Consider the following 40,730-nt stretch of genomic DNA (forward strand, 5'->3'; position numbering starts at 1 on the left):
ATCAAGCGCGTGATCAGCCTGTCGACGATTCCCAACGTCTGTGAAGTGGTGCCCGCCACCATGACCTACGAGGACCATCAGGGACAGGTGCACACCCTTCAGTACCGTGCCCTGGGCGAGGGCTGCCGCCTGAATTGAGCCGTGCACAATCCCTGTAGGAGCGGCCTTGTGCCGCGAAAGGGCCGCAAAGCGGCCCCGGCGATCTTTGCGCCAACACTGAAATCTGGGGCCGCTTTGCGGCCCTTTCGCGGCACAAGGCCGCTCCTACAGGGGCAGGTGTAAATCCCGGACGAGCTCCAGCCCCTGCTTCAACTGCGCGCGGCTGTGCGCCGCCGACAGGCTGACCCGCACTGCCCGCACACGCTCCGTGCCCACCGCGAACACACTGGCCGGCACGATCTCCACTCCTTGCGCCCGACACCGGGCAACCAGCGTCTCGGCTTCTGCAGACGTGGTCAGCCAGGCATGGGGCGAAGGCACGCCGTCCACCTGCAGTGCATTACCCAGCAACGCCCGCGCCAGGCGCCAACGCTCGGCCAGTTCCTCCCGCTGCCAGGCCAGTCGCCGTGCGGCGGTCCCGTCCGAAATCCACTGGCAAGCGATGTGCAGGTTCAATGGCGACACCGACCAATGGGTGGCCTGGGCATAGGGGTCGATCTGCTCCAGCAACGCTGGCCGCGCCACGATCCAGCCCAGGCGCAGGCCGGCGGCCACGGTCTTGGACAAACTGCTGATCAGCACCCCGCGGCCTTCGAGCAAAGGGTACAGCGGCGGCCGGTCGGTCAAGGCGCCGTACACGTCATCCTCGATCACCAGCAAGTCGTGGCGCCTGGCGACTGCCGCCAGCGCCTGGCGCCGGGCCTCGCCCATGCAGGCCCCGGTCGGGTTGTGCAGGGTCGGGGTGGTCACCAGTACCCGCGCGCCACTGGCCCGCACGACGCGGTCCAGTTCGTCCGGGCGCAAACCCTGTTCATCCAGAGCCACCCCCTGCACCGGCAGGCGCAGCTGTCGACAGGCCGCCTTGATGCCCGGGGCGGTCAACGCTTCGACCATCACCGGCTCGCCTGCCTGGCACAGTGACTGCAGCACCAGGATCAAGGCCTGTTGGGCGCCACCGCAGAGCAGCACCTCCTCGGGTCTCAGGTCCAGGCCGCGATTGGCCAGCCAGCGGGCGCCCTGGATCCGCCCCAGTAGCAATTGCTCCGGCCCCAGGTAATGGTCGAGCAGGGTGGTTTCACCCTGTTCGAGCAGTCTGCGCAGGCTGTGTTCGAGGTCAAGATTGTGCGGATCGGCCACTGGCACGTTGGTCGACAGGTCGATCACCGGGTGCTGGCGGTCGGGCTGCTTGAGGCGGAATAGTGTCGCCTCCTTGCTGCTGGCCAGCACGTAGGTGCCGCGCCCCACTTCACCGGACACCAGGTGCCGCGCCGCAGCCTCGCGGTACGCCTGTTGCGTGGTGCTTGGGTTCAGGCCCAGCGTCCAGGCCAGGCGACGCTGGGGCGGCAGGCGTTCGCCGGCTTTCAGCTCGCCCTGTTCGATGGCGCCGGCAATGGCTTCGACCAGCGCCAGGTAGCGCGGCTGGTCGTTGTCTGGCAGGGAGGGAATCCACACGAAATTGCTACCCATGCAATATATGTTTGGACCCATACAATGACCGGCGCTTAGGATCGGATCAAGCCCTACCGATGAAGGAAGATCGCCATGTTCGACTTGCCCGCCCTGCGTGAAGCCGCCGACTTTGTTCACCAGCACGTTCCGCCGACCCCGCAGCATGCCTGGCCGCTGCTGGCCGAGCGGCTGGGTTGCCAGCTCTGGGTCAAGCATGAGAACCATGCCCCCACCGGTGCCTTCAAGGTGCGTGGTGGGCTGGTCTACGTGCGTTCCCTGCAGGCAGCTGGCGAAGTCCCCCGCGGGCTGGTCACCGCCACCCGCGGCAACCATGGCCAGAGCATGGCCCTGGCGGCGCGCCAGGCGGGCTTGCCGCTGGTGATCGTGGTGCCTGAAGGCAACTCGCGAGAGAAGAATGCCGCCATGCGCGCCCTGGGCGCGGAACTGGTGGAGCACGGCGTGGACTTCGACGTTGCCCGTGAAGAGGCGGCGCGCCTGGCCGAGGAACGCGGCTACCAGATGGTCCCATCGTTCCACCCAGAGCTGGTGCGCGGTGTGGCCACCTACGCCTTGGAGCTGTTCGAGGCGGTGGCCGAGCTGGATTGCGTGTATGTGCCGATCGGCATGGGCTCGGGCATCTGCGGGCTGATCCAGGCGCGCAATCTGCTGGGGCTGTCCACCGAGATCGTCGGCGTGGTATCCGCTGCGGCAGACGCTTATGCCCAGAGCTTCGAGCAGGGTCGCATCATCACCACCGCCAGCGCCAACACCTTCGCCGACGGCATGGCCTGTCGCGTGCCGCACCCCGATGCCTTCGCCCTGGTGCGCGAGCATGCCGCACGCATCGTGCGGGTGAGCGACGACGAGATCGGCGAGGCCATGCGGCTCTACCACGAGACCACCCACAACACCGCCGAAGGTGCCGGTGCCGCTGCCCTGGCCGCATTGATGCAGGAACGTGGGCGTCAGGCCGGCAAGCGTGTGGCGGTGGTGCTCAGTGGCGCCAATGTGGATCGTGGGCGTTATGCGCAGGTGTTGGCGGGGTGATGAAAAATTCTGAATGAATGTCGAGGCAGAAGAGCTTCCCCGGTCTTGGTAGCATTTTTGTCTACCTGCGAGGCATTTCTGGGGATCGACGATGAATCACATTCACTACAGGGGCTACGAGGCCAGTGTCGAATACGATGCGCATGACCAGATCTTCGTCGGACGTGTACTTGGCATGATCGGTATCATCAGTTTTCACGCCAGCACTCTGCATGGGTTGCACGAAGCGTTTCAACAAGCCGTGGAAGACTATGTTTCCGACTGCACAGGCCAGTCGGAATCTGTCTGAGCGAGTGAACTTTCTTTCTGTACGGCAAGCGCACCCTCGGGTTCAATGTGCACCCCTGATTACGTCCAGAGTGCGCCATGCCTTTCTCCAACGGTTTTCTCCTCAGCCTTTCCCTGTGCCTGGACATCGGCATGGCCAATATCGCCATGATCACCCTGGCCATGCAGCGCGGCTTTCTCCAAGGGTTCTGGCTGGGACTGGGTACCTGCGTCGGCGACCTGGTCTATGCAATTGCTGCTCTGGCCGGGATGACCGTGCTGTTGCAGTTCGAAAGCGTGCGCTGGGCCCTGTGGCTGGGCGGTTCGGCACTGCTGGTGTGGTTTGCCGTGAAGATGCTGCTGGCGGCCTGGCGCGGCGGGCACCTGGAGTCGCGGGGCGAAGTGGTGGTGGAGTCTGGCTGGCGCGAGTTCCTGCGCGGGATCTTCCTGGCCATGTCCTCGCCCAGCGCGATCCTCTGGTTCGCGGCGGTGGGTGGGGTGCTGATCTCCAGGTCTGGTGGCGGCAGCCTGCTCGACGCGGGTCTGTTCCTCGGGGGCTTCTTCGCCGCCGGGTTGGTCTGGTGCGTGTCGCTCTGCGCCATCGCCAGCCATGGTGGGCGCTTGCTCGGTGATCGGCTGCTGACGTGGTCCTACCTGCTGTCGGCGGCCATTTTCTGTTATTTCGCGGTGTATGTGATTCTCTCCGGTTATCGTGAGTTCATCTTGTCTACACCCGTTTGAGTCATGGAGTTCCCAGAAGTGGCAATGATCCAACCCTGCACTGACCCGGGCAGCCCGGCCTGGCTGCACTTGCGCAGCGCCTTGTGGCCCGACAGTGCGGCGACTGACCACCTGGCGGAAATGGCCGATATCGCCGGCCGCCCCGCAACCTTCGTGGCCCTGCTGGCGTATGACGAGCAGGGCAGGGCGCAAGGGCTGGCCGAGGCGTCGGTGCGTCATGACTATGTCAATGGCAGCAATACTTCGCCGGTGGCGTACCTCGAAGGCGTCTTTGTTGAACAGGCCTCGCGCGGCCAGGGCGTCGCCCGCCAGCTGATCGCGGCTGTCGAACGGTGGGCCGATGGCAAAGGTTGCCGCGAACTGGCCTCGGACGCCGCGCTGGACAACCTTGGCAGCCAGCGCATGCACGCGGCCCTGGGCTTTGCCGAGACCGAGCGTGTCGTGTACTTCCTCAAGCCAGTCGCGCCCCTCGACTGAAAATTTCCGGGCAGTTGTCGATTTGCCGTTTTCCCGTTCGACCAGTGTTGAAAGCGTCACCACCAACCCTGATGAGTCTTCGGAGGAAACACCGATGAACACTGCAGCCGAGCATGAACTGAAGCAACTGATCGAACAGTGGATGCAAGCCGTGCGCGAGCGTGACGTCGACCGTATCGTCGCCCCCTACGCCGACGACATTGTCGCCTTCGACGCCATCCAGGCCCTGCAATTCAAGGGCAAGGCCGCCTATCGCGCCCACTGGGAAATGTGCATGGGCATGTGCACCGGGCCGATGGTGTTCGAATTGGCGCAGCTGACCGTGCACGCCGACGGCGACCTGGGCCTGGCCCACTGGCTCAACCGCTGTGGCCCGGGCGACGATGAGAGCCAGTGCGGCTTCATGCGCGCCACTGTCGGCTACCGGCGCAGCGGCGGCCAATGGCAGGTCATCCACGAACACTGGTCGGCACCGTTCGACATGGAAACGCAAAAAGCGCTGTTCGATCTCAAACCTTGAACGCCCTCGACCGCCTATCGCCACCTCGCCCCGGAGACGATCATGAAATACCTGTGCCTGGTCTATTGTGATGAAGCGCTGTTGCACAGCCTGCCCGACAGCCCCGAGGACGCCGAATGCATGGCCTACGCCGAGTCCATCCAGGGCTCCGGGCGGATGATCGCCGCCGAGGCGCTCAAGCCCGTGCAGACGGCCACCACGGTACGCGTGCGCGCCGGACACATGAGCCTGACCGACGGTCCGTTCGCCGAGACCAAGGAGCAGTTGGCCGGGTTCTACCTGGTCGATGCCCGCGACCTCAATGAAGCGTTGAACATCGCCAGGGGCATTCCGGCGGCGCGGGTCGGCAGCGTCGAGGTGCGTCCGGTGCGTGAGTTGCAACCCTGACCCAATAAGGAGAGCACGATGACCCAGGTATCGCCGGGCTGATGAATAGCGAAGGGCAAATCCGGGATGAAGTGGCGGCGGTCTACCGCCGCGACTCCCGGCGCATCCTGGCCACCCTGATCCGCCTGCTGGGAGACTTCGACCTGGCCGAGGAGGCCCTGCATGACGCCTTCTTCATTGCCGTCGAGCGCTGGCAGCGCGATGGCATCCCGGACAATCCGCGGGCCTGGCTGGTCTCCGCTGGCCGCTTCAAGGCCATCGACGCCTTGCGTCGGCGTGCCCGTTTCGACCGCTCCCAGGCGGACCTGATCATGCTGCTGGAGGGCGAGGCCCAGGACCCGGGCGAGCAGGAGCTGCTGGTCGACGATCGGCTGCGCCTGATCTTCACCTGCTGCCACCCAGCCCTGGCCTTCGATGCCCAGGTGCCGCTGACACTGCGCGAGGTCTGCGACCTGACCACCGAGCAGATCGCCCGCGCCTTCCTGCAGAGCCCGGCGACCATCGCCCAGCGCATCGTGCGCGCCAAGGCCAAGATCCGCGATGCGCAGATCCCCTACCAGGTACCGGAGCTGGGCGAGTTGCCGGAGCGGCTGGAGAGTGTGCTGCGGGTGATCTACCTGGTGTTCAACGAGGGATATTCGGCGTCGTCGGGCGAGGATGTGACCACGCGCGCGCTGACCGACGAAGCTATCCGCCTGGGCCGGTTGCTGGCGCAGTTGTTGCCGGATGCCGAAGTGCTGGGGCTGCTGGCGCTGATGCTGTTGCAGGCCTCGCGGCAGAACGCGCGCAGCGATACCGACGGCGAGCTGGTGCTGCTCGACGAACAGGACCGGAGCCTGTGGGACCGGACACAGATAGAGGAGGGCAGCCAGTTGGTGCGCCAGGCACTGAGCAGCCGGGAGTTCGGCCCCTACAGTGTGCAGGCGGCGATTGCCGCGCTGCATGCCGAAGCGCCCAGCGCCGAGGCCACCGACTGGGACGAGATCGTCGGCCTGTACGACGTGCTGCAGCGCCACTGGCCGTCACCGGTGGTGGAGCTGAACCGGGCGGCGGCACTGGCCCGGCGTGATGGCGCGCAGGTCGGGTTGCGGGCGGTCGAAGCAATTCTCGAGCGGGGCGAACTGGGCGAATACCACCTGGCCCATGCCGCGCGCGCCGAACTGCATCGGCAGCTGGGCAATACCGAACAGGCCCGCGAGGCCTGGCAGCAGGCATTGACGCTGACCCGGCAGGGGCCGGAACGCCGCCATATCGAGCGGCGCTTGCGCGAGCTGGGGTGAGGTCATACCTGTAGGAGCGGCCTCGTGCCGCGAAAGGGCTGCGTAGCAGCCCCGGCGATCTATGCATGGACGCTGAAATCCAGGGACTGCTGCGCAGCCCTTTCGCGGCACAAGGCCGCTCCTACAGTGACCGTGAGAGCCGCAGTGCTTTCAGCCGGCAACGAACTCCGGCGGGCTCACCAGCTCGACGGTCTGCTGTTTGCGCGGCGCGAGGATCTCGGCTTCGCCGGCGACCACCAGCTCGTCGTTCTGGTTGTACACGTTGGTGGCGATACGCACCTTGAACTTGGGCAGCTTCTCGAGGATTTCCAGGCGCACGGTCAGCTCGTCGCCGATCTTCACCGGCTTCTGGAAGCTCATCTGCTGGCCCAGGTAGATGGTGCCCGGGCCAGGCAGGGTGCAGGCCACTGCGGCGCTGATCAGCGCGCCGCTGAACATGCCGTGGGCGATGCGTTCCTTGAACATGCTCTTGGCGGCGAACTCGGCATCCAGGTGCACCGGGTTGTGGTCGCCGGACATGGCGGCGAACAGCTGGATGTCGCGTTCTGCCACGGACTTCTTGTATTCAGCTTTCTGGCCGACTTCGAGGGCTTCGTAAGGCGTGTTGGTGACCTGGGTCATCAGGGGCTTCCTTGTGGAACGGACGAGGCTGCCGATCATTCACTGCGGGCAGGGCGGCCAAGGGCCAGCGCCTGCTCCAGCCAGCCGATGATCTCGGCGGTGACCTCGTCGCGATGGGTTTCGTTGAGCACTTCGTGGCGTGCGCCGGGGTAGATGCGCAACTGTACATGACGGTTGCCGGTCGCGCGCAGGGCGTCGGCCAGATGGGTGAGACGCTTGCCGGCACTCACCGGATCACATTCGCCGCCCAGCACGAAGATCGGCAGGTTCGGATCGATCTGCGCCAGGTTCTTCTTCTGACTGATCTGCGCCAACCCCTGCAGCAGGTCGAGCCACAGCTGGTTACTGCAGCGAAAGCCGCACAGCGGATCGGCGATGTACTTGTCCACCTCCGCGGCATCACGGCTGAGCCAGTCGAAAGCGGTGCGGTTGGGCTTGAACGCCTTGTTGAACGAGCCGAACGACAGCCAGTCGATCAGCGCGCTCTTGCCCAGCGGGCCCTGGCGCCAGGCCTCGAGACGGGCAATCAGGCGCGCCGCGCGGTACAGCGCCACCGGCTGGAAGTTCGAACCGCTGAGGATCGCGCCCTGCAGGCTGGCGCTGTGGTGCAGCAGGTAGGCCTGGCCGATGTAGCTGCCCATGCTGTGGCCGAACAGGAACAGCGGGGTTCCCGGAAACTGCTGGCCGATGTGCTGGGCCAGCAGGCCCAGGTCGTTGAGCACGGCATTCCAGCCATTTTGCCGGGCGAACAGGCCCAGGCTGCCCAGTTCAGCGGTGCGGCCGTGGCCGCGCAGGTCGGGGGCGAGCAGCCCGTAGCCGGCCGCGTTGAGCGCATGGCCCAGGCGCTGGTAGCGCCCGGCATGCTCGGCCATGCCATGGGCCAGCAGCACCACGGCCTTGACCGGTGTGGCCGGCAGCCATTGGTGGACATAAAGGCTGCAATGCTCGCTGGCGGGGAGCCAGAAGGCGTCGTGGGGCATGGCGGGTCCTTGCGCGCGGAGGTTGCCCAACAGTGTATGCGCAAAGCCATCGATTGCAGGAAGGGCGGAAAAGAGATTCACAATGTTAATGGCGGCACTTGGCGTATTTGCCACCTTCGACAGAGCTGCTAACGTCGGCTGAACACCTTTTTGCCAGCAGGCGAATAGGTCAGGAATGTCCCGGTAGAGGAACAACAATAAATGCAAGCCGATTTCTGGAACGACAAGCGCGCCGCGGGCGTACCTTCCACCATTGACATGAATGTCTACACGTCCGTCGTCGACGTCTTCGAGCGCTGCTGCAAACGCTTCGCCGACCGCCCGGCGTACAGCAACCTCGGGGTCACCCTTAGCTATGCCGACCTCGAGCGTCATTCGGCCGCCTTCGCCGCCTGGCTGCAACAGCACACCGAACTGGTGCCGGGCGACCGCATCGCGGTGCAGATGCCCAATGTCCTGCAATACCCCATTGCGGTGTTCGGCGCCATGCGCGCCGGCCTGATCGTGGTCAACACCAACCCGCTGTACACCGAGCGCGAGATGCGCCATCAGTTCAAGGACTCCGGCGCCCGAGCCCTGGTGTACCTGAACATGTTCGGCAAGCGCGTGCAGGAGGTGCTGCCCGATACCGGCATCGAGTACCTGATCGAGGCGAAGATGGGCGACCTGCTGCCGACGGCCAAGGGCTGGCTGGTCAACACCGTGGTCGACAAGCTGAAGAAGATGGTGCCGGCCTACCAGTTGCCCCAGGCCGTGTCGTTCAAGCAGGTGCTGCGCCAGGAGCGCGGGCTCACTCACAGGCCGGTGGCACAAACCCTGGAGAACATCGCGGTGCTGCAGTACACCGGCGGCACCACCGGGCTGGCCAAGGGCGCCATGCTCACCCACGGCAACCTGGTGGCCAACATGCTCCAGGTGCTGGCCTGCTTCGGTCAGCACGGCCCCGATGGCCAGCCGCTGATCAAGGAAGGGCAGGAGGTGATGATCGCGCCGCTGCCGCTGTACCACATCTATGCCTTCACCGCGAACTGCATGTGCATGATGGTGACCGGTAACCACAACGTACTGATCACCAACCCCCGGGATATTCCCGGTTTCATCAAGGAGCTGGGCAAGTGGCGGTTCTCGGCGCTGGTGGGCCTGAACACGCTGTTCGTCGCGCTGATGGACCACCCGGGCTTCAAGTCGCTGGATTTCTCCGCGCTGAAGATCACCAACTCCGGTGGCACCGCGCTGGTCAAGGCCACCGCCGAACGCTGGGAGGCCCTCACCGGTTGCCGCATTGTCGAAGGTTACGGCCTGACCGAAACCTCGCCGGCGGCCAGCACCAACCCCTATGGCCAGCTGGCGCGCCTGGGCACCGTGGGGCTGCCGGTGCCCGGCACGGCGTTCAAGGTGATCGACGATGAAGGCCACGAGCAGCCGCTGGGCGAGCGTGGCGAGCTGTGCATCAAGGGGCCGCAGGTGATGAAAGGCTACTGGCAGCAGGTGGAGGCCACCACCCAGGTACTGGATGGCGAAGGCTGGCTGAAGACTGGCGACATCGCCGTCATCGATCCGGACGGTTTCACCCGCATCGTCGACCGCAAGAAGGACATGATCATTGTCTCGGGCTTCAACGTGTATCCCAACGAGATCGAGGATGTGGTGATGGGCCATCCGCAGGTGGCCAGCTGCGCGGTGATCGGCGTGCCGGACGAGCGCACCGGCGAGGCGGTGAAGCTGTTCGTGGTGCCGCGTGCGGGTGGGGTGAGCGTCGATGAGCTCAAGGCGTTCTGCAAGACCAACTTCACCGGCTACAAGGTGCCCAAGCACATCGTGTTGCGCGAATCGCTGCCGATGACTCCAGTGGGCAAGATCCTGCGCCGGGAGTTGCGCGATATCGCCTGACGGTGGCTAATCCAATCCTGTGGGATCAGCGCAACGCCGTTCCCGCAGGCCCTCTCTAGGGCAGGGCTTTCAGGCGGATTCGCGACATTTTGTATAATTACTCTAAAAATGACCTGTATTGTTCATTGAGTCATTTTTGTGACCTGTCGGCCCATTTCGACCTCTAGGCGACCCCTTGCAAAGCTGTTACTCTCGGCGCGCTTTCGGAGGATCCGGTTTGCAATGAGCCGGCCTCTCATATCAATAATAAGCGCATCGACGCGTACCGAATTCGCTGTTGCTGAAGGAGCGGGCTTCCATGATCGAACATTTTTGGAAGGATAAGTACCCAGCCGGGGTCACGGCGGACATCAATCCTGACGAATTCCCCAATATCCAGGCGGTACTCAAGCAATCCTGCCAACGCTTTGCCGACAAACCTGCCTTTAGCAACCTGGGCAAGACCATCACCTACGGCGAGCTGTACACCCTGTCCGGCGCCTTCGCCGCCTGGCTGCAGCAGCACACCGACCTGAAGCCGGGTGATCGCATCGCGGTCCAGCTGCCCAACGTCCTGCAGTACCCCGTCGCCGTGTTCGGCGCCATGCGCGCCGGCCTGATCGTGGTCAACACCAACCCGCTGTACACCGCGCGGGAGCTGGAGCACCAGTTCAACGATTCCGGGGCCAAGGCCCTGGTGTGCCTGGCCAACATGGCGCACCTGGCGGAAAAGGTAGTGCCCAAGACCCAGGTCAAACATGTCATTGTCACCGAAGTGGCCGACCTGTTGCCACCTCTCAAGCGCCTGTTGATCAACAGCGTCATCAAGTACGTGAAGAAAATGGTGCCGGCCTACCACCTGCCGGGCGCCGTGCGCTTCAACGATGCCCTGGCGCTGGGCAAGGGCGGCGCGGTGACCGAGGCCAACCCGCAGTCCGGCGATGTCGCCGTGCTGCAGTACACCGGCGGTACCACCGGCGTGGCCAAGGGCGCGATGCTTACCCACCGCAACCTGGTCGCCAACATGCTGCAGTGCCGCGCGCTGATGGGTTCGAACCTGCACGAAGGGTGCGAGATCCTCATCACCCCGCTGCCGCTGTACCACATCTACGCCTTCACCTTCCATTGCATGGCCATGATGCTCATCGGCAACCACAACGTGCTGATCAGCAACCCGCGCGACCTGCCGGCCATGGTCAAGGAACTGGGCAAGTGGAAGTTCAGCGGCTTCGTCGGCCTCAACACGCTGTTCGTCGCCCTGTGCAACAACGAGACGTTCCGCAACCTCGACTTCTCGGCGCTGAAGATCACCCTGTCCGGCGGCATGGCCCTGCAACAGAGCGTGGCCGAGCGCTGGAAGACGGTGACCGGCTGCGCCATCTGCGAAGGCTACGGCATGACCGAGACCAGCCCGGTGGCGGCGGTCAACCCGACTTCGGCCAACCAGCTGGGAACCATCGGCATCCCGGTGCCGTCCACCCTGTGCAAGATCATCGACGACAACGGCCAGGAATTGCCCCTGGGCGAGGTGGGCGAGCTGTGCATCAAGGGGCCGCAGGTGATGAAGGGCTACTGGCAGCGTGAAGATGCCACCGCCGAGATCATCGACAGCAATGGCTGGCTGAAGACTGGCGACATCGCCCTGATCCAGCCGGACGGCTATATGCGCATCGTCGACCGCAAGAAGGACATGATCCTGGTGTCCGGCTTCAACGTGTACCCCAACGAGCTCGAAGACGTGCTCGCCGCGCTGCCGGGCGTGCTGCAGTGCGCGGCCATTGGCGTCCCGGACGAAAAATCCGGCGAGGTGATCAAGATGTTCATCGTGGTCAAGCCGGGCATGACCCTGACCAAGGAGCAGGTGATGGAGCACATGCGCGCCAACGTCACCGGCTACAAGGTGCCCAAGGCCATCGAGTTCCGCGACGCGCTGCCGACCACCAACGTCGGCAAGATCCTGCGCCGCGAGCTGCGCGACGAAGAGCTGAAGAAGCAGGGTCTGAAGAAGATCGCCTGATCCGCAGCCTGCACGATCGATGTAGAAGCGGCCTTGCGCCGCGAAAGGGGTGCGAAGCACCCCCATCGATTGATGCGTTGCCGCTGAAATCCTGGGGCTGCTTTGCAGCCCTTTCGCGGCGCAAGGCCGCTCCTACAGAGAGGTTGCGGCTCAACGCAGCTTTTCCTGCATCTGGTAGTACCACATCCCCGCCGCCAGCAGTGGATTGCCCAGCAGGTCGCCCATCGGCACCTTGATATGCCTGCACCCGGCAAAGGTATCGAACTTCTCCAGCGTCCCGGTCAGCGCCTCGGCCATGATCTCCCCCATGATGTGGCTGGTGGCGATGCCGTGCCCGGAATACCCCTGGCAGTACCAGACGTTGTCCGACAGCTTGCCCAGCTGCGGGATGCGGTTGACCACGATGCCCATGGCGCAGCTCCACTGGAACTCGATCGGCACGCCCTTGAGCGCCGGGAAGGTGCGCTCGATGCACGGGCGCAGCTCGCCTTCGATGTCCCGTGAATCACGCCCGGAGTAGTTGGCGCCGCCGCCGAACAGCAGGCGCTTGTCGGCGGTCAGGCGGTAGTAGTCGAGGACGAAACGGCAGTCGTACACCGCCAGGTCCTGCGGGTTGATCTGCTCGGCCAGCTCGCCCAGCGGCGCGGTGGTGACGATGCCCCCCATGGCCGGGAAGATCTTGCCCTTGAGCTGGCGCTTTTCCAGCTTGTGATAGACATCGCCGGCCAGCATCACCTGGCGTGCCTCGATCCGTCCCTGGGCGGTGACCACCGCCGGGCGCGGGCCGTGGACGATCTCCAGCACCTCGGAGTTTTCGAACAGCAGGGCGCCCAGCCCGTGGGCGGCGCGGGCCTCGCCCAGGCACAGGTTGAGCGGGTGCAGGTGCAGGTTGCGGCGGTTCTTCAGCGCGCCGAGGTACAGCGGGCTCTGCAGATGATGTTGCATGGCGCTGCGGTCGAGCAGTTGCACCTGGTCGCCCATGCCGCGGCGCTGGGCCTCGGCCTCGAAGGCGCGCAGTTCGTTCATGTGCGACGGTTTCATCGCCGCGTGCAGGTGGCCGCGCTTGAGGTCGCACTGGATACCGTAGCGCTCGACGCGCTGCTCGATGATCTGGTGGCCGCGCCAGCGCAGGTGCCAGATGAAATCGTCCACTTCGGCGCCCAGCCGGTCGCGCATCTGCGTGCGCATGGCCTCGTCGCCCGACAGGCTGCCGGTGACCTGGCCGCCGTTGCGCCCGCTGGCGCCCCAGCCGATGCGGTTGGTCTCGACGATGGCCACTTTCAGGCCGCGCTCGGCCAGTTCCACCGCGGTGGCCACGCCGGTGAAGCCGCCGCCGATGATCGCCACGTCGACCTGCACCGTGCCCTTGAGCGTGGGGTATTCGGTGGTGTCGTTGAGGGTGGCGCTGTAATAGGACGGCGCGCGCTGGGCCGGGCCGTTGTTCACTGCTGCGTTCATGCTTGTTCCTTCTTGTAATCTCGTGGGCATCAGGCCTGGTGCAGGTACCAACGCCAGTCCTGCTCGCCGACCTCGGCCATGAACTGGCGGTACTCGGCGCGCTTGACCTTCAGGTAGACGCCGAGGAAGGTTTCGCCCAGCGTCTCCCGGGCCCAGGTCGAACGCTCCAGGGCCTCGAGGGCGGTCAGCCAGTCGGTGGGCAGGTGTTCGGTGGCCTGGGCGTAGCCGTTGCCTTCGACCGGGGCGCCGGGATCGAGTTGTTCACGGATGCCCTGGTGGGTGGCGGCGAGGATCGCGGCGGCGGCCAGGTAGGGGTTGGCGTCGGCGCCACAGATGCGGTGCTCGATATGCCGGCTGGCTGCCGGGCCGCCGGGCACGCGCAGGCTGACGGTGCGGTTGTCCACGCCCCAGGTCGGCGCCAGCGGTGCATAGCTGTTGGCCTGGAAGCGGCGGAACGAGTTGGCGTTGGGGCAGAACAGCAGCAGCGATTCGCGCAGGTGACGCAGCATGCCGGCCACCGCCTTGCGCAGCAGCGGGGTGCCCGCCTTGTCCTCGCTGGCGAACAGGTTGTTGCCGGCGGCGTCCGCCAGGCTCAGGTGCATGTGCATGCCGGTGCCGGCCAGCTGGGCGAACGGCTTGGCCATGAAGCAGGCCTGCATGCCATGGGCGTTGGCGATGCCCTTGACCAGGCGCTTGTAGCGCACGGCCTGGTCCATGGCCTGGAGCGCGTCGCCGTGCTCCAGGGTGATCTCCACCTGGCCGGGCGCGTACTCGGAGATCGCCGTGCGGGCCGGAATGCCCTGGGCCTTGCAGGCGGCATAGAGGTCTGCGAGGAAGGGTTCGATCTGCTCCAGCTCGCGCAAGCCGTAGACCTGGGTACCGCGTGGGCGGCCGCCGTCGCTGTCCAACGCCGGCTGCGGCCGGCCATGGGCATCACGCTGCTGGTCGAGCAGGTAGAACTCCAGTTCGCAGGCCATCACCGGGTGGAAGCCATCGGCCTTGAGTGCGTCGATCACCCGCAGCAGCACATGGCGCGGATCGGCCACGCTGGCCGGCAGGCCTTCGCTGGGGTGCATGCTGACCTGCACGGCGGCGGTCGGCACCCGGCGCCAGGGTAGGCGCACCAAGCTGCCGTCCAGCGGGTAGGCGCGGCAGTCGATGTCGCCGACGTCCCAGACCAGGCCCGAGTTTTCCACGTCGTCGCCATTGAGGGTCAGGCCGAGGATGGTGCTGGGCAGCGGGCGGCCGCTTTCGAACACCGCCAGCAGCTCCTCGCGGTGCAGCAGCTTGCCGCGGGGGACGCCGTTGGCGTCGAGGATGAACAGCTCGATCAGGTCGATATCGGGGTTGTCGGCCAGGAAACGCCTGGCTTGCTCTGCGGGGGCAAAGTGCATGGTGGATTCGCTCTGGGGCACACGTGACCGCCGCGCAGGCGAGCGGTCAGGCTGAGTCAATCGGCCAGAGGATGGCCGGGTCGGGTCAGGAGTGCGTGAGCGAAGTGTCCGGTGGGCGCGCGTGACGGCAGTGCCATAGGGCCCAGAACGCCAGGATGATATGGACCAACGGATTTTCACCGGCACGGGCCCGGGCCTTCGGCAGCGAAGGGTGGGGCAGCGGGCGGGCGATCATCGGGTCGGGAAGCATCCCTGGATACTCACATGGCCTGTAAGGTTGATTAAAGCAGTGAATGGCGACGTTCATTCCGGTAGCAGCTAAACATTGGCAAGGTCTGCCCGCCGCGTTGCAGCAGCTTAGGAAGCTTCCCACAGTTTTATCGGACCTAGGCTAATTGGCAGGTGGCGCGCCAGCGGTGAAAGTCCCTTTCTTTGTAGGAATGGTCAGGGATCGCCATGCAAGCGCAAAGGACTTATCAGGTAATCGCCCATCACGCGATCGTCTTCGATGTCAGCGAGTTCATCATCCAGCCAGGAGAATGTTGCCAAATCCGGCAAACGGGCCTGCCATGGGTGCATGCCGGGCACTATCGGGTCGTTGAAAAAATGGCGGAGCTTTACGACCGGATGCTGGCAGGGCAGCGGCCTTGCCTGATGACGGTTGCGGTATCGCGGCCGTTAACTCGCCAGCAGGGGGACAGCCTCAATCAGCAGAGGTACAGGGTTTCGGGCATTTTCAGTACCGCAGCGGGTAAAGCGACGGCGGATGTCGCGCTAGCAATGGCAGGTGGGCCTGCGGCGGCGGTCGCAGGGATCGCCGCCACCGGAGCTGTGGCGTGGTTGATTCAGAATAAGATTCCTACTTTTCATGCTGGGGATGTACTGGCATCGCTGTCAGCAACCGTGAAAGGCGGTATTGGTCCCCAATCCAGCAGCCTGATGTTGATTATCTGAAGGGGAGCGGATATGTGGGTACTTTATGGTATTTGCTATGCCCTCGTGGTCGGCACGTTGGTCGACTGGGCATGCCGGTCAAGGTGCATCAGGTTTCTTCTCTATATCGTCTTCAACGTCACGGGGATTACCGCCTGTAATCAACTGGGTGAAGAGCAGTTCCTGCAACTTGATGGTATTGGCTGGTCAGCTTTTTTCGTGGCAATTGCTACCCCGTTGTTGTTCAAGCGCTCCCGCTATTTCGAGCGTGACCGCGACTGAACGGCGGGCACAGGCAGCATCGATTTCGCAAATCTGCGACAATCCCGCCTCTTACGCCTGCCGATCATGAAAAAGCAGCACTCGCCTGCATCATTAAAAAGTCCCATGACAGACCACGCCATCGACCAACTGCTGAAGAACCTCGACCACGCCATGATCGCCGACCGCCATCGGTTGCGCCGGCAATTGCACGAGCTGCGCAAGCGCCCCGACGAGGGCAAGCTCGCGCAGTGGGTGGAAAAGGTCCAGGCCTCCTGCGCCCAGGTCACCGCGCGCCAGCAGAGCGTGCCGAGCATTCGCTACGACGACAGCCTGCCGATCGCCGCCAAGCGCGACGAGATCAAGAAGGCCCTGGCCGAGCACCAGGTGCTGGTGATCGCCGGCGAGACAGGTTCCGGCAAGACCACCCAGCTGCCGAAGATCTGCCTGGAGCTGGGCCGCGGCAGCCATGGCCTGATCGCCCACACCCAGCCCCGGCGGATCGCCGCGCGCAGCGTGGCGGCGCGGGTCGCGGAGGAGCTGGGCACGCCGTTGGGGGCGCTGGTCGGCTACCAGGTGCGTTTCGAGGACCAGAGCGATTCGAACACCCTGGTCAAGCTGATGACCGACGGTATCCTGCTGGCCGAAACCCAGCACGACCGTTTCCTCGAGCGCTACGACACGATCATCGTCGACGAGGCTCATGAGCGCAGCCTGAACATCGACTTCCTGCTCGGCTACCTCAAGACCCTGCTGCACCGCCGCCCGGACCTGAAGTTGATCATCACCTCGGCGACCATCGACCTGGAGCGCTTCTCCAAGCACTTCGACGGCGCGCCGATCATCGAAGTGTCCGGGCGCACCTACCCGGTGGAAACCTGGTACCGGCCGCTGACCAGCGAGCACGACGAGGAGGGCAACCAGGTCGAGGAGGACCTTTCCGTCGACCAGGCGATCCTCGCCAGCCTCGATGAGATTGCCCAGCACGAACGCAGCCAGGGCAAGGGCCCGGGCGATGTGCTGGTGTTCCTGCCCGGCGAGCGCGAGATTCGCGACGCCGCCGAGATCCTGCGCAAGGCGCAGCTGCGCCACACCGAGATCCTGCCGCTGTATGCGCGGCTGTCGCCGGCCGAGCAGCAGCGAATCTTCCAGTCCCACAGCGGCCGGCGCGTGGTGCTGGCGACCAACGTCGCCGAAACCTCGCTGACCGTGCCGGGCATCCGCTACGTGATCGACAGCGGCACCGCGCGCATCAGCCGCTACAGCTACCGCGCCAAGGTCCAGCGCCTGCCCATCGAGGCGGTGTCCCAGGCCAGCGCCAACCAGCGTAAAGGCCGCTGCGGGCGTGTCGAGCCGGGCATCTGCATCCGCCTGTACAGCGAGGACGACTTCAACGGCCGCCCGGCGTTCACCGATCCGGAGATCCTGCGCACCAACCTGGCCGCGGTGATCCTGCAGATGCTGCACCTGCGCCTGGGCGCGATCGACGCCTTCCCGTTCATCGAGCCGCCGGATGGCAAGGCCATCAGCGACGGCTTCAACCTGTTGCAGGAGCTGTCGGCGGTCAACCGCGAGAACCAGCTGACACCACTGGGCCGCCAGCTGGCGCGCCTGCCGATCGATCCACGGTTGGGTCGCATGCTGCTCGAAGGCGCCCGTCAGGGCAGCCTGCAGGAAGTGCTGATCGTCGCCAGCGCGCTGTCGGTGCAGGACCCGCGCGAGCGCCCGCCGGAGCGCCAGCAGGCCGCCGACCAGGCGCACGCGCAGTGGAAGGATGTCGATTCCGACTTCGCCGCGCTGGTCAACCTGTGGCGCGGCTTCGAGGAGCAGCGCCAGGCGCTGACCGCCAGCCCGCTGCGCAACTGGTGCCGCAAGAACTTCCTCAACTACCTGCGCCTGCGCGAGTGGCGCGACGCCCACCGCCAGCTGGCGCTGATCTGCCGCGACCTGCAATTGGCGGTGAACAAGGACGCCTGCGACTACCAGCCCCTGCACAAGGCGATTCTCAGCGGCCTGCTCAGCCAGATCGGCCAGAAGACCGAAGAGGGCGACTACCAGGGCGCGCGTCAGCGGCGCTTCTGGGTTCACCCCTCTTCAGGCATCGGTCGCAAGCGCCCGCAGTGGGTGATGGCTGCCGAGCTGGTGGAAACCACCAAGCTGTATGCGCGCATGGTGGCCAAGATCGAGCCGGACTGGATCGAGCCGCTGGCCACCCACCTGATCAAGAAGAACCACTTCGAACCGCACTGGGAGAAGAAGCGCGGCCAGGTGGTGGCCTACGAGCAGATCACCCTCTACGGGCTGATCCTGGTCGGTCGCAGGCCGGTGCATTTTGGCCCCATCGACCCGGTCACTTCCCGTGAGCTGTTCATCCGCGACGGCCTGGTCGGTGGCGAGATCCAGTCCCGGGCCAAGTGCCTGGCGGCCAACAAGCGCCTGCTCGAGCAGCTCGACGAGCTGGAGGCCAAGGCCCGCCGGCGCGACATTCTTGCCGACGAGGAGACGCTGTACGCCTTCTACGAGGCGCGCCTGCCCGAGGAGATCCACCAGACCGCGACCTTCGACAGCTGGTACCGGATGAACAGCCAGAAGGATGCGAACCTGCTGATCATGCGCGAAGAGGACGTGCTCGCCCGCGAGGCCAGCGAGGTCACCGCCGCGCAGTATCCCGACCACCTGCAGGTGGGCGAGCTGCGCCTGTCGCTGAGCTATCACTTCGAGCCGAACCACCCGCGTGACGGCGTGACCGTGCGGGTGCCGGCGCCGTTGTTGCCGAACCTGCCGGGCGAGCGCCTGGAATGGCTGGTGCCCGGCCTGCTGGAGGCCAAGTGCATCGCCCTGGTGCGCAACCTGCCCAAGGCCCTGCGCAAGAACTTCGTGCCGGTGCCCGACTTCGTCAAGGCGGCCCTGTCGCGCCTGGCGTTCGGCCAGGGGGCATTGCCGCAGGCCCTGGGCCAGGAGTTGCTGCGCATGACCGGGGCGCGGGTGTCGGACGAGGCCTGGGCGGAAGCGGCCGGGCTGGTCGAGGGCCATCTGCGCATGAACATCGAAGTGGTCGATGCCCAGGGCAAGTTCCTTGGCGAAGGCCGCGACCTCGCCGAGCTGACCGCCCGCTTCGCCGCCGCCAGCCAGGCGGCGCTGGCCCTGCCGCGCAGCGAGAAGGCCGAGCAGCCGGTACAGGCCAAGGCCTTCGCGCAGGTGGCGCAGACCGCCCAGCAGAAGATCGCCGGGCTGTCGATGACGGTCTACCCGGCGCTGGTCGAGGACAACGGCATGGTACGCGAAGGGCGTTTCTCGACCCAGGCCGAAGCCGAGTTCCAGCACCGTCGCGCCTTGCAGCGCCTGTTGCTGCAACAGCTGGCGGAACCGGCCAAGTTCCTGCGCGGCAAGCTGCCGGGGCTGACCGAACTGGGGCTGTTGTACCGTGAACTGGGCCGAATCGAGGCACTGGTCGAGGATATCCTCCTGGCCAGCCTCGACAGCTGTGTGCTGGAAGGCGAAGACCCACTGCCGCGTGATGGCGCGGGCCTGGCCTCGCTGGCCGAACGCAAGCGCGGCAACTGGACCGAGCACGCCGAGCGCCTGGCCCGCCTGACCCTGGAGGTGCTGAAGCTGTGGCATGGCCTGCAGAAGCGCTTCAAGGGCAAGATCGACCTGAGCCAGGCGGTGGCGCTCAACGACATCAAGCAGCAGCTGGCCAACCTGGTGTACCCGGGCTTCGTGCGGGAGACGCCGGGTGCCTGGTTCAAGGAGCTGCCGCGTTATCTCAAGGCGGTGGAACTGCGTCTGGAGAAGCTGGGTTCGCAGGTGCAGAAGGACCGGGTGTGGAGCGCCGAGCTGGCCAATTGCTGGGCGCAGTACCAGGCCCGCGCCGACAAGCATGCCCAGGAAGGCAAGCGCGATGAGCAACTGACCCTGTACCGCTGGCTGCTGGAGGAATACCGGGTGTCGTTGTTTGCCCAGCAACTGGGGACGAAGGTGGCGGTTTCCGACAAGCGACTGAGCAAACAGTGGAGTCAGGTGGAAGCCTAAGCTCCCAAAGTTGTGGCAAACTTGCAGGAATTTGCGGCCGCTGTGTGGCCGATCGCGGCACAAGGCCGCTCCTACAGGAGAACGCCGATTCTGTAGGAGCGGCCTTGCGCCGCGAACGAGGGCTCAGCCCTCGCCTCAAAATTGGTACCAAGGTGCCATTAAGTTGCCCTTATTCCGGCCAGCGCCTTGTGGCGATGGCCCCAGACCAGAGGAACGACCGTGCACAACGTCGTCATCAGCGGCACCGGCCTGTACACCCCGGCCCAAAGCATTTCCAACGAAGAACTGGTGGAATCCTTCAACGCCTGGGCACAGCGTTTCAACCGTGACAACGCCGCCGCCATCGAGCGTGGCGAGGTCGAGGCGGCGCCGCTGTCCGACGCCGCCTTCATCGAGAAGGCCTCGGGTATCAAGAGCCGCTTCGTCATGGACAAGGTCGGCATTCTTGATCCGCAGCGCATGAAGCCGCGCTTGCCTGAGCGCGGCAACGACGAACAATCGATCCTCTGCGAGATGGGCGTGGCCGCCGCCCGCCAGGCCCTGGAGCGTGCCGGGCGCACCGCCGCCGATGTCGACGGGGTGATCGTCGCCTGTTCCAATCTGCAGCGCCCATACCCGGCCATCGCCATCGAAGTGCAGCAGGCACTGGGTATCCAGGGCTTCGCCTTCGACATGAACGTGGCCTGCTCGTCGGCCACCTTCGGTATCCAGACCGCCGCCAACAGCGTGCAGCTGGGCCAGTCGCGCGCCGTGCTGGTGGTCAACCCGGAAATCTGCACCGGCCACCTGAACTTCCGTGACCGCGACAGCCACTTCATCTTCGGCGATGCCGCCACCGCCGTGCTGGTCGAGCGTGCCGACCTGGCCACCTCCGAACACCAGTTCGACATCGTCAGCACCAAGCTGCTGACGGCGTTCTCCAACAACATCCGCAACAACTTCGGCTTCCTCAACCGCGCGGCGGAAGAGGGCATCGGTGCTCGCGACAAGCTGTTCGTGCAGGAAGGCCGCAAGGTGTTCAAGGAAGTCTGCCCGATGGTCGCCGAGCTGATCGGCAAGCACCTGGCCGAGAACGATCTGCAACCGTCGGACGTCAAGCGCTTCTGGCTGCACCAGGCCAACCTGAGCATGAACCACCTGATCGTCAAGAAACTGCTGGGGCGTGAAGTGGCCGAGGAAGATGCGCCGGTGATCCTGGATCGCTATGCCAACACCAGTTCGGCGGGGTCGGTGATTGCCTTCCACCTGTATCAGGATGACCTGGCCAAAGGGTCGCTTGGCGTACTGAGTTCGTTCGGTGCTGGCTATTCGATTGGTAGTGTGGTGCTGCGCAAGCGCTGATTATCAGTTCGAGAAAGCTGGGGCCGCTTTGCGGCCCTTTCGCGGCACAAGGCCGCTCCTACAGGGGACCGCATTTCCCTGTAGGAGCGGCCTTGTGCCGCGAAAGGGCTGCAAAGCAGCCCCCAGCTTTCTGACAGGCAAAAAAAGCGGGAAATGCCGGATGGGGTCGGCATTTCCCGCTTCAGGGTGGAGCAAGGGAGCGTAGCGCTTAGAACTTGGCTTCCAGGTCGACCTGCAGGGTATCGACGTCAGCATTGTTGTTCGGCAGCTGCGACAGGTCGGTCTTGGCCATCAGGTAGGCCGCGCCCAGCGAGAAGTTCTTGTCGATCTCGTAGCCGACCTTGAACTTGTGGCCACGCGAACCGGTAAAGCCGGCGCCGAAGTCGGAGTCGGTGAACAGGCTGACCACGGCGTTGCGCTGCACGTCGCGGTAGTTGTAGTCCAGGCTCCAGGCGCCCAGCTTGGTCTTCAGACCCGCCAGCCAGGCCTTGTCCTCGCCGTCGGTGCTGTCGGTGTTCTTGACGAACTGGCCATAGGCCGACAGCGGGATAGCGAAGCCGGTGAAGTCCACCTGGCCAAAGCCTTCAGCCAGGTTGAACTCGGTGGTGGTGTTGCCGAAGCTGCGCAGCACGGCCGACTTCTTGTCGTTGTCGAAGCCGTAGAGGCTGCCGCCGACGGTGACCTTGACGCTGTCAGCCAGGTTGAACTTGGTGCCCAACTGGCCGTGGTACAGCTGCGCGTCGTGCTTGAACTGCACGCCGTCGCCGTCGACGTTGTCCTTGAGGGTGTAGTGACCGGCGCTGCCGAACACTTCGGCGCCGCCCAGGTTGGTCTTGTAGGTGACGGCCACGCCTTCCGGGTTGATGTCGCTGTCCCAGATGATGTCGCCCATGCTCACCCACGGCTGCAGCATCTTGCCGCCGATCAGGTGCAGGTTCGGCACGGCGGTCGGGTGCCAGTCGAGGTAGGCAAGGTCCACCCACAGCGATTTCTTGTCGAAGTAGTTGTCCAGGCTCTGGTTGGTCGAGCGGGCGTCCGAGCTGCTGCCGGTGGCCACGCGAATGCCGGCGTCGACCTGCGGGTTGATCTCGCTGTAGAAACCGACGCGGGCACGCACACGCTCGCGGTCCTGGTTGCCACTGCGGCTGTTGGGGTTGTCGACGTTGACGTCTTCGTAGCGCAGGCGCACGTCACCCTTGATCTGGGTCTTGGCGGCCCATGCCACTTTTTGTTCGAAGGAGCTCAGGCGCTCGGACTGGGCTTTCTGGTCGGCCTTTTCCTTGGTTTCCTTTGCCAGGTCGCCCTGCAGTTCGGTGTACTGCGCCTGGTTGATCGAGCCGTTGGCGCGGAGTATTTCGAGCAGCTTGGCGTCGACAGCAGCACTGGCCGGAGTACTCAGAGCCAGCATCATGCCGGTGAGGCTCACTCCGGTAAGTGTAGAAACAAGACGCATAAGGTTCTCCCTGTTGGAAAAAGTGGGGAGGCTCAAGCGCCCGCCCCCGAGTTGGCATGTCTTCGGAAAGGGCCTGTGTAGACAGGTTCTGGGGTTCCGGAAAACAGGCGCAAGTATTGCGGGGGGGAATGACAGAATAATGTCTGAATAGTGGCACTGTTGTTAAGTAAACCGGCCGTCATTTGTGTGTCACGGCGGCTTTGGCAATACTGGCGCCCTGTCCATAGCGAGTTGCAACCGTGATCAGCCTTCACAGCCTTGCCCACCTGCGCGACCTGCCGGCGACCACCTGGGACGCGCTGGTGCCCGACGGCCAGCCGTTCCTGCGTCACGCCTTTCTCAGTGCCATGGAAGACAGTGGCAGTGTGGTACCCGACACCGGCTGGGCCGCCGAACACCTGGTGCTGGAGCGCGATGGCGAGGTGCGGGCGCTGCTGCCGGCGTACCGCAAATGGCATTCGTTCGGCGAGTATGTGTTCGACCATGGCTGGGCCGATGCCTGCGAGCGGGCGGGCATCGCCTACTACCCCAAGCTGCTCGGCGCGGTGCCGTTCAGCCCGGTCGCCGGGCCGCGTCTGCTGGCCACCGATCCTGCCGACGGCCTGCTGCTGTTGCAGGCGATTCCCGAGTACCTGGACAAGGGGGGGCTGTCGGGGGCGCACATCAATTTCACCGACAGCGTGCTGGACGCGGCCATTGCCGGCCAGCCGGGCTGGCTGGAGCGCCTGGGCTGCCAGTTCCACTGGCGCAACCGGGATTATCGGGACTTCCAGGATTTTCTCGACATCCTCAGCTCACGCAAGCGCAAGCAGATGCGCAAGGAGCGCGAGCAAGTGGCGGGGCAGGGGATCGACTTCGCCTGGTACCGCGGTGATGAACTGAGTGAGGCGCAGTGGGACTTCGTCTACCGCTGCTATGCCAACACCTACGCTGTGCGACGCCGAGCGCCGTACCTGACCCGCGAATTCTTCAGCCTGGTGGCCGAGCGCATGCCCGAGGCGATTCGCGTGGTGATTGCCCGGCAGCAAGGGCGCGAGGTGGCGATGGCCTTCAGTCTGGTGGGAGGCGACAGCCTGTATGGCCGCTACTGGGGGTGCCTGGACGAATTCGACCGCCTGCATTTCGAGACCTGTTTCTACCAGGGCATGGACTTCGCGATTGGCGAAGGCCTGCAACGCTTCGATGCCGGTGCCCAGGGCGAGCACAAGCTGATTCGCGGGTTCGAGCCTGTGATCACGCGGTCGTGGCATTACCTGCTGCACCCGGGGTTGCACCGGGCGGTCGCTGACTTTTTGCGTCAGGAGCGCGAAGGAGTGATGGCCTACGCCGACGAGGCGCGGGGGATGTTGCCGTATCGCCAGGTTTGAAGTGACTGGCCACACGCTATCCCTGTAGGAGCGGCCTTGTGCCGCGAAAGGGCCGCAAAGCGGCCCCGGCGATCTTTGCGTCAACGCTGAAATCCTGGGGCTGCTACGCAGCCCTTTCGCGGCACAAGGCCGCTCCTACAAGGGACCCCTTCAACTCAGTCGACGCCGACAAACCCCCCGGTCTGGTGATGCCACAACCGCGCATACAACCCGCGCTGTGCCAGCAGCTCGGCATGGCTGCCGCTTTCGACGATATGCCCCTTGTCCAGCACGATCAGCCGGTCCATGCGGGCGATGGTCGACAGGCGGTGGGCGATGGCGATTACCGTCTTGCCCTGCATCAGCGTCTCCAGGCTTTCCTGGATCGCCGCCTCGACCTCCGAATCCAGTGCCGAGGTCGCCTCGTCCATGATCAGGATCGGCGCGTTCTTCAGCAGTACCCGGGCAATGGCGATGCGCTGGCGCTGGCCGCCGGAGAGCTTGACGCCACGCTCGCCGACATGGGCGTCGAAGCCGGTGCGGCCCTGGGCATCGGACAGCTGCGGGATGAACTCGTCGGCCCGGGCCCGGCGCACCGCCTCCCAGACCTCCTCGTCGCTGGCCTGCGGCCGGCCGTACAGCAGGTTGTCGCGGATCGAGCGGTGCAGCAGCGAGGTGTCCTGGGTGATCATGCCGATCTGCGCGCGCAGGCTGGCCTGGTTGACCTCGGCGATGTCCTGGCCGTCGATGAGGATGCGCCCGCTGTCGATGTCGTACAGGCGCAGCAGCAGGTTGACCAGGGTCGACTTGCCGGCGCCGGAAGGGCCGATCAGGCCGATCTTCTCGCCAGGGCGGATGTCCAGGTTCAGGGCATCGATCACCTTGCCGCCCTTGCCGTAGTGGAAATCGACATGGTCGAAGCGCACCGCGCCGCGGCTGACCTTGAGCGCCGGGGCATTGGGCCTGTCGCTGACGGTGACCGGCTGGGCGATGGTCTGCAGGCCGTCCTGGACCATGCCGATGTTCTCGAAGATGCCGTTGACCACCCACATGATCCAGCCGGACATGTTGACGATGCGGATCACCAGGCCGGTGGCCAGGGCGATGGCGCCGACGCTGATCAGCGACTGGCTCCACAGCCACAGGGCAAGGCCGGTGGTGCTGACCACCAGCAGGCCGTTCAGCGAGGTGATCACCACGTCCATGCTGGTGATTACCCGCGAGGCCAGCTGGGTCTTCTCGGTCTGCTCGCTGATCGCCTCGCGGGCGTACTGCTGCTCGTAGTCGGTGTGGGCGAACAGCTTGAGCGTGGCGATGTTGGTGTAGCCATCGACGATGCGCCCCATCAGCTTGGAGCGGGCGTCGGAGGAGATCACCGAGCGCTCCTTCACCCGTGGCACGAAGTAGTACAGCGCACCGATGTAGCAGGCGATCCACACCAGCAGCGGCAGCATCAGCCGCCAGTCGGCCTCGGCGAACAGCACCAGCGCACTGATGGCGTAGATCAGCACGTGCCACAGCGCGTCCACTGCCTGCACCGCCGAATCGCGCAGGGAGTTGCCGGTCTGCATGATGCGCTGGGCGATGCGCCCGGCAAAGTCGCTCTGGAAGAAGTTCAGGCTCTGCTTGAGCACGTAGGTGTGGTTCTGCCAGCGGATCAGGCTGGTCATGCCCGGGCTGATGGTCTGGTGCACCAGCAGGTCATGCAGGCCGAAGAACACCGGCCGCAGCACCAGCACCACCACCAGCATCCAGATCAGCTCGCCGCTGTGCTCGCTGAAGAAATTGGCGTTGGGCGTGCCCTGGGCCAGGTCGATGATCCGGCTCAGGTAGCTGAACAGCGCCACCTCGATCAGCGAGGCGATCAGGCCGACGATCAGCAGGGCGAGGAAGCTTGGCCACACCTGGCGCAGGTAGTAGAGATAGAAGGGCCAGACCTTGCCGGGAGGCGCCTCGCTGGGCGCCTCGCGGAAAATGTCGATCAACTGCTCGAAACGACGGTACAGCATGGGTGACGACACTCCTGTTCGACCCGACTCACGTCCCTGTGTGGCGCGGGATCAGTCGATGCGTTTGGCCGACTTGATGTAGACCGGATCCGCCGGTACATCGCGCATGCCTTTCTTGACGGTGGTCGGCGAGTTGACGATCTGGTCGACCACCTCCATGCCCTTGGTGACCTTGCCGAACACCGCGTAGCCACGGTCGCGACCCGGGTTGAGGAAATCGTTGTCGGCGACGTTGATGAAGAACTGGCTGGTGGCCGAGTTCGGGTCGGAGGTACGGGCCATGGACAAGGTGCCGCGGGTGTTCTGCAGGCCGTTGCTCGCCTCGTTGCGGATCGGGTCCTGGGTGCTCTTCTGCACCATCTGGTCGGTGAAGCCGCCGCCCTGGACCATGAAGCCCGGGATCACGCGGTGGAAGATGGTGTTGTTGTAGAAGCCGCTGTCCACGTACTGGAGGAAGTTCTTGGTACTGAGCGGCGCTTTTTCTGCGTTCAGCTCGATCTCGATCTTGCCAAAGCTGGTGACCAGCTCAACGTGCGGGGTCTTGTCGGAGGCCATGACGCTGGTGGCGAAGGCGACCGAGCAGGCGGTGAGCAGAAGTTTTTTCAGCATGGGCTCAAAGATCCTTGAGAGGTGGAAGCGGCTGCGAGGAACTGCAGCACGGTACGGTTGAAGACTTCAGGTTGATCCAGGGGCGTAGCGTGCCGCGAATCGTCGATGACCGCCAGTCTGGCATTGGGCATCAGGGCGACGTAACGCTCCTTCAGTTGTATCGGTGTGTAATCGTGGTCGGCGGCGATCACCAGGGTGGGACAGCGGATCTGGCCGATGCGTTCCTGCACGCCCCAGTCGACGATGGCGTCGAAGCTTTTCAAATAGGCACGTTTGTCGTTGCGCGCCCAGCGCTCGGCCATCTTGCGCCGCAGTTCGGCCTGCTCCGGCTTGGGGAACAGCCGCGCGGCCAGGCCCTTGCCGACGGTCTCGACACTGAGCAGGCGCGCCAGGCCCCAGCGCTTGAGCCACCAGATCCAGTCGCTACGGGTGCGGCGCTTGACCTCGGGGGCGCTGTTGACGATGCACAGGCTGCGCAGCCAGTCGGGGTGGTCGACGGCGAACTGGAAACCGAGCATGCCGCCCATGGACAGGCCGACGAAGTGCACCGGGCCGGTGTCCAGATGGCGCAGCAGGGCCAGCAGATCCTCGCTGAAGGTCTTTATCTGGTAGCCCTTGCGTGGCTTGGACGATTGCCCGTGGCCGCGGATGTCCATGAGGATCACCCGGTACTGGCGGCTGAGCTCGGGTACCTGCAGTTCCCAGTCCTGGCTGCTCGAGCCCAGCCCGTGCAGCAGCACCAGGGGCTCGCCCTGGCCGTGTTCCTGGTAATGCAGCAGGCATCCGTCATGTTCGAAACAGGCCATGGGCGCGGTCCTCTCAGGCTTGCGGGGGGGCTGCGAAGGGCACGTCCAGCGGCGCGGTGTCGAAGTTGCGCAGCAGTTCGATGAGGATCTGCGTGGCCGGGCCCAGGGTCTTTTCCTTGCTCGAGTAAAGGTAGAACAGTGGATGGCGGCTGCCACCCTGATCCAGCGGCAGGGGCTTGAGCACGCCTTCGCGCAGCTCGCGCTCGATCATGTGCCGGGGCAGCCAGGCAAAGCCCAGGCCGCTGCCGACGAAGGTCGCCGCAGTGCCCAGGCTGCCGACCGTCCAGCGCTGCTCGGCGCCGAGCCAGCCGACATCGCGCGGCTGTGCCCGGCCCGAGTCGCGGATCACCACCTGCAGCTGGCTTTCCAGGTCCTGGAAGGTGATCTCGCGGCCCATGCGGTGCAGGGCGTGCTCGGGGTGGGCGACGGCGATGAACTCCACCGGGCTCAGTTCGGTGCCCAGGTAGCCGCCGATGTTGAAGCTGCTGATGGCAAGGTCGGCGATGCCTTCGTGCAGCACTTCCTCGACCCCGGACAGCACCTCTTCGCGCAGGCGTACCCGGCAGCCGCGGCTCTGCGGCATGAAGGCGGCCAGAGCGCGCACCAGGCGGGCGCTGGGGTAGGCGGCGTCGACCACCAGGCGCACTTCGGCCTCCCAGCCCTGTTCCATGTGGTGGGCCAGGTCTTCCAGCTGGCTGGCCTGCTTGACCAGTTGCCGCGAACGGCGCAGCAGCACGCTGCCGGCCTCGGTCAGCACCGCCTTACGCCCATCGATGCGCAGCAATGGCACGCCCAGCTGCTCCTGCATCCGCGCCACGGTGTAGCTCACCGACGACTGCGAACGGTGCAGGGCCTCGGCGGCCTGGGCGAACCCACCGTGGTCGACCACTGCCTGCAGGGTCCGCCACTGATCCAGGGTAACGCGCGGTGCTTTCATCCAGGGCTCCTGTTGTCCTAAGCTGCGCTCTTCCCAAGGAGAGCGCCCGTATGAAGAAATGTTGTGCGGCTTTGCTGTTGTGCCTGCCCCTCGGGGCCATGGCATACCCGATCGATGTGGAAAAGGACCTGACCGGGGTCAAGGTCGACTACACCGCCTACGACACGGCCTACGACATTGGCTCGATCAGCCTCAACAACTATGGGCAGGTGCCGGCGGCGTGCAAGGTCACTTTCCGCAACGGCCCCGAGGCGCCACGGGTGCGCCGGGTCAATGTGCCCGCCGGCAGGAGCGTGGATGTCACCGCCAAGTTCAACCGGCAGATCATCAAGCTGCGCATCGTGCTCGACTGCAAAGCGCAATAAAACAGATTAATCGATAGGTTGATCCCACTTTTTACGCTTTTTTATCGATAGGTCAACCACTAATCTCACCTCCATCGAATCGCCACCCTTTACCGCCGATGGAGGCACCCCATGTCCCGCGTACTGATCATCGAAAGCAGCGCCCGCCAGCAGGATTCCGTTTCCCGTCAACTGACCCTGGACTTCATCCAGCAATGGCAAGCGGCGCATCCGGCTGACGAGATCAAGCTGCGCGACCTGGCCGTGAACCCCGTGCCGCACCTGGACGCCAACCTGCTCGGCGGCTGGATGAAGCCCGAGGAGCAGCGTAGCGCCGCCGAGCGTGACGCGCTGGAGCGTTCCAACGCGCTGACCGACGAACTGCTGGCTGCCGACGTGCTGGTGATGGCCGCGCCGATGTACAACTTCACCATCCCCAGTACCTTGAAAGCCTGGCTGGACCACGTGCTGCGCGCCGGCATCACCTTCAAGTACACCCCGACCGGGCCGCAGGGCCTGCTCAACGGCAAGCGCGCCATCGTCCTGACCGCCCGCGGCGGCATCCATGCCGGTGCCAGCAGTGACCACCAGGAACCCTACCTGCGCCAGGTGATGGCCTTCATCGGCATCCACGATGTGGACTTCATCCACGCCGAGGGCCTGAACATGAGCGGCGAGTTCCACGAGAAGGGCCTGAACCAGGCCAAGGCCAGGCTGGCTGCGGTGGCCTGAATCGCGAAGAATTCCCAACCCTGACACCTTGTTGCTCCTTTGGGTGTGCCTGCCCGGCCAAGTGATGGCCGGGCTTTTTTTATGCCTGTGAGGACGGCACGCCTCCTGTAGGAGCGGCCTTGTGCCGCGAAAGGGCCGCAAAGCGGCCCCGGCGATTTCTGCTCGATACTGAAATCCTGGGGCCGCTACGCAGCCCTTTCGCGGCACAAGGCCGCTCCTACACGGGGAAGCGCGCGAAGAGAAAGGGGAGACGTCCACGAGCACCCCCAAAATCCCATGGTTGAACTGCCCAGGTCCAACCCGCTAAGGTCCCCGCCTTGATCCACGAGGGCCAACCATGGGCTACCTGATAATCGTCGCGCTGATCCAGGCGTACTCCTTCAACCTGATCGGCGAATACCTGGCCGGCCATGTCGACAGCTACTTCGCCGTACTGGCCCGCGTTGTCCTGGCCGGCCTGGTGTTCCTGCCGCTGACCCGCTGGCGCCAGGTCGAGCCGCGCTTCATGCGCTCGATGCTGCTGATCGGCGCGCTGCAGTACGGCATCACCTATGTCTGCCTGTACCTCAGCTTCCGCGTGCTGACGGTGCCGGAGGTGCTGCTGTTCACCATCCTCACCCCGCTGCATGTCACCTTGATCGAGGATGCCCTAAACCGGCGCTTCAACCCCTGGGCGCTGCTCGCCGCCCTGGTGGCGGTGGCCGGCGCGGCGGTGATCCGCTTCGACACGGTCACCGGCGAGTTCTTCATCGGTTTCCTGCTGCTGCAACTGGCCAACTTCACCTACGCTGCCGGCCAGGTGCTGTACCGCCACCTGGTGGCCCGCCACCCCAGCGACCTGCCTCACTACCGCCGGTTCGGCTATTTCTACCTGGGCGCGTTGCTGGTGGTGTTGCCGGCCTTCCTGCTGTTCGGCAATGCCCAGCACCTGCCGAGTTCCGACACCCAGTGGCTGGTGCTGCTGTTCCTGGGCCTGTGTCCGACGGCGCTGGGGCTGTACTGGTGGAACAAGGGCGCCTGCCTGGTCTCCGGCGGTACCCTGGCGGTGATGAACAACCTGCATGTGCCGGTGGGCTTGCTGCTCAACCTGCTGATCTGGAACCAGGACGAACCGCTCGGGCGCCTGGCCATTGGCGGTATGGTGATCCTCGCGTCGGTGTGGTTGAGCCGTTTGGGCGGTCCGCGTGCAGGGCTGCCGGGGGCCGCCTCGTCGCGCTGAGGTATCTGCGCAAGACGAAGGCGCCCGCATGGGCGCCTTCGTCATTCACGGAGGCAATACCAAGGCAGGCTTTGCCCGGCCGACGGTGGCAGGCAAGATGGACACAGGCGGCTCAAGATCGCCCGTTCCGACAATGGATTTGCCTGACACTACAAGGAAGAGACCGTGAACCTTGACCTGACCGACCTGAAACTGTTCATCAAGATCGCCGAGTCCCCCAGCCTGACCCAGGGCGCCAAGCGTGCATGCCTCTCGCCTGGAGCCGCCAGCATGCGCATCAAGTCGATGGAAACCGAGCTTGGCGAGGGGCTTTTTCATCGCCAGCACAAAGGGCTGGTGCTGACCCTGGCAGGTCAGCGGTTGTTGATCCATGCCCGCAAGATCCTGCGCCAGCTGGAAGTGCTCAAGGCCGAATTCGACCACCGCGAAGAGCCTGACGGAGCAAGCATGCGCATGTATGTCGCAGGCTTCAGCGCATTCGAGTCGACCCAGCGCCGGCTGGTACGCTATCTCGCCGATCACGCCAATGTCGCCATCGACCTGCAGCAACGCACGGCCGGGGATATCGTTCGCGGCATTCGCGAGGGCGCCGTTGACATGGGCGTGGTGCTCGGCAGCGACCCTGTGGAGGGTTGCGCCTCGATCGCCCTGCCAGTGCTCAACTACGTGGCGGTGCTGCCCAGGCATCATGCATTGGCCGCCAGCGCCTCATTGCGCCTGGGCGACGTGCTGCGCCACCCGCAGGTCGGGTTGGCGACCGACAGTGCACTGTGCCGTCTGATCGAGCAGCAGGCCGATATCGATGGCCTCGCGGCCCAGTTCAGGATCAAGGTGTCCGGCGCCGAGTCGCTTTGCCGGATGATTGCCGAAGGCGTCGGTATCGGTATCGCATCGGATGCGGCGGTGCAGCCTTATCTCGATGGCTGTGGCCTGGTGGCCCGACGCCTCGATGAAAGCTGGGCGCGCCAGCAGCACATGATGCTGGTCAGGCATTTCGAGCGCATGCCGCGGCATGTCACCGAACTGGTTTCCTACCTGAGCGCCGCCTGAGCAAACCCGGCAAAGGGGCCGCGTTGCGGCCCCGATGGGTCGGTCATCGTGTGCCGGGCACCAGGCTGAGGATTTCATCGATGGGCATGCAGGCCGGCTCGATCTCGTAGGCCCGGTCGTGCTCGAGAATGCTGGTGGCGACCTGGCGCATGGCCGAGTAGGCGCCGCGCAGCATGTGGTTGGCGTAGATCACCGCATTGAAACCGGCATCGGCCAGGCACGAGAAGGTCAGTTGCGGGTAGCTGGTCGGCACGCAGACCAGGGGTGTGTGCGGATGGGTCTGCTTGAAGCGGCGGGCGAATGCGAGGATCTCCTCGCCCGTGCTCTTGCGGCTGTGGATCATGATGCCGTCGGCGCCGGCCTCGGTGTAGGCGCGACAGCGTGCGAGCGCGTCATCCAGGCCTTTTTCCAGGATCAGGCTCTCGCAGCGGGCGAAGATCATCATCGAGCCCCCCAGGCGATGTTGGGTGCCGACCCTGATCTTGTCGCAGAAGTGCTCCATGGTTTCCTGCTCCTGGTGCACGCTCAGGCCCAACAGCGAGTTTTTCTTCAGCCCGCATTTGTCCTCGATGACGATCGCCGACACCCCGGCGCGGGCCAGCCACTGCACATGGATGGCGAAATGCTCGATCTTGCCGCCGGTGTCGGCGTCGTAGATCAGCGGCAGGTCACAGACCGCGAGGATTTCGTTCAGTCGTTCCAGGCGGTCGCTGGGCGAGAGGATCTCGATGTCCGGCAGGCAGCGCTGGGTCGAGTCGGTCAGCGAGCTGGACCAGATGGCATCGTAGCCCAGGCTGCTGTCGCCGGCGCCGAGGCGCACGCTCTTGGCCAGCATGGCCGAGATCGGGCTGTGTGCCTCGAGTACCCGCAGGCAGGCTTTTTCACTGAACAACTGGCGCAGGTCGATGCGCGCGTCACGCTTGATCACGTTCATATGCCTCATCCCTGTTGTGAGGTGTTCGTCAGGCGGCGAGCACCGACTCCATCTTGTCCAGGTGCTCGCAGGCTCTTTTCACGTATTCGCAGGACAGCGCCTCGATGCGCGCGTGGTCCAGTGCCTGGCGGGTGGCGCGGCAGTAGAGTTCGAGGGCGCTGGTGGCATGGAAGAAATGCTGCGCCTCGACCGCGCCGCAATGCACGCTGAGGAACGAGGCGATGCGATGCGCCTCGCCCGGGGTCTTGCCTTGCGCCTCCTTGAGCCAGTCCTTCCACAGGGGCGTCATCACGTTGTATTCCCCGGTATTGAACAGCTCGGTCATCGCCATCATCTCGATGGCCTCGACCAGTTGCGGGGCGAGCGGCCGCTTGCTGCCCACCCAGGTGGAGAATTCCTTGGTCACCGGGTTCAGGTAGCGGTCCTGCAGGCGCCAGTCCTCCGAGCCGCAGATGGCGGTGGCCATGCGCGCATACAGCTTGGAGTGGTGCGGGTGGCCGTGCATCTCGCCCAGGCCGATGTCCTCGACGATGATTTCGCCGCAGTGACGGGCGGCGTCCTGCAACAGCAGCCGGGCCTGGGGATCGTCGATGGCCTCGGACTCCTGCAGCAAGCGCACGATGATGCTTGATACCGCATGGGCGGCACCGTCCGGGCTGCGCCAGCCACAGAAGAAGGTGCACAGGCTTTCCCGTGACCAGGGTTTGGCGGTGATGCGCTGGTAGGTATCGAGGTAGTCCTCCAGCAGGTCGGCGTGCACCTCGAAGCCTTTTTTCAGGGCGCTGGCCAGCCGTTTGTCCTGCACATCGGTCAGGGCCTGGTCGACGAATGACAGCATGAAATCCGTTTTCTTCATGTCATGTTCTCGCGGGTTGTGGAAAGTCCGGGGTCAGGCAAGCATTGCAATGAAGTCGGTGAAGCGGCCCAGGCCCTCCTCGAGGTCCTGCGGGCTTACCGAGTAGGACAGCCGCACGGCGCTCGGGTCGCCATTGCTGCAGCCGGGCACCAGGGCGATGCGCGCCTCGGTCAGCAACAGCTCGCAGAGGTGGCTGGCGTCGCGGATCGCCTCGCCCTGGTAGCGTTTGCCGAGCAGGCGGGTGATATCCAGGTAGAGGTAGAACGCGCCCTGTGGTGGCGAAAAGCGGATCGCCTCGAGCTTGCCGAGCAGCGCCGTGGCGATGGCCAGCTGGCGATCGAGCTGGGCATTGACCTGGGCACCGAACCGCCGCGCGCCGTCGCCATCCAGTGCGTTGAGCGCCGCGTACTGCGCCAGGCTGCTGGGATTGGAGGTGGTGTGGGCCTGCAGGTTGTGCATGGCCGCGACCACCGCCTTCGGCGCACAGGCATAGCCCAGGCGCCAGCCGGTGACCGCCTGGCTCTTGGAGAACGAGTCGATGATGATGGTCGAGGCCTTGAGCTCGGGCAGCAGCGCGACCAGATTGTGGTGCTGCTGGCCAGTGCGCAGCAGGCTGCGGTAGCACTCGTCGAAGATCACCCAGAGCTTGTGCTCCAGGGCCAGCTCACCGATGGCGAGCAGTTCCCGCGGGTCATAGACCACCCCGGTGGGGTTGTTGGGGGTATTGATGATGATCGCCTTGCTGCGCGGCGACAGCGCGGCCTTGACCGCCGCGGCGCGCAGGCTGTGGTTGTCGCCCTTGGTGTCGACGAACACCGGACGGGCACCGGCCAGTTCGACCTGGGTGGGAAACGTCTCCCAGTAGGGGCGCGGGATGATCACTTCATCACCCGGATCGAGCAGCACCATGGCGCTGTTGAACAGGGCTTGCTTGGCACCGCTGGACACCGCGATCTCGTCGGCGCCGTAGTCGACGCCCAGGCGCTGGCTGACGCTGCTGGCCAGGGCCTGGCGCAGGCGCGGATTGCCCAGGGGTGGGGTGTAGCGGTTCCACTGTTCGTGGACCGCCGCAATGGCGCCGTGGCGCATGTCCGGTGCGGCGTCGCTGGACAGCTCGCCGGCGGCGAAATTGATCACCTTGATGCCGGCGTCACGCAGGGCGTTGGCCTTGCTGCGCATGCTCGAGGTGCCGGGCGCGCTGATACGCGCGGATCGTTGCGACAGTCCGTTGCTCATGGTTGACGTCCTTGTTGTTCTTGATCTGGAGCGATGTTGCGGATCAGCGGCGCGGCAGTCCCTTCATGCCGTTGTAGATCACCAGGCACAGCGGCAAGGTCAGCAGCAGCACGCAGGCCAGCACTACCAGGCCTTCGACGACACCGGCCTGGTCGGATATCGCGCCGATCAGCACCGGGGCGAGGGCGCCGCCACCCACGGTGCCGGTGTAGAACCAGGCAAAGACCCGGTCGCGTCGGTCCCGTGGGGCGAAATCCGGAACCAGGCCGCCAAGTACCGACGAGGTGCCGTTCAGCGCCACGCCGATCAGCGGCATCACCAGCATCAGGGCGCCATAGGGCAATACCAATGCCAGCAGGATCAGCAGCGCGGTCAGCACTTCCGTGCAGATCACCGTGCGCACCGGCCCCAGGCGTGCGCCGAGGTAGCCGCAGAACAGCTTGCCGAAGGCGCCGCCGATGAACAGCAGGGCCAGGGCCAGGCCGATGTGCTCGGTGTTGGCGCCCTTGCTCTGCAGCAGGAACGGCAGGAAGGTCAAAAAGCCCATGCGCACGCCGCTGTCGATGCTGCCGGTGGCGATCAGCGCCATCAGGCCGGCTGGCGTGCCGGTCGCGTCGGCGACCTTGGTCTTCTTGCTGGCGGTTTCGTGGGCCTGGCTCTTCGGCATCAGCCACCACAAGGCGAAGGCGGCGGCGATGCCGAGCACGCCAAGCAGGGTGGCGTTGGTCTGCCAGGAGATGTAGACCAGCACCAGCCCGGTCAGGCCGGGGATGACCGCCTTGCCGATATCCCCGGCGAAGTTGTACTGGGCCAGCGCCTGCTTGACCCGCCCGCTACCCTCGTAGGCGTCGGATACCAGCGCCGAAGCCAGCGGGTGCTGGGTGCTGGCGCCGAGGCCACCGATCATCAGCGCCAGCAGCAGCAGATTGATATCCGTGGCCTGGGCCGCCAGCAGGTAGGCGAAGCCGGCGAGGGCGGTGCCCCTGACAAGCAGGGTTTCGCGCCCCCATTTGCGCGCGCCGCGGCTGGCCAGCAACTGGAAGCCGGCCATCATCCCGGCGTAGGCGCCGCGCAGCAGGCCGACCTGGGCATAGCTCAGGCCGAAGGCGGCCTGCCAGATAGGCAGCAGCACATAGATAACGTCGGTCAGGCCATCGTGCACGCCATGGGCCAGGCTGCCGGCGGCCAGTGCCTTGCGGCGGTTGGCCGGATCGCTGCGGTCCGGTTCGTCGAGTGGTTTTTCCAGGGAGATGTCCTGACGCATCGCTTGCTCGCAGTCCTTTGGCCGATACCGTGCCGCCTGTCATTGGGGCGACCTGTTCGCTGCAGGTTAGGAGAAGCGGGGAGAGGCGGGTATTCGTATTTCTCGAAGGCTGGCGTTTAATAATTCTGAAATACTTGTAACTAATTGTTTCTTTGTGCTTTGTGAGAGCACAAGGCCATTGTGCACAGCTGAAAAAACTTTCCGTTCGTCAGCGATCCGTGGGAGCGGGCTTGCCCCGCGATGGCAGTGCCAGCCTTTTCGCGGGGCAAGCCCGCTCCCACGCATCCCTAAATCAGGCTTCGTCGAATTCCCGCATCGAGGTCACCAAAGGTGGCCTGGCCGCCAGCCCCGCACGCATGTCGTTGCCACTCGGCTGCTGGTACAGGCTCAGCCCGAATTCCGGCAGCACCGCCAGCAGGTAGTCGAAGATATCGCCCTGGATGCGCTCGTACTCGGCCCACACCGTGGTGGTGGTGAAGCAGTAGATCTCCAGCGGCACGCCCTCGGCGGTGGTCTGCATCTGGCGGACCATGCAGGTCATGTTCGGGTGCACGTTGGGGTGGTTCTTCAGGTAGGCCAGGGCGAAGGCGCGGAAGGTGCCGATGTTGGTCAGCTGGCGGCGGTTGGCCGAGAGCTCCGCCACCGGGCCCAGGGCCTCGTTCCAGTGATGCAGTTCCTGGCGCTTCTGCGCCAGGTAGTCGCCCAGCAGGCGTACCTGGCCCAGGCGCTGTTCTTCGTCCGGGCTGAGGAAGCGCACGCCGGCGGCGTCGATGAACAGGCTGCGCTTGATCCGACGCCCGCCGGACTGCTGCATGCCGCGGTAGTTGCGGAACGACTCGCTCATCAGGCGCCAGGTGGGGATCGAGACGATGGTCTTGTCGAAGTTCTGCACCTTGACCGTGTGCAGGGTGATGTCCACCACATCGCCGTCGGCGCCGGCCTGGGGCATCTCGATCCAGTCGCCGACATGCAGCATGTCGTTGCTGGTCAGCTGCACGCTGGCGACGAACGACAGCAGGGTGTCCTTGTACACCAACAGCAGCACCGCCGACATGGCGCCCAGACCCGACAGCAGCAACAGCGGCGAGCGGTCGATCAGGGTGGCGACGATGACGATGGCGGCGAAGATCCACAGCATCATCTTGGCCAGCTGCATGTAGCCCTTGATCGAGCGGGTGCGGGCGTGTTCGCTGCGGGCGTAGATGTCCAGCAGCGCGTCGAGCAGGCAGGACAGGGCGCGGGTCATGAACAGCAGGGTCACCGCCAGGGCGACGTTGCCGAGGAAGTGCTGGGTGGTGGCCGACAGCTCCGGCACCAGCTTCAGGCCGAACTGCACCACCAGCGACGGGGTGGTCTGTGCCAGGCGGTGGAACACCTTGTTGTGGCGCAGGTCGTCCAGCCACCTGAGTGCCTGTTGGCGGCCGAGCAGGCGGGTGGAGTGCAGGATCAGGAAGCGAGCGAGGCGGCCGACCAGCAGCGAGACCAGCAGCAGCACGACCAGGCCGAGGGCTGCATGCAGCAGTGGGTGTTGATCGAGCGTGCCCCAGAGGTCGAGGGCGTCGCGCCAGAAGCGTTGGATGTCCATGGGCGTGGAAGCGGTCTGTGTTGCGGTATGAAGGGGTATTAGAGCGTGGATCGGCGCAAAGTTGCCAAAAGAAATTCGGTTCTGGCCACGGAAAACGTTACCCTATGCAACTGAATTTTTCGCACTTGCCCGAGGTTACCCCCGTGTTTTCCCAATTCGCCCTGCACGAACGCCTGCTCAAAGCCGTGGCCGAGCTGAAATTTGTCGAGCCGACGCCGGTGCAGGCAGCGGCCATTCCCCTGGCCCTGCAAGGGCGTGACCTGCGGGTGACAGCGCAGACCGGCAGCGGCAAGACTGCCGCCTTCGTGCTGCCGCTGCTCAACCGCCTGGTCGACCGCAAAGGTCCAAGCGTGGAGATCCGTGTGCTGATCCTGCTGCCGACCCGCGAGCTGGCCCAGCAGACCCTCAAGCAGGTGCAACTGTTCTCCCAGTTCACCTACATCAAGTCGGGGCTGGTCACCGGCGGTGAAGACTTCAAGGAGCAGGCCGCCATGCTGCGCAAGGTGCCGGACGTGCTGATCGGCACCCCCGGCCGTCTGCTCGAGCAGCTCAATGCCGGCAACCTGGACCTGTCGCACGTGGAAGTGCTGATCCTCGACGAAGCCGACCGCATGCTCGACATGGGCTTTGCCGAAGACATGGAGCGCCTGTGCAAGGAGTGCGAGAACCGCAAGCAGACCCTGCTGTTCTCGGCCACCACGGGTGGTGCGGCCCTGCGCGATATCATCGGTAAAGTGCTCAAGGACCCTGAGCACCTGATGCTCAACAGTGTCTCGCAACTGGCCGAGGGCACCCGTCAGCAGATCATCACCGCCGACCACGACCAGCACAAAGAGCAGATCGTGCAGTGGCTGCTGGCCAACGAGACCTACCAGAAGGCAATCATCTTCACCAACACCCGTGCCCTGGCCGACCGTATCTATGGTCACCTGGTGGCCAAGGAGGTCAAGGCTTTCGTCCTGCACGGCGAGAAGGACCAGAAGGACCGCAAGCTGGCCATCGACCGTTTCAAGGATGGCGGTTCCAAGGTCCTGGTGGCCACCGATGTCGCCGCCCGCGGCCTGGACATCGACGGCCTGGACCTGGTGATCAACTTCGACATGCCACGCAGCGGTGACGAATACGTGCACCGTATCGGTCGCACCGGCCGTGCCGGTGGCGAAGGCCTGGCGATCTCGCTGATCACCCACAACGACTGGAACCTGATGTCGAGCATCGAGCGCTACCTCAAGCAGCAGTTCGAGCGCCGCGTCATCAAGGAGGTCAAGGGCACCTACAGCGGGCCGAAGAAGGTCAAGGCCTCGGGCAAGGCTGCCGGCAGCAAGAAGAAAAAGGGTGAGAAGAAGGCCGGTGCCGACAAGAAGGGCGCGGCCAAGAAAAAGCCTACCGCCAAGCCGAAGGCCAATGCGCCTCTGGCCAGCTCCGACGGCCTGGCACCGCTGAAAAAGCGCAAGCCGGCGGCTGAGTAAGCCCCTCCGGTCATGAGCCCGCCACTGCAACGGTGGCGGGTTGCTTCACCTCTTTCCCCAGGGCGCGTAGCCCGTTTCCCAAACCGTATTCCAGCCCGGGCATTTTGCCGCCCGACCGCCACACTCCTCTGGCATCTGCAGTCAAGGAGGAGTAGTGTATGTACAGCTGTAAATACGATTGTCCCGTGCGATTTGAATGGGACGAGGACAAGAACCTGCTCAACATCCGCAAGCACGGTATCGACTTCAATGACGTGCCCGAGATGTTCCGCCAGCCGATGCTGGCGTTGCGCGATGAGCGATTCGAGTACCCGGAGGCACGCTGGATAGGCATGGGCTGGATCAACGCCTGGGTCAGCGTGGTCGCCTACACCGAACGGCAGGGTGATGTGATCCGCATCATTTCCGCCAGAAGAGCCACACGACGTGAGGTAACGCGCTATGTCGAAACCGTCCAGAAGCTGTGAGCAAGACCAAGCCCCGGTCGATACCTCGGACATCCCCGAACTCGACGATGACTTTTTCCGCCGCGCCGAGCTGCGAGTGCCGGCCAAGCAAACGGTGACCATCCGCCTGGACGCCGACGTGCTGGCCTGGTTCAAGGAACAGGGGGCCGGCTACCAGACCCGCATCAACCAGTTGCTTCGCCAGTACATGCAAGCCCAGCAGCGGCGCTGACACTGGCGCGGTCAGGTTTTCCTTTCCGCTTCTTTAAGCTCCTGGATGCGCTTGTCGATCAACTGGCATTTGTCCGGCAAGTCCTTGCTGGCCGTTCCGAGCTCCATGTGCTGGAGCTCGTCGTTGATCTCCTTGGCCTTGCGCGGGTTCTGTTCGGTCAACTGGCTGACCAGCCCTGCCAGTTCTTCTCTTTTCTGCGTGGCCTCTTCCGGTGTGCAGGCCCAGATGGGCTGTGCACAGAGCAGGGTGGCCGCGCAGATAAGGCATGGCAACGGTTTCATCCCTCGACTCCTTGTTACCAGTGGATTCAGTCCGGTGGAGGCGTCTGGCTGCCTGGAAGTTCAGTCCAGGTGATTGCTGGAAGGGTCCTTTGACGATTTCACGGTTTTTTGACGATATTAATTTGACGCCATGATGATGGCCAAATAATATCCCGCGCTCTTTTCCGTGGTCCAGGGACTGGATGATGTCTATGCGTTTTAACCGGGGGCGAGCTTGCATGCTTGCCGCCTTGCTGGCCTGCACGACCATGGGTACGGCCCGTGCTGCCTCACCCGGCGACCAGGACCTGATCCGCGACCGCCAGGACCGTCTGCTCGAAGAGCAGCAGCGCCGCCTCGAAGAGCTGCGCAACCTGCCCGGCAAGGCCGCTGAACCCGGTGAGTCGCAACCGGCGACCGACAGCCGCTGCTTCACCATCCACACCATCGAACTCAAGGGTGCCGACAGCCTGTCCGCCGCCGACCGCGACCGCCTGCTCAAGCCCTTCATCGACCAGTGCCTGGGCGTCACCCAGCTCAACGCCCTGCTCAAGGCCATCACCGACCATTACCTGGGCCGCGGCCTGGTCACCAGCCGTGCCTACCTGCCGCAGCAGGACCTGTCCTCGGGCCATCTGCAGGTATTGGTGGTGGAAGGGCGCCTGGAAGGGCTGCGCCCGGACCCGGCCAGCGGCCTGAGCGACCGCGAA

General features: G+C 64.7%; 39 protein-coding genes (1 of these 39 only partly in view). 23 read left to right on the top strand and 16 right to left on the bottom strand.

Annotated features, from left to right (window positions below; genetic code table 11):
• Nucleotides 1–138, top strand: partial view of a DUF2790 domain-containing protein gene (locus NMG10_RS15400; protein ID WP_028693053.1) — the 3' portion only. The gene continues 120 nt to the left of window position 1, outside the view; 138 of the gene's 258 nt are visible here — the last part of the coding sequence; its start codon lies off the left edge, out of view; it ends in the stop codon at nt 136–138.
• A 126-nt stretch (nt 139–264) separates the two neighbouring features.
• Here NMG10_RS15400 and NMG10_RS15405 read toward each other — a convergent pair whose 3' ends face one another.
• Complete coding sequence (locus NMG10_RS15405) at nt 265–1,626, bottom strand: PLP-dependent aminotransferase family protein (RefSeq protein ID WP_234560269.1); 1,362 nt, start codon at nt 1,624–1,626, stop codon at nt 265–267.
• 75 nt (nt 1,627–1,701) lie between these two features.
• Between NMG10_RS15405 and NMG10_RS15410 the strand changes: the two genes are divergently transcribed.
• The 7 genes from NMG10_RS15410 to NMG10_RS15440 all read left to right on the top strand — a co-directional run bounded on the left by NMG10_RS15410 (nt 1,702) and on the right by NMG10_RS15440 (nt 6,327).
• Entirely contained in the window at nt 1,702–2,655 is a 954-nt protein-coding gene (locus NMG10_RS15410) for a threonine dehydratase (RefSeq protein WP_254464637.1), read from the top strand.
• A gap of 91 nt (nt 2,656–2,746) precedes the next feature.
• Nucleotides 2,747–2,944, top strand: coding sequence for a hypothetical protein (locus NMG10_RS15415; protein WP_232857280.1), 198 nt, complete (start codon nt 2,747–2,749; stop codon nt 2,942–2,944).
• A 77-nt stretch (nt 2,945–3,021) separates the two neighbouring features.
• Nucleotides 3,022–3,663: a LysE family translocator gene (locus tag NMG10_RS15420; protein ID WP_232857281.1), complete on the top strand. Its 642-nt coding sequence runs from the start codon at nt 3,022–3,024 to the stop codon at nt 3,661–3,663.
• 24 nt (nt 3,664–3,687) lie between these two features.
• Complete coding sequence (gene aac(6') / locus NMG10_RS15425; protein ID WP_232857282.1) at nt 3,688–4,140, top strand: aminoglycoside 6'-N-acetyltransferase; 453 nt, start codon at nt 3,688–3,690, stop codon at nt 4,138–4,140.
• A gap of 94 nt (nt 4,141–4,234) precedes the next feature.
• The gene (locus tag NMG10_RS15430) at nt 4,235–4,660 is read left to right on the top strand and encodes a nuclear transport factor 2 family protein (protein WP_254464638.1); all 426 of its coding nucleotides are present in this window, start codon (nt 4,235–4,237) and stop codon (nt 4,658–4,660) included.
• A 42-nt stretch (nt 4,661–4,702) separates the two neighbouring features.
• Nucleotides 4,703–5,047: a YciI family protein gene (locus NMG10_RS15435; RefSeq protein ID WP_203651392.1), complete on the top strand. Its 345-nt coding sequence runs from the start codon at nt 4,703–4,705 to the stop codon at nt 5,045–5,047.
• Nucleotides 5,048–5,088: 41 nt separating this feature from the next.
• Nucleotides 5,089–6,327: an RNA polymerase sigma factor gene (locus NMG10_RS15440; protein WP_203651394.1), complete on the top strand. Its 1,239-nt coding sequence runs from the start codon at nt 5,089–5,091 to the stop codon at nt 6,325–6,327.
• A gap of 150 nt (nt 6,328–6,477) precedes the next feature.
• On the opposite strand, the gene NMG10_RS15445 is transcribed toward NMG10_RS15440, so the two are convergent.
• Together NMG10_RS15445 and NMG10_RS15450 are read right to left on the bottom strand one after the other, a co-directional pair.
• Complete coding sequence (locus NMG10_RS15445) at nt 6,478–6,948, bottom strand: MaoC family dehydratase (RefSeq protein ID WP_062574831.1); 471 nt, start codon at nt 6,946–6,948, stop codon at nt 6,478–6,480.
• Nucleotides 6,949–6,983: 35 nt separating this feature from the next.
• Nucleotides 6,984–7,928, bottom strand: a complete 945-nt coding sequence (locus tag NMG10_RS15450; RefSeq protein ID WP_110739167.1) for an alpha/beta hydrolase — start codon at nt 7,926–7,928, stop codon at nt 6,984–6,986.
• Nucleotides 7,929–8,129: 201 nt separating this feature from the next.
• Between NMG10_RS15450 and fadD2 the strand changes: the two genes are divergently transcribed.
• On the top strand, nt 8,130–9,818 hold the full coding sequence (gene fadD2, locus NMG10_RS15455) for a long-chain-fatty-acid--CoA ligase FadD2 (RefSeq protein WP_254464639.1): 1,689 nt from the start codon (nt 8,130–8,132) through the stop codon (nt 9,816–9,818).
• A 298-nt stretch (nt 9,819–10,116) separates the two neighbouring features.
• On the top strand, nt 10,117–11,814 hold the full coding sequence (fadD1, locus tag NMG10_RS15460) for a long-chain-fatty-acid--CoA ligase FadD1 (protein ID WP_203651400.1): 1,698 nt from the start codon (nt 10,117–10,119) through the stop codon (nt 11,812–11,814).
• 150 nt (nt 11,815–11,964) lie between these two features.
• Here fadD1 and NMG10_RS15465 read toward each other — a convergent pair whose 3' ends face one another.
• Nucleotides 11,965–13,272, bottom strand: coding sequence for an FAD-binding oxidoreductase (locus tag NMG10_RS15465; protein ID WP_254464640.1), 1,308 nt, complete (start codon nt 13,270–13,272; stop codon nt 11,965–11,967).
• Between the two features lie 29 nt (nt 13,273–13,301).
• Nucleotides 13,302–14,666: a glutamine synthetase family protein gene (locus NMG10_RS15470; RefSeq protein WP_254464641.1), complete on the bottom strand. Its 1,365-nt coding sequence runs from the start codon at nt 14,664–14,666 to the stop codon at nt 13,302–13,304.
• A gap of 456 nt (nt 14,667–15,122) precedes the next feature.
• Here NMG10_RS15470 and NMG10_RS15475 point away from each other — a divergent pair, with 456 nt between their 5' ends.
• From NMG10_RS15475 to NMG10_RS15490, 4 genes are all read left to right on the top strand, one after another.
• Nucleotides 15,123–15,620 (top strand): hypothetical protein, encoded by a 498-nt coding sequence (locus tag NMG10_RS15475; protein ID WP_203651403.1) that lies wholly within the window; start codon nt 15,123–15,125, stop codon nt 15,618–15,620.
• A 12-nt stretch (nt 15,621–15,632) separates the two neighbouring features.
• Nucleotides 15,633–15,881 (top strand): hypothetical protein, encoded by a 249-nt coding sequence (locus NMG10_RS15480; RefSeq protein ID WP_203651406.1) that lies wholly within the window; start codon nt 15,633–15,635, stop codon nt 15,879–15,881.
• Between the two features lie 105 nt (nt 15,882–15,986).
• Complete coding sequence (gene hrpA, locus NMG10_RS15485) at nt 15,987–19,892, top strand: ATP-dependent RNA helicase HrpA (protein ID WP_254464642.1); 3,906 nt, start codon at nt 15,987–15,989, stop codon at nt 19,890–19,892.
• Nucleotides 19,893–20,111: 219 nt separating this feature from the next.
• Nucleotides 20,112–21,233 (top strand): beta-ketoacyl-ACP synthase III, encoded by a 1,122-nt coding sequence (locus NMG10_RS15490; RefSeq protein ID WP_254464643.1) that lies wholly within the window; start codon nt 20,112–20,114, stop codon nt 21,231–21,233.
• 208 nt (nt 21,234–21,441) lie between these two features.
• On the opposite strand, the gene NMG10_RS15495 is transcribed toward NMG10_RS15490, so the two are convergent.
• Nucleotides 21,442–22,686, bottom strand: a complete 1,245-nt coding sequence (locus NMG10_RS15495) for a putative porin (protein ID WP_050706803.1) — start codon at nt 22,684–22,686, stop codon at nt 21,442–21,444.
• 239 nt (nt 22,687–22,925) lie between these two features.
• Here NMG10_RS15495 and NMG10_RS15500 point away from each other — a divergent pair, with 239 nt between their 5' ends.
• Nucleotides 22,926–24,053, top strand: a complete 1,128-nt coding sequence (locus NMG10_RS15500) for a GNAT family N-acetyltransferase (RefSeq protein WP_254464644.1) — start codon at nt 22,926–22,928, stop codon at nt 24,051–24,053.
• 155 nt (nt 24,054–24,208) lie between these two features.
• On the opposite strand, the gene NMG10_RS15505 is transcribed toward NMG10_RS15500, so the two are convergent.
• The 4 genes from NMG10_RS15505 to NMG10_RS15520 are packed head-to-tail and all read right to left on the bottom strand — an operon-like array spanning nt 24,209 to nt 28,393.
• Entirely contained in the window at nt 24,209–26,041 is a 1,833-nt protein-coding gene (locus NMG10_RS15505; RefSeq protein ID WP_203651420.1) for an ABC transporter ATP-binding protein, read from the bottom strand.
• A 51-nt stretch (nt 26,042–26,092) separates the two neighbouring features.
• Complete coding sequence (locus NMG10_RS15510) at nt 26,093–26,650, bottom strand: peptidylprolyl isomerase (protein ID WP_254464645.1); 558 nt, start codon at nt 26,648–26,650, stop codon at nt 26,093–26,095.
• Nucleotides 26,644–27,456: an alpha/beta fold hydrolase gene (locus tag NMG10_RS15515; RefSeq protein ID WP_050706799.1), complete on the bottom strand. Its 813-nt coding sequence runs from the start codon at nt 27,454–27,456 to the stop codon at nt 26,644–26,646. Before NMG10_RS15515 ends, NMG10_RS15510 begins: the two co-directional genes overlap by 7 nt.
• Nucleotides 27,457–27,469: 13 nt before the next feature.
• On the bottom strand, nt 27,470–28,393 hold the full coding sequence (locus tag NMG10_RS15520) for a LysR family transcriptional regulator (protein ID WP_028693074.1): 924 nt from the start codon (nt 28,391–28,393) through the stop codon (nt 27,470–27,472).
• Nucleotides 28,394–28,443: 50 nt separating this feature from the next.
• Between NMG10_RS15520 and NMG10_RS15525 the strand changes: the two genes are divergently transcribed.
• The 4 genes from NMG10_RS15525 (at nt 28,444) to NMG10_RS15540 (ending at nt 31,738) form a co-directional block, all read left to right on the top strand.
• Nucleotides 28,444–28,758: a 3-phosphoglycerate kinase gene (locus NMG10_RS15525; RefSeq protein ID WP_110739155.1), complete on the top strand. Its 315-nt coding sequence runs from the start codon at nt 28,444–28,446 to the stop codon at nt 28,756–28,758.
• Nucleotides 28,759–28,869: 111 nt separating this feature from the next.
• Nucleotides 28,870–29,469 carry an FMN-dependent NADH-azoreductase gene (locus NMG10_RS15530; RefSeq protein ID WP_254464646.1) on the top strand — a complete coding sequence of 200 codons (600 nt, stop codon included), beginning with the start codon at nt 28,870–28,872 and terminating at the stop codon, nt 29,467–29,469.
• A 337-nt stretch (nt 29,470–29,806) separates the two neighbouring features.
• Nucleotides 29,807–30,688: a carboxylate/amino acid/amine transporter gene (locus NMG10_RS15535; RefSeq protein ID WP_254464647.1), complete on the top strand. Its 882-nt coding sequence runs from the start codon at nt 29,807–29,809 to the stop codon at nt 30,686–30,688.
• A 165-nt stretch (nt 30,689–30,853) separates the two neighbouring features.
• On the top strand, nt 30,854–31,738 hold the full coding sequence (locus NMG10_RS15540; RefSeq protein WP_254464648.1) for a LysR family transcriptional regulator: 885 nt from the start codon (nt 30,854–30,856) through the stop codon (nt 31,736–31,738).
• 43 nt (nt 31,739–31,781) lie between these two features.
• Here NMG10_RS15540 and aepX read toward each other — a convergent pair whose 3' ends face one another.
• The 5 genes from aepX to NMG10_RS15565 all read right to left on the bottom strand — a co-directional run bounded on the left by aepX (nt 31,782) and on the right by NMG10_RS15565 (nt 37,613).
• Complete coding sequence (gene aepX, locus NMG10_RS15545) at nt 31,782–32,672, bottom strand: phosphoenolpyruvate mutase (protein ID WP_254464649.1); 891 nt, start codon at nt 32,670–32,672, stop codon at nt 31,782–31,784.
• A 28-nt stretch (nt 32,673–32,700) separates the two neighbouring features.
• Complete coding sequence (locus NMG10_RS15550) at nt 32,701–33,528, bottom strand: hypothetical protein (protein WP_254464650.1); 828 nt, start codon at nt 33,526–33,528, stop codon at nt 32,701–32,703.
• A 33-nt stretch (nt 33,529–33,561) separates the two neighbouring features.
• Complete coding sequence (locus tag NMG10_RS15555; protein WP_254464651.1) at nt 33,562–34,764, bottom strand: pyridoxal phosphate-dependent aminotransferase; 1,203 nt, start codon at nt 34,762–34,764, stop codon at nt 33,562–33,564.
• Nucleotides 34,765–34,807: 43 nt separating this feature from the next.
• On the bottom strand, nt 34,808–36,028 hold the full coding sequence (locus NMG10_RS15560; protein WP_254464652.1) for an MFS transporter: 1,221 nt from the start codon (nt 36,026–36,028) through the stop codon (nt 34,808–34,810).
• Between the two features lie 292 nt (nt 36,029–36,320).
• A complete protein-coding gene (locus NMG10_RS15565) occupies nt 36,321–37,613 on the bottom strand; it encodes a mechanosensitive ion channel family protein (RefSeq protein ID WP_254464653.1) in 1,293 nt (430 codons plus the stop codon).
• A 104-nt stretch (nt 37,614–37,717) separates the two neighbouring features.
• Here NMG10_RS15565 and NMG10_RS15570 point away from each other — a divergent pair, with 104 nt between their 5' ends.
• The 3 genes from NMG10_RS15570 to NMG10_RS15580 all read left to right on the top strand — a co-directional run bounded on the left by NMG10_RS15570 (nt 37,718) and on the right by NMG10_RS15580 (nt 39,760).
• Nucleotides 37,718–39,082: a DEAD/DEAH box helicase gene (locus NMG10_RS15570; RefSeq protein WP_203651447.1), complete on the top strand. Its 1,365-nt coding sequence runs from the start codon at nt 37,718–37,720 to the stop codon at nt 39,080–39,082.
• A gap of 185 nt (nt 39,083–39,267) precedes the next feature.
• Nucleotides 39,268–39,549: a BrnT family toxin gene (locus NMG10_RS15575; protein ID WP_203651449.1), complete on the top strand. Its 282-nt coding sequence runs from the start codon at nt 39,268–39,270 to the stop codon at nt 39,547–39,549.
• Complete coding sequence (locus tag NMG10_RS15580; protein ID WP_023631177.1) at nt 39,524–39,760, top strand: BrnA antitoxin family protein; 237 nt, start codon at nt 39,524–39,526, stop codon at nt 39,758–39,760. Before NMG10_RS15575 ends, NMG10_RS15580 begins: the two co-directional genes overlap by 26 nt.
• An 11-nt stretch (nt 39,761–39,771) precedes the next feature.
• On the opposite strand, the gene NMG10_RS15585 is transcribed toward NMG10_RS15580, so the two are convergent.
• The gene (locus NMG10_RS15585; protein WP_050706787.1) at nt 39,772–40,041 is read right to left on the bottom strand and encodes a hypothetical protein; all 270 of its coding nucleotides are present in this window, start codon (nt 40,039–40,041) and stop codon (nt 39,772–39,774) included.
• Nucleotides 40,042–40,259: 218 nt separating this feature from the next.
• Between NMG10_RS15585 and NMG10_RS15590 the strand changes: the two genes are divergently transcribed.
• A partial coding sequence (locus NMG10_RS15590) for a POTRA domain-containing protein (protein ID WP_274235432.1) occupies nt 40,260–40,730 on the top strand: 471 nt, incomplete at its 3' end.

The organism is Pseudomonas sp. DVZ6, from assembly GCF_024259445.1.
GTDB lineage: Bacteria > Pseudomonadota > Gammaproteobacteria > Pseudomonadales > Pseudomonadaceae > Aquipseudomonas > Aquipseudomonas peradeniyensis.

Coding starts and splice junctions, on each gene's coding strand:
- NMG10_RS15405 (WP_234560269.1), bottom strand. CDS start 1,626: ATGGGTAGCAATTTCGTGTGGATTCCCTCCCTGCCAGACAACGACCAG.
- NMG10_RS15410 (WP_254464637.1), top strand. CDS start 1,702: ATGTTCGACTTGCCCGCCCTGCGTGAAGCCGCCGACTTTGTTCACCAG.
- NMG10_RS15415 (WP_232857280.1), top strand. CDS start 2,747: ATGAATCACATTCACTACAGGGGCTACGAGGCCAGTGTCGAATACGAT.
- NMG10_RS15420 (WP_232857281.1), top strand. CDS start 3,022: ATGCCTTTCTCCAACGGTTTTCTCCTCAGCCTTTCCCTGTGCCTGGAC.
- NMG10_RS15430 (WP_254464638.1), top strand. CDS start 4,235: ATGAACACTGCAGCCGAGCATGAACTGAAGCAACTGATCGAACAGTGG.
- NMG10_RS15435 (WP_203651392.1), top strand. CDS start 4,703: ATGAAATACCTGTGCCTGGTCTATTGTGATGAAGCGCTGTTGCACAGC.
- NMG10_RS15440 (WP_203651394.1), top strand. CDS start 5,089: ATGAATAGCGAAGGGCAAATCCGGGATGAAGTGGCGGCGGTCTACCGC.
- NMG10_RS15445 (WP_062574831.1), bottom strand. CDS start 6,948: ATGACCCAGGTCACCAACACGCCTTACGAAGCCCTCGAAGTCGGCCAG.
- NMG10_RS15450 (WP_110739167.1), bottom strand. CDS start 7,928: ATGCCCCACGACGCCTTCTGGCTCCCCGCCAGCGAGCATTGCAGCCTT.
- fadD2 (WP_254464639.1), top strand. CDS start 8,130: ATGCAAGCCGATTTCTGGAACGACAAGCGCGCCGCGGGCGTACCTTCC.
- fadD1 (WP_203651400.1), top strand. CDS start 10,117: ATGATCGAACATTTTTGGAAGGATAAGTACCCAGCCGGGGTCACGGCG.
- NMG10_RS15465 (WP_254464640.1), bottom strand. CDS start 13,272: ATGAACGCAGCAGTGAACAACGGCCCGGCCCAGCGCGCGCCGTCCTAT.
- NMG10_RS15470 (WP_254464641.1), bottom strand. CDS start 14,666: ATGCACTTTGCCCCCGCAGAGCAAGCCAGGCGTTTCCTGGCCGACAAC.
- NMG10_RS15475 (WP_203651403.1), top strand. CDS start 15,123: ATGCAAGCGCAAAGGACTTATCAGGTAATCGCCCATCACGCGATCGTC.
- NMG10_RS15480 (WP_203651406.1), top strand. CDS start 15,633: ATGTGGGTACTTTATGGTATTTGCTATGCCCTCGTGGTCGGCACGTTG.
- hrpA (WP_254464642.1), top strand. CDS start 15,987: ATGACAGACCACGCCATCGACCAACTGCTGAAGAACCTCGACCACGCC.
- NMG10_RS15495 (WP_050706803.1), bottom strand. CDS start 22,686: ATGCGTCTTGTTTCTACACTTACCGGAGTGAGCCTCACCGGCATGATG.
- NMG10_RS15505 (WP_203651420.1), bottom strand. CDS start 26,041: ATGCTGTACCGTCGTTTCGAGCAGTTGATCGACATTTTCCGCGAGGCG.
- NMG10_RS15510 (WP_254464645.1), bottom strand. CDS start 26,650: ATGCTGAAAAAACTTCTGCTCACCGCCTGCTCGGTCGCCTTCGCCACC.
- NMG10_RS15515 (WP_050706799.1), bottom strand. CDS start 27,456: ATGGCCTGTTTCGAACATGACGGATGCCTGCTGCATTACCAGGAACAC.
- NMG10_RS15520 (WP_028693074.1), bottom strand. CDS start 28,393: ATGAAAGCACCGCGCGTTACCCTGGATCAGTGGCGGACCCTGCAGGCA.
- NMG10_RS15525 (WP_110739155.1), top strand. CDS start 28,444: ATGAAGAAATGTTGTGCGGCTTTGCTGTTGTGCCTGCCCCTCGGGGCC.
- NMG10_RS15530 (WP_254464646.1), top strand. CDS start 28,870: ATGTCCCGCGTACTGATCATCGAAAGCAGCGCCCGCCAGCAGGATTCC.
- NMG10_RS15535 (WP_254464647.1), top strand. CDS start 29,807: ATGGGCTACCTGATAATCGTCGCGCTGATCCAGGCGTACTCCTTCAAC.
- aepX (WP_254464649.1), bottom strand. CDS start 32,672: ATGAACGTGATCAAGCGTGACGCGCGCATCGACCTGCGCCAGTTGTTC.
- NMG10_RS15550 (WP_254464650.1), bottom strand. CDS start 33,528: ATGAAGAAAACGGATTTCATGCTGTCATTCGTCGACCAGGCCCTGACC.
- NMG10_RS15555 (WP_254464651.1), bottom strand. CDS start 34,764: ATGAGCAACGGACTGTCGCAACGATCCGCGCGTATCAGCGCGCCCGGC.
- NMG10_RS15560 (WP_254464652.1), bottom strand. CDS start 36,028: ATGCGTCAGGACATCTCCCTGGAAAAACCACTCGACGAACCGGACCGC.
- NMG10_RS15565 (WP_254464653.1), bottom strand. CDS start 37,613: ATGGACATCCAACGCTTCTGGCGCGACGCCCTCGACCTCTGGGGCACG.
- NMG10_RS15570 (WP_203651447.1), top strand. CDS start 37,718: ATGCAACTGAATTTTTCGCACTTGCCCGAGGTTACCCCCGTGTTTTCC.
- NMG10_RS15580 (WP_023631177.1), top strand. CDS start 39,524: ATGTCGAAACCGTCCAGAAGCTGTGAGCAAGACCAAGCCCCGGTCGAT.
- NMG10_RS15585 (WP_050706787.1), bottom strand. CDS start 40,041: ATGAAACCGTTGCCATGCCTTATCTGCGCGGCCACCCTGCTCTGTGCA.